Genomic DNA, 57,671 nt, shown 5'->3' on the forward strand with positions numbered 1-57,671 from the left:
CGTTAAGCTCTGTGGCAAAAGCGGGGTGCTCGGCCAGCCACACTTCTTTACCGTCATAATAAAGATTGCCCATGGCTTCCGGCCTTATCGGAAAAGCGGAAGAAACAAAAAACGGCCGGTTAAAGCGCGCTTTTATTGTCGCCACCATGGCAGCATTATCGTGAAACTGCTGCCCGCACAGCCACTCCAGCTCATTGCGATTCGGCTTGACCAGATCGGCCATTGGCACCAGTTTCTCCCCCACTGCCCGCATCACTGATTGCAGCACATAAGGGCCGTTTTCATTACCCATAATCGGATCACATAAAAACAGGCAATCAGGCCGCTTTTGCTTTAAGTTTTTAATTAAATCGGCAGCAATTTCCACTTGCTCAGGTGCAACAAAATAACCGCTTATAACAGCGTCAATTTCTGTTGCTTTGGGTGAAGCGGCAATATCCGCCGCAAAGGCGGCAAAATCTGCTGCCGTCACGGCCAATTTATGCGACACGCCCTGGCGCGGCTGCCACGGCATAATAATTGTCGGCATGGCCCAAACGCTAAAGCCCAACTGCTCCAACACATAAATATTGACGCGATTGCCCACTGCACCGCGAATCACCTGGCTGGAAATCACCAGCACGGTTTTTGCTGTTTTTTCGGTTTTATTACGCATAATCCTCTCTTCCTTCCCCAAATCTGTTACGATTATGACCGCCGGCAGACACCGCACCCGCCAAATGGCGGCAGATTTTGCCCGGGCGCATTTTCATAATTTTGCCCCCGCCGGCGGCCGCGTGCCAAACAAAGCCGAACCCAGCCGCACTTGCGTTGCGCCAAAGGCGATTGCCGTTTCATAATCCTGCGACATGCCCTGCGAGAGCTTTTTCACCCCGGCCTGCTGCGCCAGCCGCTCCAGCAGGGCAAAATACGGGCCGGCATTTTCCCCCCTTGGCGGCACACACATCAGGCCGATAATATCAAGCCCATAGACGGCACGGCAATGGGTGACAAATTCCACTGTTTGCGGCGGCATTATTCCGGCTTTTTGCGGTTCACTGCCAATATTCACTTCCACATAAAATTGCAACCTGCGCCCCTGCCTGCGGCATTCTTCTGCCAATATGCGGGCAATTTTATCCCGATCTACCGATTCTATCACCTCAAACAGCGCCACTGCCTCGGCCGCTTTATTGGATTGCAGCGGGCCGATAAGATGCAGCTCAATATCGGGGAATTGTGCGCGCAAAGCCGGCCATTTGGCCTTGGCCTCCTGCACCCGATTTTCACCAAAAGCGCGCTGACCGGCGGCAAGTAAAGGCAGCATGGCCGCCGGCGGAAAAGTTTTGGCCACCGCCAACAGGGCAATATCCTCCGGCTCGCGGCCGGCAGCAAGAGCGGCTTTGGCTATTTTAGCCAGAATATATTGCCTGTTATCCGCTATTGCTGTCATTGTTCCTGTTCCCTCATTCCCGATTTTTGCTGCAAATCTATCTGCAAACGGCATTGCGGCTGCTGTTTCCCACTTCTGCCGGGCGCAGGCTGATAAAATACTTTACACTGCGGCAAAAAGTGTTTTAATTTGCTTTCACGGCAAGGGCAAGATGCCCAAATGCGCAAAATAAAGATGAAAACCGGCCCAATGACCGCAAAAGACCATACTCCGCCTGCTTATAACCCGCTTGTCCTTGAGCATAAATGGCAGGCGCGCTGGGATAAAGAACAAAGTTTTGCAGCAGAAAATGCCTCGCCCAGGCCGAAATATTATGTTTTGGAAATGTTCCCCTATCCTTCCGGGCGGATTCATATGGGGCATGTGCGCAATTATGCTATGGGCGATGTGCTGGCGCGCTATAAACGCGCGCGCGGCTATAATGTGCTGCACCCAATGGGCTGGGACGCTTTCGGCATGCCGGCCGAAAATGCCGCCATGCAAAACAATACTGAGCCGCGCGCCTGGACTTATGCCAATATTGCCGCCATGCGCCGGCAGTTAAAAGCGCTGGGGCTGTCGCTCGACTGGTCGCGGGAATTTGCCACTTGTGATGAGAGCTATTATCACCGCCAGCAAATGCTGTTTCTCGATATGTATGCCGCCGGCCTCATTTACCGCAAAAAATCCAAAGTGAACTGGGATCCGGTAGATTGCACTGTACTGGCCAATGAGCAAGTGGTGGAAGGGCGCGGCTGGCGCTCCGGCGCTGTGGTAGAAAGCCGTGAGCTGACGCAATGGTTTTTTAAAATTACCGACTATGCCGAAGAGCTGCTCACCGGGCTGGACGATTTGCAAAACTGGCCGGAAAAAGTGCGACTGATGCAGCGCAACTGGATTGGCAAAAGCCGGGGGCTGATAATTCGCTGGGCTTTGGCACCGCAGGCACCGGGCGGCAAAGCGACCGGCATAGAAGAAATTGCCATTTATACTACCCGGCCGGATACACTATTTGGTGCCGGCTTTATTGCCCTTGCCGCCGATCACCCCGTGGCCAAAAAACTGGCACAGCATGACAGCCGGGCAGCGGCTTTTACCGAGGAATGCCGCCGGCAGGGCACGGCGCTGGCAGCACTGGAAACGGCAGAGAAAAAAGGTTTCAATACCGGGCTTTTTGCTTTGCACCCTTTGGACAGCCGCCGAAAAATCCCCATTTATATTGCCAATTTTGTGCTGATGGATTATGGCACCGGCGCAGTTTTTGGCTGCCCGGCGCATGATAAGCGCGATTTTGACTTTGCCCAAAAATATAATCTGCCCATTATGCCGGTTGTCGCCCCGGTGGGAGAGACAGAAGCAACTTTCCGCTTAAACGGTCAGGCCTATACGGAGACGGAAGGCGGCAGGCTGATAAATTCTGCTTTTCTTGACGGGCTGACGCCGCAAGAAGCCTTTGATGAAGTGGCCCGGCGTTTGGCCGCGCAAATTTTGGACGGCAAGCCGCAGGCCAGGCGGCAAACACAATATCGCCTGCGCGATTGGGGCATTTCCCGCCAGCGTTATTGGGGCTGCCCAATTCCGATGATTTATTGCAAATCCTGCGGTATTATGCCGGTGCCGAAAAAAGATTTGCCGGTCAGGCTGCCGGAAGCGGTAAGCTTCGCCCGGCCGGGCAACCCGCTGGCGCGCGATGCGGCCTGGCAAAATGTTCCCTGCCCGCATTGCGGCAAGCCGGCGCGGCGTGAAACCGATACTATGGATACATTTGTGGATTCCTCCTGGTATTTTATTCGTTTTACTGCGCCTGAAGCTGAGCAGCCGACTGAGCCTGCCGCCGCAAATCATTGGCTGCCGGTTGATCAATATATTGGCGGAGTTGAGCATGCGATTTTGCACTTGCTTTATGCCCGCTTTTTTACCCGCGCTTTGCAAAAAACCGGCCATGTCGGGCTGGCAGAACCGTTTAACGGCTTGTTCACCCAAGGCATGGTGGTGCACGAAACCTACAAAAATGCGCAAGGCGACTGGCTCTCCCCGGCAGAAATTACCGTAGAAGAACAAGACGGCGAGCGCCGTGCTTATGCGCTGGCCGATAAGGCTCCCGTGCAGATTGGCGCGGTGGAAAAAATGTCCAAATCAAAAAAGAATACGGTCGACCCGGACACTATTCTGGCGCAATATGGTGCCGATACGGCGCGTTTATTTGTGCTTTCCGATTCCCCGCCTGAGCGTGATGTTATTTGGTCTGCTGCGGGGATTGAGGGCGCCAATCGCTTTATCCGCCGCATTTTCCGCCTGACAGCCGAGGCAGCACCGCATTTGCGCAGCATAGCGGCAAAAACAGCGGCTGAGCAAGACGGCGCAGAAGCGCGGGATATTGCCAAAACGGCACATAGAATATTGAAACAGGTGGGGGAAGATATTGAAAAACTGGCTTTTAACCGCGCCATTGCCCGCCTTTATGATTATGTCAATCGGCTGGCGCCGGCAGTGCAGGCTATAGACAGTAAAAGCGAGGCCGTAAAAGCAGCTTTGCGGCAGGCGCTGGAATTTCTGGCTTTTATAGTAGCGCCCTTTGCCCCGCATTTGGCGGAAGAATGTTTTGCCCTGTTGCAGCAAGGCGGCAGGCATGAAAAAATAGTGGCTAATTCCCCCTGGCCGCAATTTGACCCTGCGCTTATCAGTGATAATAATGTTATACTGCCGGTGCAGATTAACGGTAAAAAACGCGGTGACATCAGCCTGCCGCGTCTGGCCGACAAAGAGACTATCGAGCAGGCCGTGCTGGCGCTGGATTTTGTGCAGGCGCAATTACAGGGGCAAAAACCGAAAAAGCTGATTATTGTGCCGCAAAGGATTATCAATGTCGTTTTTTAAAAACGGAAAAATTCGGGGAATGACTGCTCTCAGTCTGAGTCTTGGCCTGACGCTGGCAGCGGGCTGCACGGTAAAACCGCTTTACGGCGATAATGCCATGAGCAGCAGTAATTTTGCCGGGGCTGAAAATAATGCCGGCCTGCGCGCGCAACTGGCTTCTATTGCTATTGATGAGCCGCGGGATCGCTTTAGCCAGATTGTCCGCAACCGGCTGATTTATCTGCTGGCGGGCGGGGCCGGTGAGCCTGCTTCACCGCGCTATAAATTAAGCCTGAATGCCGGCTATATTGTGCAGCAGGCGGTGCGGGTGAATATTGGTGACAATACTGAGCGAGAGGGGCGCGCTTCTTCCGGCACGGTGATTGCCTCGGCCGATTATGTTTTAAGAGAGCCGGGTGATAAAGGCAAAGAGGTGATTGTGCAGCGGCGCAAACGCTCGGTTACCTCATCTTTTGACCGGCCGCGGCAGGAATATGCCAATTTGCAGGCGGAAGAAGACGCTAAAAAACGCGCCGCGCAGGAGCTGGCGGAAAGCATTTACCTCTCCCTCGCCCAGACCATGGCGAGTAAACAATAAATACCCTCTTCCCGGCTTCTAACGGGGACTTATGCGTTTTTCTGAACAGGGCAATCCCCCTGCCCGTCAGGGCTGTTGCCCGGGCAGACGCTGGGCGCGCTAAATCAAAGCGTGTGCCACCTCTCTGTTTTCAGCTAATCTCCCGGTAAAAAATGACGGCAGGACGACCGCCGTTTTTTCAGGTATCTTTCTTCAGTTTAGTGAAAGATTCAAAAATAGGTCTGAAGGTGGAAGGAATGCCGCTATCCTTGCTCATTTCATCATAGGTTCGGAAAGCGCCGGAAAGACATTTCCCCAATAATAAGACGCTCGAAGAAACCGTCACCACAATAAAACTCACAAGGCCATAAGAGCCGAATTTTTGCGCCAGCGTATTGCTAAACCATAAGCAAAGCAGCAGCGAATTGACAAATACACCATAGCCTATGGCGGCATAAAGTAACCTTATTCTCCATTTTCTGAAAGAACTTAAATGCGCTAATACTTCACTATTAAAGTTTTTTCTAAAATCGTCCCTTTCTTTCAGTAATTCCTGCTGCTCTGCTTCCAGTTTATCTATCCTGGCTAGCAAATCCCTGTTCCGGTCACCACTCACTGGCTCCCTTAAGGAATTATCATTGCTGTCCGTCAAAGTTTCATACCCCCTATTTATCGGCAAGACCTCTTTCCTGCGCTAAATTCTGATAATAGGTTTTCATGATTTCAGCCGGAATGACACCATAGACACCTGCACTATCTATAGCCCTGCTCCATGGGCTATTCGGCTGGTGGGTAATATTGGAAAGTTCAAAGGCCGCCCTTTTTCCATAAGTTCTGAGCACTTTATCTACGACATCTTTTTGGCCGGCAGAAAGATCGGCTTCATAGGGCAACCCTGTTTCCTTATTTTCAATACGCCCTGTTACTATAGCGCTGCCATATTTGCGTATTGCATCATAAATCTCGGGATAAACCGGGCCATATTGCCAGGCTTGCGGCTGTTGCCGCACAAGCGGCACAGTGGCAAAAGCATAAGACCAGCCATGCGCCAGAAAAACCAGCTTCAGCAGCTTCATCGGCGTTATATCGGTAATATTGCGCTTAAGCGCTTCATCAAGCAAATAATTGGCGATAGCGCGCGCATCTTGCGCCTTTTCTTCCGTCATAAACCTGCTCCTCCAATGACCAAAATTGCCATAATGTAGCAAAAAGAATCACTTCTAGAAGTTGCTATTCTTAAAATAAAAATTGTCAAGTCTTTTAAGCAAAAATATAAGGCAAAAAAATGCGGCAGGAAGGCTGCCGCATTGTTATTTTTATGAGAATCGGCGATAATAATTATCGGAATAAAGCAGAGCCAAGAGACAAATCTCTACATATGAATGGGATTGGCGAAAGTGGCGAGAGCCGCTTCGCGCACCGCTTCCGACATAGTCGGGTGAGCAAAACAGGTGCGCGCCAGATCTTCTGACGCGCCGCCAAATTCCATCAGCACGGCGATTTCATGAATCATTTCGCCGGCGCCAAAACCAAGAATATGGCCGCCCAGCACTTTATCTGTCCTGGCGCAAGCCAGAATTTTGACAAAGCCTTCACTTTTCAGCATAGCGCGGGCGCGGCCATTGGCGCTAAACGGGAATTTGCCGGTTTTATAGGCAATACTGGCGGCTTTCAGCTCTTCTTCCGTTTGGCCGACTGAGGCTGCTTCCGGCTCAGCATAAACCACAGCGGGAATGACATTATAATTAACATGGCCTTTTTGCCCGGCCAGAATTTCCGCCACAGCTATGCCTTCATCTTCCGCTTTATGCGCCAGCATCGGCCCGGCTATTACATCGCCAATCGCATAAATGCCCGGCACAGTGCTCTGCCAGCCGGCATCAACCTCTACCCGGCCGCGCGCATCTTGCTTTACCCCGGCGGCCTCCAACCCCAAACCGGCCGTATAAGGCACGCGCCCGGTAGCTACCAGCACCACATCGGCGGCCAAAGTTTCGCCCGCGCCGCCTTTGGCCGGTTCAAAACTTACTGCCACGCCTTTATCCTGCCTGACAATTTTAGTGACCTTTGCCCCTAATTTATAAATAACACCCTGCTTTTCCTGCGCTTTCTGAAATTGTCTGGAAATTTCTCCGTCCATATTGCCCAGCACTTTGTCCAAATATTCAATAATAGTCACTTGCGCGCCCAGGCGGCTCCACACTGCTCCCAGCTCACTGCCAATAACGCCGGCACCGACCACCAGCATTTTGGCCGGCACTTTTTTCAAGCTCAGTGCGCCGGTAGAAGAGAGAATTTTCTCTTCATCAAAGCTAAATTCCACCCCGGGAACGGCAGCCACTTCCGACCCGGTGGCGATAATAATATTACGCCCCTCTACTATCTGCGCGCTGCCGTCTGCTTTTGTAACTTCTACTTTATGCGCAGCAGCGGCCGCGGCCGCCGGCAAAATTTTGCCGGTGCCGATAAAACTGTCAATTTTGTTTTTCTTGAGCAAAAAGGCCACGCCATTCGTATTGGCGTCAATCACATTTTGCTTATGCTGCATCATTGCCGGTAAATCGAGCTGCGGTTTGCCCGCAAGCTTAACCCCCAAAGCATCAAAACCATGACTGGCCTCGGCATAAATTTGTGAACTGTGCAGCAAGGCTTTGGAAGGAATGCAGCCAATATTCAGGCAAGTGCCGCCAAATGTGTTGCGTTTTTCAATAAGTGCCGTTTTCAAACCCAGTTGCGCCGCCTTAATGGCGCAAACATAACCGCCCGGCCCCGAACCGATAATAATTACATCATACATCATCATATTTTCCTTTTTCTATCCGTTTCGCTTTACTCAGGCCGGCGCTTTCTGCAATATCAGGCTCATGCCGATCGCCACAAAAACCACCCCACTTGTTTTATCAATCCACCGCCCCAAACGCCGATATATAAATGTAATTTTCGGCATTGTGAGGAAAAAGGCCACACAGGCAAACCACAGGCCGCAGCACAAAACCATAGCCGGAGCAATCAGCGCTTTTATGCCCATCGGCGTAGCCGAGGCGATCAGGGCTGAAAAAATGGACAGAAAAAATAAAATACATTTCGGGTTAAGTAAATTGCAGATAAAACCGGCCTTGAAAGCCTGCCGCTTTGCCCGCGCCGGCCGGCATTTGGCCTCGGCCTGCGCCATAATAGCGCTGCTGCCGCTTTTGCCTCTTAAAGCCTTCAGGCCGATATAGAGCAAATAAACAATACCTGCCCATTTTATCAGTTGAAACAGCAGTAAAGACTGGGCAATAATCAGCCCCAGGCCTAAAATTGTATAAGTGCAATGCACGGCCACGGCGCTCATCACCCCGCACGCCGCCATTAAACCGTGACCGCGGCCGTAAAGCAGTGATTCCCGCAGCACTACTGCAAAATCCAGGCCCGGCGCAATAAGAACCAGCATATAGATCGCAATAAGGTGATAAAAATCAGCGCTAAAGGACATAAAGCCGTTTTCTCTGCCTTTTCTTCGGCGCGACTGCGCCCCAGAGCAAAGCTGTTTTAGCCAATTTGCCGGCCGCCGCCAAAGCGCAGCCGGCAAGGCGAGGCAAAATTTACAAATCCAGCACCAGACGCTCAGGATTTTCCAGGCTTTCTTTAATGCGAACAAGGAAAGTCACCGCCTCTTGCCCGTCGACAATACGGTGATCATAAGAAACCGCCAAATACATCATTGGGCGAATGGCCACCTGCCCCTCAACAGCTATTGGGCGCTCTTTAATAGCGTGCATGCCCAAAATACCCGATTGCGGCGCATTTAAAATCGGCGTGGACATGAGCGAGCCATAAATGCCGCCATTGGTAATGGTGAAAGTGCCGCCCTGCATATCGGCCATAGTCAGCCTGCCCTGACGCGCCAGCAGGCCAAGGCGGCCGATTTCTTTTTCAATTTCGGCAATAGACATTTGGTCGGCATTGCGCACCACCGGCACGACCAGCCCTTTATCTGTGCCGACAGCAATGCCGATATGAGCAAAATTCTTGTAAATAATATCCGTGCCGTCAATTTCAGCATTCACAGCGGGGATTTCACGCAGCGCATGGCAGACAGCTTTGGTAAAAAAGCCCATAAAACCCAGTTTTACCCCGTGCTTTTTTTCAAAAATATCGCGATAGCGTTTGCGCAGCTCCATCACCGCGCTCATATCTACCTCGTTAAAAGTGGTCAACATAGCGGCGGTATTCTGCGCATCTTTCAGACGGCGGGCTATAGTCTGGCGCAATTTGGTCATACGCACGCGCTCTTCCCCCGCGCTATCATCGGCCGAAGCGGCAGCGCGCGGCGCGGCGGCAGCTTGCGGTGCTGCGCTCACACCGGCAAGGGCGCCCAGAACATCACCCTTCAAAATCTGGCCGCGCCTGCCCGAGCCGGCAACAGAATCTGCCTCTATACCCTTCTCTGCCATCAATTTGGCGGCAGAAGGTGCCGGCGGCATAGCAGCGGCGCTGTCAGATACAGGCGCCGCCGCCTGGGCGGCAGCACTCACTTGCGGTGCGGGGGCAGAATCCGCAGCCGCCGCTTTGCCTGCCGGTGCAGCGCCTGCCGTCATTGAGCCGAGCACAGCGCCTACTTCTACTGTTTCGCCTTCTTTCACCAGAATTTCCGTCAAAGTGCCGGCAGAGGGCGCCGGCACATCAATGGTCACTTTATCCGTTTCCAGCTCTACCAGCGGCTCATCAGCGGCAACAGCCTCACCCGGCTGCTTATGCCATTTGCCGATAGTGGCCTCGGCAACGGATTCTCCTAAAGTAGGAACGCGAATTTCAATAGTCATGATTCTCTTCCATTTCTCTCTTGCACCTATAATTGCATAATTCCCCAACGGCACTTTCAGACCCGGCACAGGCAGCGGCAAATACCGCAATAGCAGCGAAGGCCTCAATCCTCAAAATTCTGCTCGCCAAAAGCTTCTGCCAAAAAGGCGGCAAGCTGCTTCTGATGATCTCTCAACAGCCCGGCAGCGGGAGAGGCAGCAGCAGGCCGCCCGACATAACAGGGCCGCACGGCCTGCGCCTCAATATGCTGCAACACCCATTCCACATAAGGCACAATAAAACTCCAGGCGCCCATATTTTTCGGCTCTTCCTGACACCAGACAATTTCCGCCTGTTTGAAACGCCGCAATAAACCGGCCAAAGCCTGAGCGGGGAAAGGATAAAGCTGCTCCAGCCGTATAATATAAATATCGTCAATCGCCCGCCTTTCCCGCTCTTCATATAAATCATAATAAACCTTGCCGGAACAGAGAATAATGCGGCGGATTTTTTCGTCCTTTTGCAGTTTTACCGGCTGATTGGCCGGAATTTCCGCATCATCGGCCAGCACAGGGCGGAAATATGTGCCCTCATCTATATCGGCCAGGCTTGAGACGGCCCGTTTATGCCGCAGCAAGGATTTTGGTGTCATTATTATCAGAGGTTTACGGAAATTGCGCTCTATCTGGCGGCGCAAAATATGAAAATAATTAGCCGGCGTGGTGCAATTTGCTACTTGCATATTATCTTCGGCGCAAAGCTGCAAAAAACGCTCCAGCCGGGCAGAAGAATGCTCCGGCCCCTGGCCCTCAAAACCATGCGGCAACAGGCATATGAGCCCGGACATACGCAGCCATTTTTGCTCACTTGCCGCAATAAACTGGTCAAACACTGTTTGCGCGCCATTGGCAAAATCGCCAAATTGCGCTTCCCACAAGGTTAAACCCTGCGGATTAACCAGCGAATAGCCATATTCATAGGCCAGCACCGCCTCTTCCGACAAAAGAGAGTTAACCGGCTCATAGAGAGCCTGATTATCGGCAAGGTGATTGAGCGGAATATAGGGCGCCCCGGTCTCCTGATCATAAAACACGCTGTGGCGCTGCGAAAATGTGCCGCGCTCAACATCTTCCCCCGAAAGGCGAATGGGGTTGCCCGCCAGCACCAGTGAGCCAAAAGCCAAAGCCTCAGCCATGGCCCAATCCAATCCTGCGCCTGTTGCCAGCATTTTTTTGCGATTATCAATAAAACGCTGCACGGTGCGATGCAGATGAAAACCGGCCGGAATTTCGGTCAGTTTCGTGCCGATTGCGCGCAATTTGGCCGCTGCCACACCGGTCTCAACATGGCTCTGCTCCTCGCTATTATCAGAGACACGCATATTAGCCCACAAACCTTCCAGCCATTCGGCCTTATTGGGCAGATAATCCGTAGCAAATTCTGTTTCCATTTTATCATGAAAGGCTTTTTGCGCCGCCGCTGTTTCTTCAGGTTTCACCACGCCCTCAGTCGCCAGTCTGGCGCCGTAAAGCTCCAAAACCCCCTTATGCGAACGGATATTCTGATACATTAGCGGCTGGGTGAAAGCCGGCTCATCGCCCTCATTATGGCCGAAGCGGCGATAACAGACCATATCAATGATTATCGGCTGGTGGAATTTATGCCGATATTCGGCCGCCAGCGCTGCAATATAAAGCATAGCCTCCGTATCATCACCATTAACATGAAAAACCGGCGCTTCAATCATTTTGGCCAGATCAGAGCAATACGTGCTGGAGCGGGCGCAGGACGGGTCAGTAGTAAAACCAATCTGATTATTGATAATAAAATGCACCGAACCGCCAACTGTATAGCCTTTCAGGCGAGACAGGCTGAAAGTTTCTGCCACCACGCCCTGGCCGGCAAAAGCGGCATCGCCGTGAATAAGGACAGACATAATTTTATCCCGCTCGGCAAGCGGCACATTATCATCACGCCCCGGCCCGGCCATAATATCCTGCTGCGCCCGCGCTTTGCCCAAAACAATCGGGTCAACAATTTCCAGATGAGAGGGGTTGGGCAGCAGGGACAAATGAACCGGCCGGCCGCCGGCCTCACCATCATGCGCGGCACCCAGATGATATTTGACATCGCCTGAGCCGGCAATATCCTCCGGTTTATAGGAGCCGCCCTTGAATTCATGAAAAACAGCGCGATGCGCCTTGGCCAAAATCTGTGTCAGCACATTCAGGCGGCCGCGATGTGCCATGCCGAAAACAAAACCGCTCACGCCCAGATCAGCGCCGCGACAAATCAATTTATCCAAAGCAGGAATCAACGCTTCACCACCGTCCAGGCCGAAACGTTTGGTACCTTTATATTTGGTGTCGAGAAATTTCTCAAAACCTTCCGCCTCTACCAGTTTTTGCAAAGCGCGCTTTTTATCCTCAGTCGAGACAGCCTGCTGCCGGGCGGCAAGGCTGAATTTTTGCTCAATCCAGGCGCGGCGCTCCGGATCGGTAATATGCATAAATTCTGCCCCGATAGTCGAGCAATAAAGGCGCGGCAAAATTTCCAGTAATTGCCGGATAGTAGCAGTTTGCAGCCCCAAAGCACCGTCAACGAAAATCGGCCGGTCATAATCGGCGGCGGTAAAACCATAATGCTCCGGCGACAGCAAATGATAATCTTCCGGCCTCTTTGCAAATTGCAGCGGGTCAAGCTGCGCCCGCAAATGGCCGTAAGCCTGATAAGCGTGGATAAGCGCCAAAACGCGGGCAGAATCCTGCGCTGCCTGTTGCAGTTGCCCCATTGTGGGCACACTGGCGGCAGCATTTGCCGGTGCCGCCGCAATTTTACCGGCGTTTTTATCTTTGCCTTTTGCCGGCAGTTCCGGCGTTGTAGCGGCCCAGTTCCCGTCCAGAGCGGCAATCAATTCGCCATTGGCCTTGAGCGGCCAGGCCGGGCGCTGCCATGAAGCGCCTTCGGCATTTTTTAACACATCATTTTTATCATCATGCAAACCGGCAAAAAATTCGCGCCATTCAGGGGCAACGGCCTCAGGATTCTGCTCATAGGCAGCATAAAGCGCTTCAATATAATCAGCATTGCCGCCATAAAGAAAAGAAGTAAGAGCGAAAAGATTATTTTCTTCCTGTTTAGCCATTTTTCTCAACGAATTTTTAAATCCGTCTCCTTGAATACAGATTGCCCGGTTTACGCCGACAGGCTGCCTTTTGTAAACGGCCTGCCGTTTTATCTCCCCCGCTTTGCCCCGCAAATTCACCCGCTCAGCCCCGGCCGCAAGCAGCCGGCCGGCGGCCATTGTTAAAAAGCCGCCCTGTATTCAGGGCGGCTTGCCGATTATCAACCCTGCAAAACTTCTGCCAAAGTTCTGCCGATTTTTGCCGGTGACGGCGAAACGCGGATACCCGCGGCTTCCAAAGCGGCAATTTTGTCCTCTGCTCCGCCGCGGCCGCCGGAAATAACAGCGCCGGCATGCCCCATTGTCCGCCCGGGAGGGGCGGTGCGCCCGGCAATAAAGCCGACAACCGGCTTTTTGCGGCCGCGTTTGGCTTCGTCAACCAGGAACTGCGCCGCCTCTTCTTCTGCCGAGCCGCCGATTTCACCAATCATTACAATAGATTTGGTGTCATTATCAGCCAAAAACATTTCCAGCACATCGATAAATTCTGTGCCCTTGACCGGATCACCGCCAATACCGACAGCCGTTGTCTGCCCCAGACCTTCATTACTGGTTTGGAACACGGCTTCATAAGTCAAAGTGCCGGAACGCGAAACAATGCCAACCGATCCTTTTTTAAAGATGGAGCCTGGCATAATGCCGATTTTGCATTCTTCCGGCGTTAAAATACCCGGACAATTAGGGCCGATAAGGCGCGATTTGGATTGCGCCAGCCGCGCCTTCACCTTCACCATATCCAGCACCGGAATCCCCTCGGTAATACAGATAATAAGGCCGATTTCCGCCTCAATCGCCTCAATAATAGCGGCAGCAGCGCCGGCAGGCGGCACATAAATAACGCTGGCATCAGCACCGGTTTTTTCCCGACCTTCGGCCACAGTCGCAAAAATCGGCAAATGATCGCCGTCAACGGAACCCCAGGTCTCACCGCCTTTTTGCGGGTGAACCCCGCCAACCATTTGCGTGCCGAAATAAGCAAGCGCCTGCTCAGTATGGAAGGTGCCGGTTTTGCCGGTAAGCCCCTGCACGAGAATTTTCGTATTTTTATCAACAAGAACGGCCATAAATTCAGGCTCCCTTCACTGCGGCGGCAATTTTTTGCGCCGCCATATCCAAATCATCGGCGGGAATAATATTCAAACCGCTTTTTTCAAGAATTTCTTTCCCTTTATCGACATTTGTGCCTTCAAGACGGACGACCAGCGGCACTTGCAACCCCACTTCCTTCACCGCATTGACAACACCGGCCGCAATCACATCGCAGCGCATAATGCCGCCGAAAATATTGACCAGAATACCCTCAACATGCGGATCCGCCATAATAATTTTGAAAGCGGCTGTTACTTTCTCTTCCGTGGCACCGCCGCCAACATCAAGAAAATTGGCCGGCCTGCCGCCATAAAGCTTGATAATATCCATAGTCGCCATGGCCAGCCCGGCACCATTAACCATACAGCCTATATTGCCTTCCAGCGCAATATAGGACAGGCCGTATTTGGAAGCCTCAATTTCCTTGGGATCTTCTTCCGTTAAATCGCGCAGCTCCAATATATCCGGGTGGCGGAACAGCGCATTATTATCAAAAGAAGCTTTGCAATCCAGCACCCGCAAGCGGCCGTTTTTCATCACAATTAACGGGTTGATTTCCAACAGGCTCATATCTTTATCGGTAAAAGCTTTATATAAAAGCGGAAACAGTTTCCTGCCGTCTTCGCGCGCTTTATCTTCCAGCTCGAGCGCATTATTCAATTTTTCAATATCTGCTGCCGCAACGCCTTTATCATAAGCAATCGGCAGAGTAAAAATTTTTTCCGGCGTCTCGGCTGCTACTGTTTCAATATCCATGCCGCCTTCGGTTGAGACAACAAAAGCAATTTCGCTTTTGCTGCGATCCACCAGCAAAGAGAGATAAAGCTCCCGCTCAATATCGGCGCCCTCTTCAATATAAAGGCGGTTCACTTTTTTGCCGCTCTCGCCCGTCTGTTTGGTTACCAGTGTCTTGCCCAGCATTTCGCCGACATTGGCGACAACTTCCTCTACTGAATGCGCCAGCCGCACCCCGCCTTTAGCCTCTGCCCCCAGCTCCTTGAATTTGCCCTTGCCGCGGCCGCCGGCATGAATCTGGCTTTTCACCACATAAAGCGGGCCGGACAATTTTTTTGCCCATTCCTCTGCCTGCTCAACAGAATAAACGGCAACACCATTGGCAATGGGGGCGCCATATTCATGCAAAAGCCGCTTGGCCTGATATTCATGGATATTCATAATTTTATCCTTTACCGTTTACGCTATCACCGGCCGAAACCGCCGCGACATATATACCACCCCGCTGCGGGAAGAAAGAGCCGTTTAACAAAGCCCCCCGCTTATTTGCCGGCACTGCCTGTTTATTTTGGGCAAAATGCGCCGGAATTGGGGCGCAAAAACCATCACCGCCCCAATTCCGGCATAATGGCAATACAGGCCTCACACAGCGTTTTAACAGCCGCAACGGATTTGTCAAACGCCTCCTGCTCTGCTTTATTCAGCTCAATTTCAACAATCCGCTCCACCCCCCTGGCACCCAGTACAACCGGCACACCGACATAGGTATTTTTAACACCAAACTGACCGCTTAAATGGGCGGCCATCGGCAAAACACGCTTTTTATCGTGCAAATAGGATTCCGCCATAGCAATAGCAGCCGTAGCCGGCGCATAAAAAGCCGAACCGGTTTTTAACAGGCCGACAATCTCCGCCCCGCCGTCCCGCGTGCGCTGGATAATATCGGCCAATCTGGCTTTGCTTGTCCAGCCCATAGCCACCAAATCAGGCAAAGGCACCCCCGCCACGGTGGAATAGCGCACCAGCGGCACCATGGAATCGCCATGGCCGCCCAACACAAAAGCGGTCACATCTTCTACCGAAACTTTAAATTCTTCAGCCAGAAAATAGCGGAAACGCGCCGAATCCAGCACCCCGGCCATGCCGACAATTTTTTCCGGCGGCAGGCCGGAAAATTTCTGCAAGGCCCAAACCATGGCATCAAGCGGATTAGTGATACAAATCACCAAAGCTTTGGGGGCATATTTGCCAATACCGGCCCCCACCTGCTTCATAACGCGCAAATTGATTTCCAGCAAATCATCGCGGCTCATGCCCGGTTTGCGCGGCACACCCGCAGTTACAATGACAATATCCGCCCCTTCAATAGCGGCATAATCATTGCTCCCCCTAAAAGCAATATCCGCGCCGCTCACCGGGGTAGATTCGGCAATATCCAGCGCCTTGCCCTGCGGCACACCTTCAGCAATATCAAACAGCACGACATCACCCAATCCCTTCAGGCCAATTAAATGGGCAAGTGTGCCGCCAATCATACCCGAACCGATAAGAGCTATTTTTTTGCGCATCATTCTTCCTCTTGCTTTATGGCTACCGGCCGCAGCCGCAACTGCTCCGGCGCCAATAGCCGCACCATTTATGCCCGCCCGGGTGAGGCAGAAAATTTTATGACGATATGTCCCAAGCCGCCAGATTTGACCCAAGTTAGGGCAAAATTATGGCACGGGCGCCAATCAGGCCGGTTTTTGCCGCGCCACAGGCCAGCCTATGCCTGACCCCGGCCATAGGCCTCGCTTTGCATTTCAACCAGACGGGAAGCTGTGCGCTCAAATTCAAATTTTTCCGTTATCATTGCCGTGCCGGTATAAAGCCGGTCGGCCGGCGCCGCCGCCGAAAGATAAAGCGGCAAATGCCGGTCATAAATTATATCAATAAACAAAATAAACCGCTTTGCCTCATTACGGTTTTCTTCGCTAAAAAGCGGCACATTTTCTACACAAAACACGGCATAATGCTCGGCTAAAGCGGCATAATCAGCCGCGGCAAGATCGCGGCGGCAAATATCGGCAAAGTCGAAACGCGCCGCCATGCGGCTTGCCCCATTCTTTTCCGGCGCAGTATTTTGTATGGCCGCAGCGCAAGGGATAATAATTTTATGCCCGCTGACCGTAATTTCCTGCTGCTCGCCGCTGTTGCGGCCGGTCAGGCCGCGCCAGAATCTGTCCATCTGTGCTTTGGCTTTAGCGTCACACGGCGTAATAAAGGCAGGAACAGCCGCGGCAGCGCCTTTTTCCCGCCGATAATCTGTCGGCGTTTCAAGACTGCAAATTTCCGCCTGCTGCTGTAGAACATTGATAAAAGGCAAAAACAAAGCGCGATTAAGGCCGTCTTGATAAAGATTTTGCGGCGCAACATTAGAGGTTGCCACCAAAACTACGCCTTGCGCAAATAAAGCGGTAAACAGGCGCGACAAAATCATGGCATCGGCAATATTGGTCACTGAAAATTCGTCACAACATAAAATATGCGCTTCCCGCGCCAAATCCTCAGCAACCCGGATAAGTGCGCCCGCCGGCGGCAATTTTATTTTGCCGGCCTGTTCGGCAGCGCGACAGGCCGCCAGGCGGTTTTGCACATTATTCATAAAATCATTAAAATGCAGGCGCTTTTTGTCGCCCGGCGGCAAGGCGGCAAAAAACAAATCCATTATCATAGTTTTGCCGCGCCCCACCGGGCCGTAAAGATAAAAGCTCTTTACGCCGCTATAATCAGGCGCCGTGCCGCGCCAGAGCCGGCGCAACAAACCGCCTTTTGCCGCTTGTTGCTGCCTTTCCTGCACAATAGCGGCAAGTCTGTCGAGCTTTGCTATGACGGCCGCCTGCGCCGTATCTGCGGCTAAACTGCCTTTTGCCACCAGCGCATTATAAGCCAGACGCATATTTACTGTCACCCCTGCACTCCCTGATAGATAATGGCTGTCTGAGCCGGCGCCATTAGCGGCTCAGGGAAACAGGCAAGCCCGCACTGGTGCGGCCGGAAAAACTGTTGACACCGGTAGAATAGAGCACAGCCAGATCCCTGCCGCTTTTATCATAAAAGACTAACTGCTTGCCGCTAATATTCCATGAGCCGATTTGGGCAAAGGCCGCCGGGCAATGCAGCGATCCGGCGCGATACCCTTTGCCCGCTTTGGTTTGCGGCGTGGCTAGCTGACAGGTCATGCCACCCAAATCGGCCTTCCACACACCGGCAATACTGGCAGGGGTCAAGTCTATCGCTTCCGCCGGCGCGGCTTGCAAGGCGGGGGCTGCCGTAGCGGCCGACATGCCGTCAGGCGGCGGCAGATCGCTCTGCGAGACCTGCGCATAAGGCGCAGAAACAGCCGGCGGCGCTGCGGCCGGCTGCGGCCTGTCATGAAAACGGGCAGAAGCACAGCCGGATAAAATAGCGGCTGCCGCCAGGCCGAAGGCGAGCACGGCCGGCAGATTGAAGGATTTTATGGTAAGCGACATTATTTTCTTAATCCCACGAGGCAGAAATTCTTTAAAGCAAAACAGCCGCAAATACGCTTTTTACAAGTTACAGCGCGCAGGCCTGTTCTGTTTCGTATATGCCTGACTTTTCCGCAAAAATCCAGCCTTCTTGCATGAAACTGCGCGAATTTCGCTTATATAAAACTGTTTTTTACTGATTTTATTGCTATTTTACCTGAAATTACGCTAAAAGCACTTTGCTCAAAATTGTGCTAAAAGCACAAGTGCGGCAAAAATTGAAGTGAGCACAGATTATGCAAAATTTTGTCCCGGCAGCAAAAATGAACGGCTCAGGCAATGCTATCCTGATTATGGATATGCGCGGGGAAGACAATAAATCAGGGCAGAAGAACAAAATTACCCCTGGGCTTGTCCGTTTGCTGGCGCAGCAGCAATCAACCGCCTTTGACCAGCTTATGGTGCTTTATGACCGGGAAAGCGCGGCACAAAATGCCGCTTATCAAGTGGAAATATGGAATTGTGACGGCACAAAAGCCAAAGCCTGCGGCAATGGCACACGCTGCCTGGCCGAATATTTATGGCGCCGGCAGCGCCAGCATGACAAAAACGGCGCAGCAGTATTTTCTTTTGCCACGGCGGGCGGGCCGGTCACAGCAATGCGGCGCAGCAATGGAGCGATCACAGTCACTATGGGCAGACCGCGTTTTGACCCGCCGGCAATACCGATAAATTTCACCCCGGAAGATATGAATTATGTGCCGCTGGCGGCCTTATTGCCGCCGGGCAAAGCAGCGCCCGGCTTTACCGCTTTGTTCCCGACAGATGCGGCTGTTTTATCCATCGGCAATCCCCATGCCGTGTTTTTTCTGCCGGCAGAGGCGCCGCAGCCTTTGGCGGCCTGGCCTCTGGCCGAATTCGGCGCCATGCTGGAGAAAAGCCCGGTATTTCCTGAAGGAGTTAATGTGTCACTGGCGCAAATAACCGCGCCGGATTGTATCAGCCTGCGTGTCTGGGAAAGAGGCGCCGGCCTGACGCAAGCCTGCGGCACGGCCGCCTGTGCTGCTGCCATTGCCGCGCTGAGACGCGGCCTGATAAATAAAGGCGCGCCGAGACGCGACATCATTAAACAAGACACGCTGATAAATAAAACCGCCCAAAGGCGCGGCCTGGCGGGGCAAAAGACAGCCGGCCACAGCCGGAATGAGGCAGAGATTAAAGTCACTCTGCCGGGTGGCCCGCTTATTATCGGCCTGGCTGACGGCCTGTGCCGCCTGACCGGGCCGACAGAATATGAATATGCGGGCTTTATCACCCTGGCGGACGGCGTCTTTCACCGTCACAGCGAGGGCGCCGGCTCTGATCAGGACACAACAGGGTAAAGCGTGATGGCGACTATAATCACCAGTTTCGGCTGCCGTCTCAATGCGCATGAGGCGGAAATTATCCGCCGCAAAAGTGATGAAGCGGGTCTTGCGGCGCAGGCCGGCGACACTATTATTTTTAATACTTGCGCTGTGACGGCTGAGGCCGTGCGTCAGGCCGGACAGGCTATCCGCAAAGCGCGGCGTGACAGGCCCGGGGCGCGCATTATTGTAACCGGCTGCGCTGCCCAGACCACGCCGGAAATGTTTGCCGCTATGGCGGAAGTTGATCTGGTTTTAGGCAATGAGGATAAACTGCACCGCCAGTCTTACCGGCAATTTGCCGATTTCGGCGTTAACCGGCAGGAAAAATTGCGTGTCGGCAATATTATGGACGTGCGGGAAAATGCTCCCCATATGATTGCCCTGCTTGAGGGCAAGACACGCGCTTTTGTTCAAGTGCAAAACGGCTGCGATCATCGCTGCACTTTTTGCATTATCCCTTACGGCCGCGGGCCTTCCCGCTCGGTTCCGCCGGGGGCGGTGGTGGAGCAAATCAAGCAATTATGCGCCGGCGGTCATCGGGAAGTTGTATTGACCGGGGTAGATTTAACCAGTTACGGCCCTGATCTGCCGGGCGGCATTCGCCTGGGGCGGCTTGTCGGCGCTATTTTGCGCAATGTGCCTGAACTGGCGCGGCTGCGCCTGTCTTCAATAGATTCCATTGAAATTGATGAAGAATTGCAGGAATTGCTGATACATGAAAAGCGCCTTATGCCGCATTTGCATTTATCCCTGCAATCCGGCGATAATATAATTTTAAAACGCATGAAAAGGCGGCATTTGCGTGAACAGGCGCTGCAATTCTGCCATGAGCTGCAAGCAAGACGGCCGGAAATGATCTTTGGCGCCGATTTAATTGCCGGCTTTCCCACAGAAACGGAAGAAATGTTTGAAAATACCCGCCGGCTGATTGCTGATTGCCGACTGACTTATTTGCATATTTTCCCGTTTAGCCCGCGCGCGGGCACACCGGCGGCGCGCATGCCGCAATTAGCGCGGACGCTTGTCAAAAACCGGGCGGCCGCCTTGCGCCGTGAAGCGGCAAAAGCCTATCAAAACCATTTGCAATCCCTGCTTGGCAGTGAACAAATTTTGCTGATGGAACAAAATGGTCAGGGCCGCTGTGAAAATTATGCTCCGGCAGCCTTGCAGGAACCGGCTCCTGCCGCGCCAAAAAAAGAAAAGACGCCGCAAAACCAAAATAATAGCGCCGGCGAACTTGTCCGCTGCCGCATTATCGCCCATAATGGCGACAGGCTGATTGCCGAAAGGCTGGCCGGCGCGGCCTGAGTGACATAAGCACAGCCGGGGCAGAACTTGCGGGCAGAGACAAGAGGCATAATGGCGGACGGTTTAATAAAAAAAATATTTTCCTTCGCCCGCAAAAGCAGCGCCGGGCAGCCGGCCGGCGGGCAAGATGAGCCGGCTCTGGCAGAGCCTGCTATGGCCGAAAAAACGGTCATTGCCGCGACAGAACAAACACCGTTTGAAGCCTGGCAGGCAGAGCAGCAGGCTATTGCCGCCCAAAAAGAACAGGCGGCGAAAGCGCGTCTTGCCCCGCGCCGACCTGCTGCCCCGCGTCTTATTGATGAAGCCGGGCTGACTATCCGCCCACAGGCAGGCGATGCGAGCAAAGCGGCGGCAAGCGCAGATGAAAAAGATGAAGCAAAGGCAGCGCCGCAATCATGGCTGGCCCGCCTGAAACACGGCATGGCGCAATCTTCCCGCCGGCTCAACAGCTCGCTTGGTGCTGTCTTTACCGGCCGCAAGCTTGATGAAACGGCGCTGGAAGAGCTGGAAAATGTGCTGCTGCAAGCTGATCTGGGGCTGGAAACCGCAGCAAAAATCACCGATAAATTGCGCGCCGGCCGGTTTGGTAAAGATATTTCACCGGCTGAAATCCGCGCAATTATGGCCGATGAAATTGCCCAAATCCTGCAGCCTTGCGCCCGGGCGCTGGAGCTGGATTTAAACCATAAGCCGCATATTATTCTGGTTGTCGGGGTCAATGGCACCGGCAAAACCACCACTATCGGCAAATTGGCGGCCAAATTGCGCGCCGGCGGTCTTTCTGTTATGCTGGCGGCTGGTGACACTTTTCGTGCCGCGGCAATAGAACAGTTGCATATTTGGGGTCAACGCACAGGGGCGCCGGTCATTTCTTCCCGATTAGGGGCTGATGCCGCCTCGCTGGTTTTTGACGCTTATCAACAGGCGGTTGCGACCGGCACTGATGTGCTGCTGATCGACACAGCCGGGCGGTTGCAAAATAAAACAGAATTGATGGAAGAACTGGCAAAGCTGGTGCGCGTATTGCAAAAACGCGACCCTTCTGCCCCGCACACTGTTTTGCAGAATCTTGACGCAACAACCGGGCAGAATGCCCTGTCTCAGGTGGAAATATTCAAAAAAACCGCTAAAGTTAACGGGCTGGTAATGACCAAGCTGGACGGCACGGCCCGCGGCGGCATTTTGGCCGCCATTGCCGCCAAATATAAATTGCCGATATATTTTATCGGCGTGGGGGAAGATATTGCCGATTTGGAGCCGTTTTCTGCCCGTGATTTTGCCGCCGCCATTGTCGGAGAAGCATAATTATATGGCAGCGGGCAAAACCCGGTATTAGAGAGCATTATTTGCCGGCCCAGGCCGCATGCGGGCCAGATTGTGAGGAAGTTTATGAGCAAATCCCTGTTTGAGCCGGAACCGCAAAATATCCGCCAGATCAAGCAGATGCACATGGCGCCGTGGCTGAAAATTGCGCTGGAAATGGGGCCTTTGCTGGTTTTCTTTTTTGCCAATTATCGCGGCCGCTGGCTGATTGATCATGTGCCGCTTTTTGCCAGGTTTGATCAACCTATTTATCCCGCTACTGCTTTGTTTATGCTGGCAATTTTGCTGTCTCTGGCACTTTCATGGCTGATTGCGCGCAAATTGCCGGTAATCCCGCTGGCCTCCGGTCTTTTTGTGCTGGTTTTCGGTTTTTTGACCTTATGGCTGCATGATGAAATCTTCATTAAAATGAAGCCGACCATTATTAACGCACTTTTCGGCCTGATATTGTTTGGCGGCTTGCTTTTCCGCAAGCCGCTCCTCGGCTATATATTTGATTCTGCTTTGCAATTAGACGCTGAAGGGTGGCAGATACTCACCTGGCGCTGGGCATGGTTTTTTTTGTTTCTGGCGGCATTAAATGAAATTGTCTGGCGCAATTTCAATACGGATATTTGGACAAATTTTAAAGTTTTCGGCACTATGCCGCTGACAATTTTGTTCATTTTATTTCAGACTCCCCTGCTTATGCGTCATAGTCTTGACGAAAAACCTGCCGATAAAAAGAGGAAGAAATAAAAATGCCGGCCTAATATGCGCCTGATTTTCGGCATGCGCAGGAGCTAAGCATGATAGTAGAACAATTTTTATGCCGCAGCGATAATATCGCCCTGCTGCTGCACGATAAAGCAAGCAAAGACAGTATAGCTGTTGATGCGCCAGACGGCCCGGCTCTGTTGACGGCACTGCAAAAAGCCGGGCGGCGGCTGGCGGCGGTGCTGGTGACCCATCATCACCATGATCATACAGAGGGGCTGGCATTGTTAAAGCGCGCAACCGGGGCAAAAATTTTTGGCCCGGCGCTTGAGGCCGCGCAAATCAGCCCTCTGGATACCGGCCTGCAAAATGAGCAAAAATTTACCTGCGGCGCTTTCAGCTTTGAAGTTATAGCAACACCCGGCCATACTCTGGGAGAAATCTGCTATTATCTGCCGCAGCAAAAGCTGGTTTTTACTGGCGATTGTTTGTTTTCTCTCGGTTGCGGGCGGATTTTTGAGGGTGATGCTGCTATGATGTATCATTCTCTGCAGAAACTGGCGGCCTTACCGCCGCAAACGCAAATTTATTGCGGCCATGAATATAGCGCCGCTAATGCGCGTTTTGCCCTGACTATTGAGCCGCATAATCCCGCTTTGCAGCAGCGCGCGGCAGAAATTCGTGCCTTACGGGCAGCGGGTAAAATAACTCTGCCCGCCACTCTCAGCCGGGAATTGGCGGCTAATCCGTTTTTGCGCTGTGATTCTGCTGAAATTCGCACTAATCTTGCTTGCGCTGCCGATGAAACTGACGTCCAGCTCTTTGCCAGATTACGACAATTAAAAGACAGGTTCCGATAATGGCGGCTTTTTTGCTGAATAAAAGCCGGAAGTGGAAAAAGGCCTATTTTTTTAAGCGGCTTATTTTAGCGGCAGGAGTATTGTGGCTGCTCTTGCCGGCTATTCCGCCAATAAAGGCGCAGCCTGTGCGGCCAGACAGGCTGTATAATCTGCCGGCAAGACCGCAATATAACAGGGTTTCAATCAATCAGACAGCGATAAATTTGGAACAAGGGCGGCATTTGGGTGAAATAAAAGAACAATCTCCTTTATTATCGCCGCCGCAGCGGCAGAATTTTGCCCCAATTACACCGATGATACCGCCACTGCAAATTGTGCCGGCAAAGCCGCAGCCTGCCCCTGCTCCGGCGGTAATAATCGGCACATATCCGCTCACTGAAACTTTATTAAGCCGGCTGGAAAAAATCCATGCCGAGATTTTAAAACTGCCGGAGCTGGACGAAAATAATACGGACGATGATATTAGCGGCGGGGTTGATATTTTGGTAACCGCCATGGAAAGGCGACCGGATATTATGGGAATATTAGGGCGGAATCTCATCAGCGCCCGCGATTATATATTTGCCATGCAGGCTGTTTCAGCCGCGCTTAATGCCGCCTCCGGTGCTGAGGAAGCGCAAATTTTTGGTGAAAATAATAAAGTTTCAGCCGAAAATCTGGCTTTTGGCAAAAAATATGCCGATCGTATCCGCCGCCTGCTGGAAGAATAGCGCGGCGGGCAGGCAACAGAACAAAGTTTAGACAGAACCCGGCAAGCGCAGCGTAAATTAGTTGCTGCGCGTTATTTTTCTGCTTCCGCTTTATCCAGCGTAATTTCTATTGTATCGGGAATGGCATTTTGCCACGCAAGCAGCCGCGCATTAGCCGCTTTTGTCGCCTCACTGAATTGCGGCTTATAGCCTTGTCTTTCGGCCGCAGCAATAATGCTCTCTGTCGGGTTATTATCATCGGGCTTTGCTGTTCGCTGTGCTTCAGCAATAATCGCATCTATGTTAGCGATAAAATCTCCTGCCGATTTACCTTGATTGCGCTGCCAAAGATAATCATAAGCACTGAAAAACTCCTTATTATTCGGGTGGTTCTCTATAAGGCCGCCAAGCCTTGCCACTAATTCTCTTTTATGCAGCCGCAATTCCAAATCTGTTATTCTTTTCTGTGTTTTATCGTAAAGCTCTTTACCCTGCCGATAAAAGAAAGCACAAACGGCTGCTGTCACTATAACGCAAATCGGTAAAATAAAAGCATTGATCAAATCCATTTCCGTCCTCCGGCCGTTTTAATGTAAACAGTTTATGCTGCCTTTCTCAAGCATATTTTACCGCAGCCTTTGCTTCATAAGCAGGTTTGCCAAGCTGCAAAAAAGCCGTTTTATCGGCCATGGCCTGCTGCAAACAGTTATTTTCAACAAGAGAGACATAAAGCGCGGCCGAAAAGGCCTGGCAGGCCGCACGCTTTTTTATATTGATTTCTAAATCCGTAAAACCGCTAAAGTGCAGCAATTCCCGGCTGGGTGCAGAATTTTGCGCCGCCGCGCGGATATAGAGCCAGTCATAAAAAGCGCCGGGCGGGTTTAGCGGGAAGTCCTCTCCGCCCCAGCGATAACCCAGCAAAGCGCCGGAATTTTGTAAACGCGCATCACGCTTGGCGGCCACCGGATCGGCATGATAAATATCGGTATAAGAGCCGCCCTGAGCAAAAATTTTACTGCCTTGAAAAGCGCATTCAACCGGCACAGCACCCCCTTCCTGCGGCAGAGAGAGGCTAAAACCGCTATAGGCCACCCCCAGCGGCTGCGGTGATTTGGTTGAAACTTCCAGCAGCTTAGGCAAACCCTGCTCCGCCGCTGCTTTGTGCAAGGCAGCAATGCTTTTTTGCTTTTGCGCCAGAGACAGGCCGGCAAACCATGGGAAGCTTACCGCCTTGATTTCAACTCCAACCCGGTCGCGCCAGGGCAGATAAACCGGCCGCCACGCCATGGCCGCACCTCACATTTTTATTACTCTGCCTTATTGCCCTGTATTACACTGCCTCCAATGCTCGAATCAATCCGCAAGCCGCGCCGGCAATAATAGCAGCCGGCGCAAAGCCCAAATAAAGTTCAAGCAAAGCCAGGGCAAAGCTGAGAGGGGGCAAGCGCCAAGGGTGACCCTGGCAGCAAGCCGGCCGGCGGCAAGCCCTCTACCTGTTATTCTAGCAGCAAATCAGGCAGATTTGTGATAATCTTCTGTGTGGCCAGGCTTAGATAGATTACATTCAGCAATAATTTGAGCGGATAGGCCGGGTCGCCAAGCTCTTTGGCGTAAGCATTGGGGTCATGGACAATGCCGCTCAGCTTATCCTGTTTTATTTGCTGCCGATCGACCACCCAGCCAATGCCGGAGCGGCCGTTTATTGCATAAGCATAGGCAGCGAGCGGGATATTTTTGATAGTAATATGCTGGTTATAGCGGATTTCTGTTTTATCTTTTGCCCCCGGCCGGCCGCCAAAGCGCATTTTTTCTACCCGGTAATCGGCAGAATGCAGGGTGCGATGCGGCAGCTCCATCTCTACCCCGGCCTGTGCCGCCAGTTCCTTTATGCTTTTGCCGCCGAAATCATCAAAATTGAGGTGCAATTCGGCCAGCGCCCGCCCCGCCGCATTGAAAGCCTGGAAATTGGCAAAGCTCTTCACCCGCGGGATACGCGGCAGCTCTTTCATCAGATTATTTTTATATTTTTCTCTATATTGTGGGGAATGCAGCAGACCGTAAATATAATAAAATATATCTTCCCGGGTAATTTCTGCCGCTGCATCAGGGTAAGCCGCGCAAAAATAGGCAAGAGCGGCGTCACTTATCGCCCCCTGCCGCTTATAGCTGCCATCTCCCTGCTGCTCATAGCGATAAAGCGGGAAACACTCTGTATCACCATCACAATGCCAATCGGGGACAGCATTAACTATCAGAGCAATATTACCATTATTTTTCCAATTCTTATTAACACAGATAACGATATTTTCTGCCGTTTTATCGCCTAGATTCGGGAATATTTGCAGCATTTGGTAGACAGAATTATTAAATTGCCGCGAATAATAAAGATAAGATCGCGTAAAGGGGCGATAAAGGCTGGGAACAATATGGCTCTCGGCAAATTTTGCTGCTTTTCCTTTTAAACAATCTGCCTCGAGGGTTGAATCCCAACTGATTTGCTTATCATCTTTAATTACACGCCTCTCTGCCGCGCATTGCTGATAAAATACAATCATAGACTGCATATTAGATCTTAATGTTTCATGTGAAACATTATAAGCCCAGGCGTCCCGATTGGTCTTTACGCCATTAGAGGAATTAACAAATAAAGATTGCTCTGTTTTTGCCATTAACGGCATAAATTGGCTAAAACTGTCATCGCGTTTATTGAGCCAATCACCATATTTATCGGCTGTGAGCGGCGTGAAAGGTAATGTCGTGATAGAATTATGCTGTAGAATACCCAATTTTTTATCACGATTGCAATAATCGCCAATATCGTGATAGAAAATCCTGCCTTTTTCAGCGACAGCAGGATTTTTGACAAGGATAGAGATTGCCGCCGGCGTTCGGGAACCTTCAGCAAACACCCCTCCACCTTCTTTTTTGCGCAATTCACCTTGCGTATTAGCATTGCCGCGTAGATTAAAAATATACAGGCTGGAGAAATCTTTGGCCAGATGTTTGCGTAAACCTGTCGCAGTAGAAGAGGTTAAAAATCCGCCGCCGGTAATAAAGGCCACAATACCTTTATCTTTAATGCGATCCGTTGCCCAGCGAAAAGCCCGTATATATTGTTCACCATTACCTTTGCCGTAAGTGTTTCTCACGCGCTCATTAAGCAAATTATCAGAATTGCCATCTGTTTCACCATAAGGCGGGTTGCCAATGATGACATTGATTTTCGCCTGTTCCTGGCGCTGTAAATTTTCGCGGTTTTTTGCCAGAGGCGCCATGCAATCATGAAAATCCGGCGCAGTGCGGTTGAGGATAAAAGTATCGGTCAGACAGGCATGGGCAAAATTCTGCCAGTTTCCGGTTTCTTTATGATAGGTGGTTTCTACATTGGCGACTGCGGCATAATAGGCCAGCAGATTTATCTCATTCAGCCACAGGCGATTTTGGTAAAAACCTGGCAAAGCGGCGGGGCTGACAAAACGCTTTCCTTCCTTTTCTCCCGCCGGCGGCAGGCGGCGGCCGCCAAGCAGGCGAGCGACAAAGCTGCCAGTGCCGGCAAAAGGCTCTAAAACGCAAATATTGTCATCATCAAAGCTGCTGTCAAATTCACTTTTCAAGACATTATCCACGGAACGCAAGATAAAATCCACCGCTTTTATTGGCGTATAGACCACGGTTTTGGCGGCCGCCTCACCATAGACGGCTTTAATAGTATTTTGATAAATATCCTTTATCAGGCTCTGGCGGAAAGCATCGTCCTGACTTTCACCTAATTGAGCGCGAATATCACTGTAAAGCGTCTCCAGTCGCTCACGTTCTTCTTTTATGAAGCGCAAAATGGCGTCCAGCGCTGTTTGCAGGCTTCTGGCGACAGCATTATTGACGGCAAAATCATACTCTGCCACACCAAAAAGCGCCGCAAATACCGGCATGGCAATAGCCTGCGCTGCCAGGATATTCAGCACTCCCTGCCGGTTGATTGCGGTGGATACATTATCCTTTAAGGCTTGTTCCAGCTCAGCAAAGGCCTTTTGCCCGCCGGCATAGGCAGAATCTTCACTATCCAAAATATCGTCAATGCGCTGTTTCAGCGCCTCAGCCGTTTTACCCAGGCGCGCCGCCCATTGCGGCCAATAAAGGCGGGTGCCGCATTTTTCTGCCAGTTTGGCGTAAATGCCACGCATCAGCTCATCAACATGAAATGGTAATGTCTCCTGCCCGGCAGGGGCATCTTTACCGCCTATGGTCGCCCTTCCTCGCGGATTATTTTTTGTGCCGGTATTTTCTAGCTGTGTTTGTGTTTGCAGATTACGCATATCGACAATTTCTATTTTGCCGCTGAAATCCCCCCTTTCCGCCCGGGCAATGGAATTATCTATGCCGGCATCATGGCTGCGCAGCGCCTGCACGACCTGCCATGTCGTTTGCCATGTTTTGGAATCCGCTAAAAATTCGGCTTCTGTCTGCCCGGCGGGGATAATTACCGGCAAAATCACATAGCCCAGTTTTTTACCCGGTGCGGTGCGCATAACCCGGCCAACCGCCTACGTAATCTCTATCTGACTGTTTTTACCGGATAAAAACAAAACAGCGTCTAAAGCGGGGACGTCAACACCCTCTGACAGGCAGCGCACATTGGAAAGCACCCGGCAAACACTTCGTGTTTCTTCCTTCTGAGGATAATCATGGGTAGTGACTGGATTTGCACAAGCAGTTTCTGTCTCTATAGCGCGCGTGGAAGCAAAAGAAGAGAAGCCTTTGAGGAAATTGAGCTTATCTTCCCGCTCATTGCTGGACATAGAGCCATCAACATGCTCGGCCAAAATGGCGAAAGGCGGCGCATCAGCGCCGGCTTCATGCTCGGCCTGCTGGAAAGCCTGAGTAATTACGGGGAAATCTTTGGCAAAATCTTTAGAACTGACTTTATCCGCGCTGTGGTCGATCACCTGAGCAAAAGCGATAGCGCTTTGCATCGGCGCGCCTTCTTCCTTCAGGCCGATTTTGGCCAAAGCGCGATAACAGCCAACCATTTTGGTGGCATCGTCCAGCTTCACACCGCTATCATCTTTATTCAGATAATTTTGCAGTGTTTTTGAAACATCTGCCGCTGAGACGGCCAAAAGCAGCAGCTTATAATCACATAGACAGCCATATTTTATCGCCTGACTGAAAGAAATAGAGTGTAATAATGGGCCATAAAGAGCCTCATTATCCATACTGTAAAGGGTAATATCGCGCGTCTTAGCCGCTTTTTTTGAGGCGGGGGTATAAACAATCGGCGTAGCCGTCATGAACAGCCGCTTTTCCGCGCGGATAAAATCTGCGGCCAGAATGCGGGCAAAACTTTTATCTTCCCCGCTTTTGCTCTGGCCGGCGGTGCGATGCGCTTCATCGCAGATCACCAGATCAATAGCCGGCAGGCCATGTTTTGCCTGTGCTTCTGCCACCACTTCCATACTGTGATAGGTGCAAAATATCACCTGCATGGCTTGCGGATTTTGTGTGCGCGCTTTGGTAACAGCCTGCGCCAGCGCGCCGGCCTCGGTAGTCGGGGGGAAATCCAGCTCATTAGCAATATATTCTATTTCGTCTGCCTCTTTTGCCTTACGGGTAACATGACCGGCAGAGGCATCAGAGCAGACAGCAAAAGGCGTTATTGGTCGCTGTGATTGCGCTGCCCATTCCCGCAATGTTTGTGACAGCAAAGCCAGGCCTGGCACAAGAAACAGCACAATATTAGCGGAGCAGGCAACCTTCTCGGCTGCTTTGGCCGCGGCCAGGCTTGCCGCCTGCTCCAATTCGGTTTTGCCTTGATGTTTCTGCTGATTAGTCGCTGCTTTAGCGGCAGCAGCATTGGGGTAAAGCCGCAGTCTTTCAGCAATTTTCAAGCTGGTAAAGGTCTTTCCGGTGCCGCAGGCCATAATCAGGCGGCCGCGATCGGCGCTTTTAAAGCCGTCTATAACCCGGCTAATAGCGGTTTCCTGATAGTCACGCGGTGTTTTTAGCGAAATACATGTAAGAGAATTACTTTCCGGCGTATATTTTGCCCAATCAATGGCAGAATTTTCAAAACTTGCCTTGTTCAGGCAAATAATCGGCGGTTCCTGCGTACGCAGCGCATTTTTCAGATTATCAGAGAGGCCGCCGGTAGCAACAAACATGCGCTCAGAAAATACAGACGCACCGGAAGCGGCAATAAAACTGTCCAGCATTTCTTTGCTAATGCGACTTGTCAGGAAAAATTTGCACTGAATGGCGCACAGGCCGCCATCATGGCGCTGGGCAACCAGATCTATGCCAATATCGCGGCTATTTGCCCAGTTCGCTTTGCCGGTTTGCAGATTTTTGCTCTGCGCCCAGTGTGCCCACAGCTCTATTGTGCGGTAATGCGCTTTATAACGCGGCTCGGTAAGTAAAAATTGCCTGGTTAGAATTTCAAAATTATGGCCGGATTCGCGCGTATTTTTGGCGATATGGCGCAAATCGGCCAGAAGATCTTCAAATGACTGCTGACTGCTGACTGCTGACTGCTGACTGCTGACTGCTGACTGCTGACTGCTGACTGCTGACTGCTGACTGCTGACTGCTGACTAATTAACTTTTTTGACCCAGAGTTACACATAATTATCTTTCTTTCCCCAGATTTTTTAGCAAAACACAAGCAGCGGCATGAAGCAGAAAAATCCTTGACGCTTCATTGTATTTTATAATTTATCTCCGCCATCGCTCCATTGCGGGACTGAATCACCGTCAGCCATACGTAAATTATCCTGGTTTACAATCTATCCCCGCCGAGTTACGAAAGATCTTCCACACAAGGCAAGCGACTCCATCCCCTCCCCAAAGTCAGATCAGTCCGGTGAAGGAAATCATAGATTCGGCACTGTTATAAACTATCTTTGTTCCAGGCGGCGGCAAATATCGTCCAACTGATCCAGATTTTTATAATGGATACGAATGTCACCACCCTTACTTTTAAAATTTATTGCCACCTGCATACCCAGTCTTTCTCCCAGATTGCGTTCCAAAGCTACAGTATTAGGATCTTTTTCCGGCTTTTCAGGCGCTGATTTTTCACTCTTATCACTATTATGAGCAGCCAGTTCTTCTGCCTGACGCACGGAAAGACCTTTTTCAATAATCTGTTGCGCCAGAACAGAGGCCTTTTCAATATTGATAAGGCAGCGCGCATGGCCGACAGATAACTGCCCCAAAGCCAATTTATCCAAAACATCTTCCGGTAATTTCAACAAGCGCATCATATTCGCCAAATGGCTGCGGCTTTTGCCGATAATTACGGCCAGATCAGCCTGCAAATAACCATGTTCTTCTATGAGCTGTTTATAACCCAAAGCTTCTTCTACCGGATTTAAATCGGCGCGCTGCACATTTTCAATAATTGCCAGTTCCAGCGCTGTGCGATCATCTACATCACGCAATAAAACCGGAATTTCTACCAAACCGGCCTGCTGGGCGGCGCGCCAGCGGCGTTCGCCGGCTATGAGCTCAAAATAGCCGTCACGTATGGGAGAAGGGCGAACAATAACAGGTTGAACAAGGCCGTGCTCACGAATAGATTGCGCCAGATCGGTAATATTTTCTTCAGCAAAAGAACGGCGCGGATTATGCGTATTACGCATAATTTTTTCAATCGGCAGATATTTCTCTGCCCCCCCGGCAGAACCTTTATCTGTTTGGCTTTGCGCTTGCCTATGGGCCTCAGCCTCTATTAAAACCGTTGAATCCGGTATATCTATATCACCTATAAGGGCAGCCAGACCTCTGCCCAATCTTTTGCGTGACGGATTTTCGCTCATTGTTCTTCCCTGATTTTGCTTAAAACAAACCCAAACGCCTTAATTGACATAAAGCTTTTGCAAATCGCCTTGCACCATTATTATTCAGGCAAATATTTGCCTTTCTCTTTGAATTACCTCTGAAGCCAATTGCAAATAAGCCTGGCTGCCGGGGCATTTCAAATCATAAAGCAAAGCCGGTTTACCAAAAGACGGCGCTTCTGAAACACGCACATTGCGCGGGATAATAGTGTGATAAACTTTTTCTCCCATAAAAGACCGCACATCTTGCACAACCTGATTGGCCAGATTATTGCGACCGTCAAACATGGTCAACACAATGCCCTGAATAATCAAATGCGGGTTAAGATTCGCCCGCACTTGACGAATAGTTTCCAATAATTGGCTAAGCCCTTCCAGAGCCAGAAATTCACATTGCAACGGCACTAAAACTGAATCGGCTGCTCCCATGGCATTCAAGGTCAATAAATTAAAGGAAGGCGGACAATCTATTAAAATATAACTGAATTCCCCCTCAACTGCCGTATTATCTTCAGTGTTTTTATTGCCTCGCAGCGCCTTGCGCAGGCGGAAACTCCGATCAGATTGCGCGGCTATTTCCATTTCCACCCCCAGAAGATCGAGCGTTGAGGGCACAATAAACAAATTCGGCACGGAAGTCGGCACAGCAGCCTGATTAACAGCAATAGCATCAACCAAAACATCATAAGAAGATAATGGCCTGTTATGGCGATCAATCCCTAAACCGGTGCTGGCATTACCTTGCGGATCAATATCCACCAGCAATACTTTTTCACCTATGGCAGCCAGAGCCGTAGCCAGGTTAATAGCCGTAGTTGTTTTCCCCACACCGCCTTTTTGATTGGCAATGGCAATAATTTTTTCCCGCTTATGCATTGTTTTATCCTTTAATCTGCCGGTCTGGAACAAAACAGCTTATATAAAAACCATTTGCAGGCCCGGTTCACCAAAACAATGAATTTGTAATATCGGCAACCAGACGGCGTCATTTCCTTGCTTATTATAAAAGCAGCCTGGCCCCGAATAATATTCTTTTAAACCTGCCATCAGCATAAATTAACAATAAAATAATTTTAAGCGGGTTTTTCAACAATAAAGAGGATTGACAAAAGAAATTTCCAGGCCTTTGCGGTAAGGGCAATAAAAAATAAGGGCTTGATTTATATTTTCGAGTCGCTTTTTCCTATTTATCGGGCGGAAAAATTGCGAATCAATAAACAGCTCAATTCCAAGTCATCAAAAATGGAAAATCATTACCAGAACCAATATCCAGCCGTAAATTCTCCCTTTTCTGCAAGGAGTGAATTTATTACTATCTGGAATATGTCTTTGTCACAAATTATATAAAATAAAAGCAGCCATAAAGGCTATTATTACCGACATAATAAAGCCTTTCCGGCACATAAATCGATAAATGTTTCACATGAAACATTGACGATATTTATATTTAAAACGTCTATATAGCCCGTTTTTCCAGACGATGCGTGCGTTGTATCTCGGCCATAAGCAATAATATAGCAGAAGGAGTCATACCTTCAATTTTTTGCGCTTCAGCAATAGTGCGCGGTTGTCGCCTATGTAATTTTGACCGCAATTCATTAGAAAGACCGGCTAAATTAGCAAAATTCAGATTTTGCGGGATAGTGAGTTTTTCATCTCGCTCTAATTGTGCCATATCCTGCTTTTGTCTTTTCATGTAAACAGCATATTGCGCTTCAATCGTTAAAGCTTCTTGCGTTTTTAGCGAAAATTGTTGAATTTCCGGCCAAATTGCCATTAAGCGCTGTAATGAAATATCAGGATAAGAAAGTAAATTATAGGCTGTGCGGCGCACACCGTCATTATTTATTTTTAAACTATAATCATCTGCCTCACCCGGAGTAAGAGAAACAGATTGCGCCCAGTTACGCGCTTTGGCCAAATCTTCCTGTTGTTTTATAAAGATTTTTTGCCGAGATTCGCCAATAATGCCTAATTGCATGCCAGTTGGCGTTAATCTTTCATCAGCATTATCTGTCCGTAAAGATAAACGAAATTCAGAGCGGGAGGTAAACATGCGATAAGGTTCACTGACACCGCGAGAAATTAAATCATCAAGCATAACACCAATATAGGCTTGAGTTCTTTGCACAATAAACGGCGCTTGACCGGCGGCTTTACATGCCGCATTGAGGCCGGCAATCAGCCCTTGCGCCGCTGCTTCTTCATAGCCGGTTGTGCCGTTTATCTGCCCGGCTAAAAATAAACCGGAAAGAGCGCGCAATTCCAGATTGCGATTTAATTGACGCGGATCAACAAAATCATATTCAATAGCATAACCGGGCTGTAAAATTTCGGCCTGCTGCAACCCGTCAATGCTCTTGATAAAATCACGCTGGATAGCTTCCGGCAAAGAAGTGGAAATGCCGTTAGGATAAATACTGTTACTATCCAATCCTTCCGGTTCCAGAAAAATCTGATGCCCGTCACGATCACCAAAACGAATAATTTTATCTTCAATAGAAGGACAATAACGCGGCCCCACACCTTCAATCTTACCCGAATACATAGCAGAAAATTGTATATTATCGCGAATAATTTTATGCGTCTGCTCATTAGTGCGGGTAATAGCGCAAGTAATTTGCGGCTGTTCTATATTTTCTGTCATCAGCGAAAAAGGCACTGGCTGTTTATCAGCCTGTTGCTTTTCCAGATTTTGCCAATTTATTGTTGCAGCATTAAGCCTTGGCGGGGTTCCAGTCTTCAGGCGCCCCAGGCGAATATTGTAAGATTTAAGTTTTTCAGCCAGTTTTTCAGACGGCTTTTCTCCCATACGCCCGGCAGACCATGATTTTTGACCAATATGAATAAGACCATGCAAAAATGTACCGGTTGTTAATACAACAGAACCGGCAGCCAAAAAGCCTCCATTGGCGGTAATAACACCCGTTACCCGGTCAGATTTAATCTCTATATCAATAACTTCATCTTCAATGAGAGTAAGATTATTTTGTTTTCGCATAAAATTTTGCATTATCTGTCGATAGAGACGGCGATCAATTTGAGTGCGCGGGCCACGGACAGCCGGGCCTTTACAACGATTTAGCAAACGAAACTGAATACCGGCTTTATCGGCAGCGCGCCCCATCAGCCCGTCTAATGCGTCAATTTCACGCACTAAATGGCCTTTGCCCAAACCGCCAATGGCAGGGTTGCAAGACATTGTGCCAATATTAAAAAAATCATAAGTAATAAGAGCAGTTTCAGCACCATAACGGGCCGCAGCGGCAGCAGCCTCACAACCGGCATGGCCGCCGCCGACTATGATGACATCAAAATTTTTATCTGCTGAGATCACAATCAAAACCCTGATTTACGCGTCAATGCAAAATCCTGTTTGATGCCTTTTAGCAATAAGTTACGATCAAAGCAATCTTCTGCCTTTAATGAGGGCTATTTTTAAATTATAGGCTGTTTTTTTTGAGAAAATGACAATGTTTCATGTGAAACATTGCTCAAAATTTTACTATAAATCACGGTGAGAAAATTATTTGCTGCGGGCAGCTTCTATAGTTAAAGCTAATAAATTTTGACGAATAATAACCAAACTCAATTCATTATTTTTACGGCTATCCAATAAAGTTTTATGCAATTTTTCCATAGCGCGACTGATTTTTATACTTGTCCATAAAGTCAAAGCCTGTTCCAAAATCTTTTTACGCCTGAAAAACACCGGCGGGCGGGCGGCTGTAATAATCGCATTTATATTTTTCCCCTCCTCTTCCATAGCAAAACGAAAAATCTGTAATTGCTGAAATTGCCGTATTAAGGCCAATAAAATTAAAAAAGACGGTATACCGCCGGCAATTTGCCGATCAAAATTTTGATTAAAACCGGGTAAATCACCGCAAATCACCGCATCGGTAATTTCATTTTGAGAAAGAGCGCGTTCATCGCTGACAGAGTTTTTGACATCTTCCAGGGTAATATGTTTGTTTATTTGACTATAAAGACAAAGTTTTTCCAATTCCGCGCGAGAAATCAATCTGTCACTACCCAGATTGGCCTGTAAGACAGAGCGAGCTTCCTCTGTAATAGTGCAATGAAATTGCTGTAAAACATTATCAATCAATTTCTGAATTGCCTGTCCTTCATCGCCATAACAAGGCAATGCGACAGCACGCGGCGCTTCTTCTACAATTTTGCGCAAGGCAGCGCCTTTTTTCAAATCCCCTGCCTCAATTAAAATAAAACAATCAGCAAGCGGCTGTTGCAATAAAAATTTCAAAGCTTCACTAAAACCGCTTTTATTGCCTGAACCGGCATAAGAAATCCAAATCAATCTTTTACCGCCAAAAAACCCTATTGTTTGCGCTTCATCAATCAAGGCAGAAGGGTTTTTGTCGAGATTTTCTCCATCTATTTTTATTACGGCAAAAGGATCCCTGCTGTTTATGCCGCAATTTTTAGCAAAACCAGCCGCATATTCAGATATTAGACCTTTATCAGGGCCGTAAATCAATAAAATTTCATAAGATTGCGGCCCGTTTTTCAGAAAATTTTCTACTTCATGCGCTTTTTTCTGAGCCATAACCCTTTTGCCTATTGCCGGTGAGCCAAGCAGGCTCCCTGTTTAGTCCGAGCAAACAGCTCGACTCCGCTATCAATTTTATAAACTCATATGAGTCATAAAACAGTAATAAATAAAAGCAAAAAAATCCTCTATTCCCGCTTTTTATCTCTATATGTTAATAAATGGTGAAAAAATTGCCGCCAAAAATATAAGCAAAAAGAGCCTGTTAAAATCAACAGGGTTTATCCCGGTTTTAATAAAAGAGAACTATTTCCGATAAAATCCGATAAAAGCGGGAATAAATATTTATTCAGGCCTTTTCCCCAATAAATGACCGGCGAAGATAGAAGCTTACTTTTTGATTCTCATAAAAAATATAAAAATATTTCCCATTTGGCTAAAATATGTATAAATTTGTCCGGGATTTTTGCTCTATGCTGTTTTGTGGAAAACAGGGGGAGTGCAATATTTCACCATTATCCACAGAGTCATAGAATCAAAAACCGGAATCCTTTAAAAATTTATTTAAAGGAAAAGGGGAAAACTGCTATTTTACCAAATCTGTAAATCAAAAACTGGATTTATTATGAAAAAACTGCTCAATGTGCTCAATGGAGAGAAAGTTTTTCCGCCGCCTGTATGGCTAATGCGCCAGGCCGGCCGTTATTTGCCCGAATATAGAGAAATAAGAAAGCAGGCGGGCAGTTTTTTGCATTTATGCCAAAACCCTGCTTTAGCGGCTGAGGTGACCTTGCAGCCTATTCGCCGTTTTGGTTTTGATGCAGCTATTTTGTTTTCCGATATATTGGTAGTGCCGCATGCTCTTGGGCGCGATTTGCGCTTTGAGGAAGGCCGCGGGCCGATTATGACGCCGTTACAACAGTCCGATATTGCCAGATTAAACCGTGATAATGCTCTTTCTGTCTTATCGCCGGCTTTTGAGACGATAAAAAAGGTGAAAGCGCAGCTGAGTGATAATACGGCGATAATCGGCTTTTGCGGCGCTCCCTGGACAGTGGCTACTTATATGATTGCCGGCCAGGCTACGCCTGATCAAGCGCCGGCGCGGCTGTTTGCTTATCATTATAAGCAGGATTTTGCTGCTTTAATGCGCTGTCTGGCTGATGTTTCAGCGGAATATTTAATCGGGCAAATAAAGGCCGGTGCCGATTGTGTGCAGATTTTTGATTCCTGGGCCGGCGTGCTGGACGAACAAAGCTTTGCCGCTGCCTGTATTGCTCCTGTGCGTTATATGGTACAAAAAATCCGCGCTGCCTGTCCAAAAGTTCCGATTATTGCTTTTCCTCGCGGAGCAGGCTTGTTTTACCGGACTTATGCGGAAAAAACAGGGGTAACCGCTTTAGGGCTGGATTGGACTATGCCTTTGTCTTTTGCGGCAAAATTACAGGAAAAATTGCCGGTTCAGGGGAATCTTGATCCATTACGCCTAATGGCCGGCGGTGAGGTTTTATCACAAGGTGTGGAAGCCATATTATCCGCCTTGCAATATCGCCCTTTTATTTTTAATCTGGGGCACGGCATTATGCCGCAAACTCCGATAAGCCATGTAGACGCCATGCTTAACCAGCTGCGCGCGCTGCGGTAACAGCTAAAAATCCGCTGCCGGTTATAGAATATACAGGGTCTTGTGATAATAAACCGGTGGAAATTATCGAGGAAAATATGACAATAGATATTTTATATCCCTGGATAAAGGCTGCGCATGTTATTGCTGTTATATGCTGGATGGCGGCCATGCTCTATTTGCCGCGTTTATTTGTTTATCATTGCGGCGTAAAAAATAATTCAGGTGAAGCACAATTATTAACGCTGATGGAAAAGCGGTTAAACCGGTTTATCCTGCTGCCGGCCATGAGTTTTGCCTGGCTTACCGGCTTGTGGCTGGCTTATTTTATTTATCATTTTCACGGCGGCTGGCTGCATTTAAAATTGCTGGCTGTTATCATTCTTTCCGGTTTTCACGGTTTTTTATCGGCCTCGCTGCGCCGTTTCGCCAAAGGGGAAAATACTTATTCAGCCAAAACCTGGCGTATGCTCAATGAAGTGCCGACTATTTTGCTGATTATTGCCGTTATTGCCGTTATTGTGAAACCTTTTTAGAATTAAGGCCGATATTTTAAAAGCGGGGAGGAAGGGCCTTCTTATGGGTGTTTCTCCTGCTCCGAACTTTATTTTGATGGCAAAAAACAGGTAAAAATATGCTTTTTAAGAAAAAGCTTGCAAAATTTTCAGAAAAACCTTAACCTGCCTGGTAAACAAGCCCGCCTTATCGCAGTAATCCCGCTGTTTTTTAAATATTATCCGGCAGATTACGCTCCCGATCCGATTTTTCGCTTTATCCGGCTTTCTAAAAAACAGGATTATTGCAGCCTGGCGGCGAAATGCCTCATTTTCCGTAACGGCGGAACAAAAATGGACAAATTTCATGCAAGAAATGAAGCTTCAGGAACTTAAAAGCAAAACTCCGATGGAATTGGTAGCCTTTGCCGAGCAGCTTGATGTCGAAAATGCCAATGCCATGCGCAAACAAGAGCTGATGTTTGCCATATTGAAAAATCTGGCGCTACAGGAAGTGGAAATTATCGGCGAAGGCGTAGTGGAAATTTTACAGGACGGTTTTGGCTTTTTGCGCTCAGCCGATGCCAATTATCTGCCCGGGCCTGATGATATTTACCTTTCTCCCTCGCAAATTCGCCGTTTTTCCTTAAAAACAGGGGATACGGTAGAAGGCCCGATTCGCAGCCCGAAAGAAGGCGAGCGCTATTTTGCCTTGCTCAAAGTGAATAAAATCAATTTTGAAGATCCGGAGACAATCCGCCACAAAATTCATTTTGACAATCTGACCCCGCTTTATCCTAATGAGCAATTACGTATGGAATTGGCTGACGCTACAGCCAAAGATATGTCGCCGCGGGTAATTGACCTGGTAGCGCCAATGGGAAAGGGGCAGCGCGGTTTGATTGTGGCGCCGCCGCGTACCGGTAAAACGGTTTTACTGCAAAATATTGCCCATTCCATTACCGCCAATCACCCGGAATGCTATTTAATTGTGCTGCTGATTGACGAACGCCCGGAAGAAGTAACAGATATGCAGCGTTCGGTCAAAGGTGAGGTGATTTCTTCCACTTTTGATGAGCCGGCCTCGCGCCATGTGCAAGTGGCGGAAATGGTGATAGAAAAAGCCAAACGTCTGGTAGAGCATGGCCGTGATGTGGTGATTTTGCTGGATTCCATTACCCGTTTGGGACGCGCTTATAATACAGTTATCCCTTCTTCCGGCAAAGTTTTGACCGGCGGTGTTGACGCTAATGCGCTGCAGCGGCCAAAGCGTTTTTTTGGGGCTGCCCGCAATATTGAAGAAGGCGGATCACTGACAATTATCGCCACAGCTCTGATTGATACAGGCAGCCGCATGGACGAGGTGATTTTTGAAGAATTTAAGGGCACCGGCAATTCGGAACTGGTGCTGGATCGCAAAATTGCCGATAAGCGCATTTTCCCCTCTATTGATATTTTGAAATCCGGCACGCGTAAAGAAGATTTGCTGATTGCGCGGCAGGATTTGCAGAAAGTCTTTGTTTTACGGCGTATTCTGGCACCGATGGGAACAACAGACGCTATTGAATTTTTGATTGATAAATTAAAACAAACCAAGACAAATGGTGAATTTTTTGACAAAATGAACAGTTAAGCAGCTTGAACAGATTTTTCCGGCAGCAGCTCCCGCTTTAACCACCGGGGGCTGTTTGCTTTTCACCCGGGTTTAATACAGGTGGCAAATTATCGCTGTAACCGGTGAAAGCCGAAACACATTAAAGAGAGAAATTATGGCAACAATTTTTGCGCTTTCAAGCGGCGCTTTACCCGCCGGTGTCGCGGTTATTCGCCTTTCAGGCAGGCAGGCGCGGGTGCTTGTGCAAAAATTTTGCGGCCAGGTGCCAAAACCGCGTAATATGACTTTATTGCCGATAAAAACTGCACAAGGGGAAATGCTGGATAAAGGGCTGGTCAGTTATTTTCCTGCACCGCATAGTTTTACCGGAGAAGATTGCGCCGAATTTCACCTGCATGGCAGCAAGGCTTTGATTAGCCGTTTTCTGGCAGAATTGGGCGAACAGGAGCAGTGTCGCCCGGCTGAAGCGGGGGAATTTGCCCGCCGCGCTTTTGCCAATGGTAAAATAGATTTGACGCAAGCCGAAGGGCTGGCTGATTTATTGACGGCGGAAACTGAAAGCCAAAGAAAATTGGCCATGCAGGGGGCAAGCGGAGCCTTGAAAAAGCTTTACCGTGATTGGCGGCAAAGGCTGATAAAAGCGCGTGCCATGATAGAAGCAGAGCTGGATTTTGCCGAGGAAGAAGAGGTAAAAGAAGCGGTTTTTACCCAAACGGAACAGGATTTGGCTGCTTTGCACCAGGATTTGCAGCAGCATATTGCTCAGGCCAAAACTGCTTATATTATGCGCGATGGCTTGAAAATTGTAATAGCGGGCGCCCCTAATGCGGGGAAATCAAGCTTTATCAACAGGTTAAGCGGCCGCTCAGCGGCGCTTGTCAGCAGCAAGGCCGGCACTACGCGCGATGCTTTGGAAATTCGCCTGATTATAGAAGGCATACCCGTTCTGGTAACAGATACGGCCGGTTTGCGGCAAACAACAGAGCAAATTGAGCAAATGGGGGTTGAAACTGCCTGTGCGCGGATTAAAGAGGCGGATTTGGTGCTGTATCTGGCTGATATGCACGCCGAAACAAGCGAGGACAATATGGCTGTTGCCTTGCCGGCAACAAAGGCGGAAATCTGGTCTATCGGCAATAAGCTGGATTTAGGCGTGGGAGCGAGAGAAAAATGGCCGTTTCAGCTCTCAGTCGAAACCGGGCTGGGCTGGGCAGAATTTATGCAAAAATTACAGCAATTCTGCCGTGAAAAAACACACCGGACGGCGGCAATTTTACCTGCCCGCAGCCGGCAGCTGCATTTATTGAAAACTGCCGCAGCGGAACTGGACAAGGCCCTGCATAGTAAAAATGCCGGGCTGGAGCTGCAGGCGGAATATTTGCGTTATGCTGCCAACGCTTTGGGGCGTATAACTGGCGATATTGATGTAGAAGATTTGCTTAATGTCATATTTTCTGAGTTTTGCATTGGCAAATAACCGATATTGGCAGGTTCGCCTGCCCAATAAGCGATTTTGCAGCTCTTTATTTTTTAAAGAGCGTTTTTTACCCAGTCCAGCAATCGGCTTTTAGGGGCGGCGCCAATCATATTGTCCACCACTTTGCCGTTTTTAAACATCAGCAAAGTGGGGATAGAGCGCACGCCATATTGCGCCGCCAGTTCAGGGCTTTCATCAATATTGACCTTGGCTATTTGCACCTTGTCGGCCAGCTCAACCGCGATTTCTGCCAGATAGGGCGCAATCATTTTACATGGGCCGCACCATTCTGCCCAGAAATCAATAAGAACCGGCCTGTCTGCCTGGGCAATTTTTTCTTCAAAATTTGCTGTTGTCAGTGTCACTATTGCCATATCACAACCCTTTCTGAAGCCCCATATAATATAGAATTTTTCTATAACATTTTTTACAGCAAAACAATACAGGAATAAAGCAGCGCTTTGCTGCCGGTTTTCGCCTTTATTGCCCGATTCAGCGCAATAAAGGCGAAAGCTCGGCTGCTGTAAATGGAAAAACCAGCCCTTCACGCGTGTAAATCAGCAGCGCCTTAATGGTTTTTCGCGGATAAAGGCAAGCGAGAAGAGCGGCATAAAGCGCCATTTGCATTTTATAAATATGAGGTATGTCCGGCGCTGTTGCCGGCGGGCGCCCGGTTTTATAATCGGCAAATAAAATATGGTCTGCAAACACAGCCAGCCTGTCTATCTGGCCGACAACAAGGCGCTGTTGCCCTTTGACCCGAATAAAGCCGGTCACGGCTGCTTCAGCCCGGCTTTTGGCGCCAAATAAAGGGGCAAAATGCGCATTTTCCAAAATATTAAAGACTTGCGTTAAAATCTCCTGCTGTAGCGCCTGATTATCAGCCTCTATTGCCGGCAGCCGTGCTTTTATATAGGCTTGTGCCAGTTGTCGGCGCAATTTCGGCTCACTATCCGGCAAATATTGCAATAAAGCATGGATAAAACTGCCCTTTTCCATAGCGCCGAATAAAGCGCCGGCGGCATTGTCTGCAAGACCGTAATTCACCGGCAGGATTGGTGAATTGCGCATAATATCGGGATCTGTCCCGGTTGCGGCATCGATGAGACAAACAGAGCCGGAAGCCGTCAGCGGCCGCGGCAGAGCCGGTTCAAAAGCTGTTTTTTGGGTTAAAAAAACCGGTAAAATAGTGTTATCAGATTTTTTATCGTCCTGATTGGCGTTGATTGCCGGCCGCCCTGCCGCAGCTTTTTTATGCCAGTGCCGCCGCACCTGCTCTATGCCTGCCGGATAGGCAACAAATTCGGTTTTATCGCCAAGAGCCTGGCCAACCAGCGGCAGCCAGCTATCAGTCGGCTGTTTGGCGCCATAATAGCCGCATAATATCAGCCTGTCTTCAGCCCGGGTCATGCCGACATAAAGCAGGCGGCGATATTCTTCCTCTGCCGCTGTTTTTAACTTATCAAGGATTTGCTCAGCCAGATTTGTTTTATAAGCTGTTTTCGGCAACCACAGACGAATAGTAACGGGCAGGGAGCTGCCGGCCGGGCGCAATTTTTCCGGTAATTGTAACGGCAGGAGACAAGGCGCATTGCTGCTGTGCCAAATAGCGCTGCCGCCATCGACCAGAAAAACAATCGGCGCTTCCAGCCCTTTGGCGGCATGAACCGTCATAATGCGGATTTCATCACGATTTTGATCCAGCTCGCGCTTGATTTCCGGGCTGTTGCGGCTTAAATCCTGCAAAAATATTTGCAGGCCGGGCAGGCCGGTTTTTTCTGCGCTCAGGCAATAATCAAGAAAAGCATCGAGAATATCACCGGCTTCAATCCCCAGACGCGCCAGAAAGCGGCGGCGCCCGCCATCTTCTGCCAGAATTTTATCGTAAAATTCATAAACGGGTTTAATATCGGCAAAAGCGCGGTAAAGGCGTAATTTTTCCGCTGCTTCTGTCAGAATTTTCTGCTCACAGGCCATGCTGCCCTGTTCTGCTGCCTGTTCCAGCGCGGCAAATAATGTGCCTTTGCGCTCGGCCGCCAGCGCCAGCAAGGTCTCCTCACTGACATTGAAGAGCGGGCTTTTCAGCGCGCAAGCCAGTGCCAGATCATCGCGCGGCTGTAATATAAACGCACCCAGCGCCATTAAATCCTGCACGGCAATATGATCCGCCAAATGCAGCCTGTCGGCGCCGGCCACCGGTATGGCGCTGTTTTTTAAGGCGCGCGCCAAAGCATGGACAAAACTGCCGCGCTTGCGCACTAAAATCATAATATCACCGGCTTTGACCGGGCGGTTTTTGCCGGCCAGAATATCTTTATTGCGCAGCCAATGGGCAATAATAGCGGTAATATTTCCGGCCAGAATTGTCGCGGGATTATCGCTGCTGTCGATAATTTCAGTCCATTCTTCCGGTTCCTGCTGTTTCTGCCCGGCAATAGCAGGCCAAATATCAACATAGCCCTGATCCTGCAGGCGAATAGCGCTGTGCAAAACCGGCTCATTGGCAGCGCTCAAGCCCTGGTAATTTTGCGGCAGGGCAAAAATATCATCTACAGCAGAAATTATATCTTCAGTAGAGCGGAAGGAGAAATCCAGCCGCTCGCGCCGAAACAGATAATGGACATTGCGCGCTTTATATTCAATAAAGGCACCGTTTCGGGCAAAATCCTGCGGGGCAGCACCCTGAAACGAATAAATAGACTGTTTTTCATCGCCGACAGCAAAAACCGTGCGTTGCAAATCTTCCCGCGCGCCAAGGCCGGAGAAGAAATCCTGCGATAAAAGGCGGATAATTTCCCATTGTTCCGGCCCGGTATCCTGCGCTTCATCGACCAGAATATGGTCTATCCCCTGATCCAGCTTATATTGCACCCATTGCCCGGCGCCGCGGCGTTTGAGCAGCGCCAGAGCGCGCTCAATCAAATCGCCGAAATCAAGCCGGCCTTGTGCCCGCTTGGCCGCATGATAGCGCGCAAGCAAGGCCTGAATCAGCCTGTAGGCAGCACTGTTTAAAACAATTAAATCGGCAGATTTTAATTTATCGGCAAAATCCAGCACAAAGCCGGCTTTGCGGGCAAATAATTCTTCCAGTTCCGGCCAGGCTTCAACCGCCTTTTTGCCGCAAATATAGGCGGCATTATGGGGCGTGCCGTCCATTTTGCAATAAGCGGAAATCAGCGTGTCCAGAAGCCGGGCGCTTTGCGTTTCAACCGCAGCAGCTTTTAATCTGGCAACAAAATCCTGCGCTCTTTGCCCACCCAAAACGGCAATTTTGCTTAAATCGGCACTGTCAAACAAAGCCTTGTGTTTAACCTCTTCCACCAGCACGGCTTTAAGGTGAACCTGCCTTGCCGCCGCCGTTTGCGCCTCATTTTGCAGGCCAAGAAGTTTTGTAAAAAAAGCTTCGCCCTCTTTGGCAAGATAAGCGCAATATCGGCCAAGATTCTGCTTATCTGCTATTGCTGCTGCCAATAATTTATGCAAAGCCTCTTCCCCGGCCTGCTGCAAAATCAGCGTGAAAGCCTGACCTGAAACGCTATCCGGCGCATGATAGATTTCAGCAAAAAGCTGTTTTTTTACTTCTTTCAGGCAATTTGCCTGCGCAGTATCGTCCATCAGCTCAAAATGGCCGGGAATATTGGCCTCCAGCGGAAACCGGTGCAAAAGGGATTCGCAAAAAGCATGAATGGTCTGGATTTTCAGGCCGCCCGGCGTTTCCAGGGCATAAGCAAACAGCCGGCGCGCCTGGCAAAGCTTGATATTATCAGGCGCTGTGCCTTCCAGTTTTTCCAGCGCCGCGGCAAGGGCGCTGTCGTCAAATTTTGTCCATTCTGCCAGCCGGTTGAAAATGCGGCTTTGCATATTGGCGGCGGCGGCTTTGGTATAAGTCAGGCATAAAATCTGCGCCGGTCTGGTGCCGCGCAGCAGCAGGCGGATAACCCGCTCAGTCAGCACATGCGTTTTGCCGGAGCCGGCATTAGCCGCCACCCAGACGCTGGCCTGCGGGTCGGAAGAACGCCTTTGCGCCGCCAGCGCCGAAGCGGGCACAGTAAATTGCGCTTTCATTCTTCCTCCCTTACCGGTGACGACCATTCAAACAGCCGCGCCAAATGATCGTAATCGCTTGCATTTTGTCCCAAAGGCGGCAAAGCGCGGGCAAGATAACCATTATCCGGGTTTTGAAAATGGCGAATCAGCCTATCCAGTTGCGCCCAGGCTTTTTCACATAAAGCAGGGGTAGAAATTGCCGGCAAGGCTTTGGATTTTTGTGCCGCAATATTTTCTGCCACAGTTTCGCCATCAGCCTTCAGGCGCAGATAAAACAAATTTTCTGCTCTCGCCGCGCCACATTCCTTAAAACCGCCGCGGCTTAATAAAGCACCTTCCAAAGCGAGCTGCGGTGCGGCCAGTATATGAGCTTGTTTCCTGCTTGGGGTTGAGCCGGTTTTAAAATCAATAATTTCGGCAATTTGCTCTCCGTCAGCGCCGCTTGCCGCCATAATATCAATTCTGTCTGCCCGCCCGCGCAAAAAACTGCCGCTATCATTGATAGCCGTATCGCCGGCGCGGATTTCGGCAAAACGCTGCCTGGGGCTTAACCCCGCTTCCCAGGCGATATAATTGGGCACAAGGCCAAAAAAACGCGGCCACCATAAAGCCGCAATATCCGGCGGTAATTGTAATTTGGCAAATTCTTCTCGCGCCAGCGCCAGCAATAGAGCCTCTGCCTGCGGTTTTATGGCGCCAATATCGGCTTTGGCATAATATTGGCTGAAAGCTGCCAGAATTGCGTGATAAAGCGTGCCGCGCTCCGCTGCGCTTTCATCGCGAATCAGCGGTTCAAGCGGTCGCAGCCGCAAAATACGGCGAGCATAAACAGCATAAGGGTCGCGCCGCAAAACCTCAATTTCAGTCACTGAAAAGCGGGTAGGGCGCAAGGCCGGCGGCGGTTTGGGGTTGGGGCGCGCGGCAAAAGCCTGCTCAGGCGCATAGTCCAGCTTTTGCGCCAGCTTGAGATAATAATGCCCGCGCGCCTTTATGGCGGCAAAATCTTCTTCCCCCGTGACGGCTTGCAGCCTTTGCAGCCAGCGCGAGGCAATAGCAGGCGCATTATCCACCCGCAAGGAGCGCGCCAGAACGACTTTTTTCATAGCGAGAATTTGCGCTATATCATGGGCAGTAAAGCCGATTTTCTGCTCAGGCGGCGGCAGGCTGAGCGCCGCTTTCATCAAACGCGATAAAAAGGGAGAATCAGGCGGGCCGGCGGGCAGGGTGCCTTCATTCAGGCCGCCAATCAGCACGGTATCAAAATTTTGCAGCCTGGCTTCAAACAGGCCGAGAATAAACAGGCGAGGGTGGCCGTTTTGCCGCATTTCCACAGTTGTATCGGCGATTAAGGCGGCAAAAATTTCCGGCCACTCGAGCGGCATAAAGCTCAGGCCGGAACGGCTGGCCAGAACAGAGCGGCAAAAGGCAATAAGCTTTTGCCCGGCGGCTTCGGCATAAAGGCGTTTAAGTGAGCTTTGCTCATCGCGGCCAAAATTTTCAAATGTTTCTATGGTGGCAATTACCGCTTCTTCCAGCGTTACTTCTTGCTTTTTTTGGGCAAAATTTTGCAGCGGTGCCGCCGCCGCCGTGAGCTGGCCGGCCAGCCTTAAAGCTTCGTCCATACGCTCAGCGGTAAAAGCACCGGCAATTTTTTCCGTATTGGCCAGTTTTTGCAGCCGCTCATTCATAAATTTATCGGCTTTGGCCAGATTTATCCGCCCAGTGCCGCCGCGCAAGGCAAAATATTCAAATTCTTCCACTTTACGGCGCAAATCGGCGCGGGCAAAACCCAGCCGGGTTAAGGGGTGTTTTAACAAAGCCAATATTGCGGCGGCATCACCGGGGGTAAAAATACAGGCCAGCAACAGCCTTATCAAAGCCGCAGGCTCGCTCGCCGCCAGTGGCGTGCCGCCGGAATCACTGGCCTGAATGCCGAAGCGCGCCAATTCGCCGCAAACGCGGCGCGCCAGGACACGATCGCTGGTAATAAGGGCGGCGCGGCTGTTTTTTTCTTCCAGCGCGGTGCGCAGGCAGACCGCCAGCGCCAGTGCCTCTTCACGCATTGTCGGCGCTTCAATCAGGCTGACAGTGCTGAGAAAAGCGCTGTTATTGCCCGGCCCGCCCCGCCGTTTTTGCCATTTTTCCGTGCTGTCTGCCGGGCGAAAAATTTCACTTATCCATATTTCCCGCTGTTTTTGTGCCTGTGTCGGCCGGCCGAGAAAAGTGACATTATTACGCGTGACATTAAGCCGTCTTAACAGTTTTTTCAGGGCAAATTGCGGGTGCGCAAAGGCAGCGGGATTATGCTCATCTTTATCCAGCCCGGCCCAGGCTGTTTCGTCCAAATGGCGGTCAAGCCCCGGCAGCACCACCGCCCCTTGCGGCAAAAAGGCGACAGTTTTAATAAAATCAGCCACTGCCGGGATAGAGCCGGTGGAACCCAGCACCAGAACCGGCCTGTTTGTAACCGCAATATTTTGAAACAGCGCGCCGGCATTGCGGTGTGTTTGTTCCAGCCTGTTGGCGGCGGCGCGTAACATATAATTGCGCCGGGCAGCAGCGGTAGAGCAATGACGCTCCGCCAGAATATCCGGCCAGGCGGTAAATACACAATGCAGGAATTCTACCGTTACCTGCCACCATTCGGCCAGATCGGCCGGCGCAACAGCCTGCAATTTGCCCGGATCGGCGCCTTCTGTTGCCATTTCGTCCATCAGCTCGGCCAGATTGCGGGCCAGCCACAGCGCATCAGCCGTATTGGCCGGCACTTCCACTGTTTCACGGCCAAAAAGCGCGCGAATATGCCCGGGCAGATTTTCACGCCACGGGCGAATAAGGCGCGCCAGCAAAGCCTGCCTTTCCACTGTGCCGATAAGAGCCGGCCGGCTTAATTTATCTTGTGCCTCGGCGGCTGTCGTACTGTTCTGGTCAAAATTTTCGGCAAAAAGGCTGAAATCATCTTCCGGCATTTCTCCCAGCGGGCGAATATCCGGCAGAAAAGCAGCTTTATTGACCGCCGCTTCAACAAAAGCGAAGCGCAAGGCGCGCGCCACCCAACGGGACGGCACATAAATCACAGTTTTGGCAAGTTGAGCCGGATCCCGCATATCGGCGCTGTCTATCAGGCGGTTATCCAGTAAAGCGCGCACAGATTCCGCCAGAAAATCAAGCCCGGGGGGGACAGAAAAAATATGAGGAAGGCGGCGCATAATTATGCCTGTCTTTGGGCGCGTGACTAATCGCATTTTTGCAAAGCAGCTTCTGTTTGATATAATTCGGCCATTGAGCCGACACTATGCCATTCTGCCTGCAATTTCAGGCCGTAAAGTCGTTTTTGCGCAACAGCCCGGTCGAAATACCTATTCAGTGATTGCGGCATATTGGCGGCAGCATTGGCAAAAATTGCCGGCCGGGTAATAAGCCCGCCGGCATAAAGCACGGCTTGCGGGGAGAGGGGTGCTTTGCCGGCGCGGCTGAGATTGCCGGCGGCATTTTGTAAAAAATCCGCTTTCGCAATGCCCGGTGCCTGGCCGCAGGGTAAAGTCAATAGCAGCATATCCTGTTTGACCGGATTAAAAGCATGCGCCAGCCGGTGCAGATTGGGTGCGCTGCCCGGCTCTTCCAGCCAGAATGTATCGGCATTGAGGACAAAAAACGGCTCTTGTCCCAAAAGCGGCAAAGCTTTGATAATGCCGCCGGCAGAATCCAGCAGGTAATCAGTTTCATCTGATAAAACCAGCTCCATAGCATAATGCGGAGCAATTTTTTTAACAAAAGCAGCCAATATATCTGCCTTGTAATGTATATTGATAATGGTTTTTGCTACGCCGGCAGCAGCAAGCAGCTCCAGCCCGCGCTGCAGCAATGTTTTGCCTGCTACCGGCACGAGCGGTTTGGGCAAATTATCCGTCAGCGGCCGCAGCCGCGTGCCCAGCCCTGCTGCCAGCAGCATGGCCGTTTTTGGCCCGGCCGAATTTTTGTCAAAGGAGGTTTGTTCTGCCATTAGATAAGGCCGCTTTCAGCAAAAAAATCTTTTAGCGGCTTTAATAGCGGCGCTTGCAGATTACGCTGTAAATAATCTGCTATACGCGGCAAATGGCGCATATAAAAATCCTTGCCGTCCTGCCGGTCAAGCCGCACAAAAGCTCCCAATATTTTGGCAGCGCGCTGTGCCCCCAAAATGGCATAGGCCTCTTTGCTCTTTTCGACATTAAAAGGGGCGGCAAAAGCGGCGCGCGCGGTTTGATAGGCCTCAATAATCAGTTTTTCCAGCTCCGGCGCAATAGTCAGGCGCGCATCTTGCGCCAGTGAGACAAGATCATAGGCTTCAGGCCCCCAAATCGCGTCCTGAAAATCAATCAGGCCGATACGCCGGATTCCTTCTTCGCCGTTTTGCCACAAAATATTGGGGGAGTGGAAATCACGCAGCACCAGATTTTGGTCATTTTGCTGCAATCCGGCAAAAAGCGGTTGCCATAGACGGTGATATTCAGCGCGCCAGGCGCTTGAAGCCTGGCTGCCGGTTTTATAGGGCAGATACCAATCGGGTAGTAAATCCGCTTCTACCTGCAGGGCAGTTTCATCATAAACGGGCAAAAGGCAGTTTTGCTGTCTGGCCGCTTTTACCCAATCTGTCTGGTGAAATCTGGCCAGAAATTCGCTACAGGCAAGATAGCGCCTGGCGTTGGGCCGGGCTGAAGCGCTACTCAAACTGTCTCTCCCCAAATCTTCCAGAATCAGCAGAGTTTGCTGCTCATTTTCAGCATAAATTTGCGGCGCTTTAAAACCGTTTCGGCATAATAATCTGTCTATGGCAACAAATTGGCGGTTATGTGCGGTCAAATGTGCCTGTTTAATATAGATAGCGCGGCTGCTGTCAGCAATTTCGCGCAGTGGCGCGTCCATTAAAATTTCTGTTTTATGTTGATTATCCGATTCATTATAGAATAATTTTTCATAAAAACGCGGGGAAGCATCACCCTGCAAATACCGCCTTTCTGCCGCTCCCCGGCCGTTTTGCTGCAAAAAAGCGCGAATAGCAAGCGAGTGGCGCAGCCTTTGCTCTGCTTCAGGCGCGGCGGTAATAGTCAGCAGGCGGCTTGTTGCGCCCGTTTCCTGCAAATGCAGGCGAAACTGTGCCCTCTCCAATAAAACGGGGGCTTTTTCCGGCCATTCGATCAGCACAATGCCTGCTGCCAGCAAATCGGCAAACCCCAATTCCTCTATCTCTGCCGCTGCTTCTATCCGGTAAATATCGGCATGAGCCAGCGGCAATCGCGTTTCTTCATAAATTTGCAGCAGGGCAAAGCTGGGGCTTGGCACTTCCAGCCTGTCATTATCGGCCAAAGCGCGGATAAGGGCGCGCGCCAAAGTAGATTTGCCGGCACCTAAATCACCGGAGAGGGTCAGCATATCGCCTTTTTGCAGGCATAGCGCCAGATCTTGCGCAAAAATCCGGGTTGCGCTTTCCTCTTGCAGTTCTATTTTCATTTGCCCGCCTGTGCTCTGCAAACTGTTTTTTACCCCTGTTTTAGCGTATTATCATGAAAAGGAAAACGGCAAATCAGCCTTGTGCCTTTATCTTTACCGTTTTCAGCCAGAACATGCCCCTGATGCAGCTCGACAAAACTTTTGACAATGGACAGCCCCAAACCTATGCCGGTTTTACGCCCTTCATAAGCATAAGAAGTGAAGCGTTTAAAAATTGTCTCAAGACGCTCAGGCGGGATACCCGGGCCTTCATCGGTTACACTAAAGGCAATATAATTTTTATATTTTTCAGCGGTAAAGCAAATATGCGAATTTTCCGGCGCAGCCTGAACAGCATTGTCTAGCAGATTAACAAAAATCTGCCGCAAGCGCGCTTCATCGGCTTCAAACTGCGTCAGGCCGGCAGCAATATATTTATCCAGTATAATATTTTTTGCTTCCAGCCCGGCTTTCACCCGCTCTGCGGCATAATCCATCACTTTGGCGACAGAGACAGCACCAATATTCAGCTCCATAATGCCGGCATCTACAGTAGCAAGGTCAAGAATATCATTGACAAGGTTGAAAAGCAGCACAGATTGCCCGGCAATATGCTGCAAATAATCGCTTTGCTGCCTGGTCAGGCCGCCAAAAGCCGATGACAGCAGCAAATCGGTAAAGCCCATTATATTGGTAAGCGGCGTGCGCAATTCATAAGAAACATGCTGGACAAAATCATTGCGCAATTTATCGGCCGATTCCAGCGCATTATTGCGCTCATGCAAGGCGCGGGCAATATTGACACTATCGGTCACATCAACAAAAGTCAGCATTGTTTGCCCTTGCGGCAGCGGCACAGACATATAATCAAAAATCCGCCGCCCGGCTGTGCCGGCATAATGCACTTCTGTCCGGCCCTGGACAAAATCGCGCTTATCGGCAAAACCGGTAACATAAAGGGCAAGCTTTTGCCAAACCGCATTGCTGGTATTATCCTCGCCGCTATTTGTTGTTGCCTGCTCCTGCTCCGGCATTTTTGCCGCATTTATCGCGCTTTTTGCCGTATTCCCCTGTTCGCCTTCTGCGCTCCCCGCCTTTTCTCTTTCTGCCCCTGTCGGGGCTGCGCCCCTCCCCGCCTCTTGACCCCTTGTCCCTGTCGCGCGTTCCGCGCTCCTCGCCTCTTGATCCCTTGTCCCTGTCGCGCGTTCCGCGCTCCTCGCCTCTTGTTGTTGCCGGCAAAAGCTTTTTATTTTTTCAATATGTGTACCTTCTATCGCCAGATTGGCAGGCAAATGCCATAATCCGGCAAAGGCCGGATTGGCAAGGCGCAGCCGCCCGTCAGAGCCAAAGACAGCCACGCCTTCAGATAAATTATCCAAAACTTCGCCCTGCATGCGGATAAGCGTATTATAACGCGCCTGCAGCGCCAGTTTTTCGGTTAAATCATCAAACAGCCAGGTAACACCGCCTTGGGGGTGCGGATTGGCAACAACGCGCAAAGTGCGGCCGTCAGGCAAATTCCAGATATAATGTTGCGGGTTGAGTGAGCGATAGGCTTCAAACAGGTCTTCTTTCCATTGTCGCCAATCGGGCCGTTCATTTAAAATGCCTTTTTCACGCAGGCGATCCAGCAGCAAAGTATGGCTTGGCCGGCTTTCCAGAAAGCGGTTTTCCAGCGGCCAGAGAGCGGCAAAGGCTGAGTTGAAAAATTCCAGTTTTTGCGCCGGATCAAAAATAGCGACAGAAGTAGAGAGCCGATCAAATGTTTCGGCATAGCCTTGTTTTATCCGTTTGGCCTCATCTCGCAGATGCAGTTTTTCGGTTATATCTTCCGCTATGCCCAAAAAGCTTTGGCTCTGCGCTTCATAAAGGCTGTGACAGGCAAAAATATGCCGGTTACCTTGCAGGATAATATTGGTTTTGCCGCTATAATCGCGCTTTTGCTGCCGCGCTTCGGCTAAAGCCTGGCGCAAAGCGGGCGAAAACAGTGTTTCTATATCCGGCAAAGCGTGCTGCTCTGTTTTTGTCATTGTTGCGCCTGGCTGTTCTGCCGCGATTTGCCCTTGGCTGATAGCCTGACAGGCCTGATTGGCAAAGCGGATTACCCCCTCTTTATCACGCAGCCACAGGGGAAATATTATTTTATCCAGAGCGGCGGGCAGGCCGTAATCTGCCTGGCCGGCTGTTGCCGCGGCATTATCTGCCCGGTTTTTTTGTGCCGAAGCTACTATATAATCTTGATAATGCTCGCTTCTCTGACGCAATATTTTTACCTTGCCGGCCAGAATTTTATTGCGCCGCAGCAGGATAGTTGCCGCCGCGGCCAGGGCAGCCGTCAGCCCGGCAAAACAGGCAAAAGCAGGAAAATTATTATCTGCCAAAACAACGGATACCATGCCGGCAGAGCCTGCTGCCGGCAGCAGCGTTTTTGCCGCCAGCCCCAGCCCGGTAAAGGCAGCAAAAGCGCAAAAAAGCCGCACGAGCCGGCTGCAAATGCCGGCTTTATCGGGAAAGAGCATGGAGCTGCCTGGGGGAGAACCGGTTGCTTGCAAAGGGGAAGCCATAGATTATATCAGTCTTGTTAATAACGGATTTGGGAGCAGGCGGCAAAGGTGCGAGAGAATTTTGCCATTAAGAGGACAGGCATAAAGCTTGCCGGCGGGGAAGGCAAGGCGGAACGCACCTGAATTCCGCCATTGTTACTGTTGCAAGGTTACATTTAGGTTAAAGCAGCCAGGAGGCAAACAGCAGCATGAACAGGGGAATTTTGCCATATTTCCACTTTTAGCCCATGTTGTGAACAGCTTGGGCACGCTTGCTTGCTTTTCGCTGCTTTTATTGCCCGGGGGCAAGCAAAATTTTTATTGACCAAAAATGCTTTTATGTCCTAAATACAGGACATGATTTGCTGTTTATCTATTTGGGAGCCGGTTAAATGTCTGCAAAAGCTTTTGAAAAAGGTTTTTTTTGACGGTTTCTTTTCTTCCTGTTATCTCATTATAAATAATGAGAAAAAAGAGCGTAAAACAGTAAAATCCGAAGCCTGGCGGGTGCCTGATTTGCCCGATGTCGGCCTGACCGCTGCCTGGGCGGAGGCGGGTGTCTTGTTTGCAGAAAATATGACAAAAGCGGGGGAGGAATATGCTGCAACAGAGCGAGGCAAAAGACAGCGAGAAATCACCGGAACCAAAGAGACAGGCTGAAGAAACGCAGCCTGTCTCTTTGGCATATAAATTGCCGGAAGAATTTGAAAAAGCACTGCTTAACCTGCCGGAAGCAGAGAAAGAGCAGCTTATTGTTGCAACGATGCGGGCAGAGCAATTTCAAGGCCCTTTTCCGCACCCGCAACGTGCGGCGGAATATGAAAAAATCTGCCCGGGATTTTTTGCGCGCTTTTGGCAATGGCAGAAAGGCGCGGGCGGCTAATATTGAAATTGTCGGGCAAAAGCTTGAAAATGAGCGGCTTGCTATTGTGCATAAAATCTTGAGATTGAAGCGCAAATGCAGCACGATAAGCAAGATAGCGAAGACACAAAACGCGGGCAGTATTCAGGTTTTTCCGTTCTTGCTGCCTTGATTGCGGCTGCGGTTTTTTTAGCCTTGGCAAAGCATGAGACTACAGCCTGTGTCCTTTTTGGCGTTGCTGTTTTTGCCGTTATTGGCAAAGTTTTTGCCACAAAATTCTCCCACGCCGGCACAAACCGCTAATCTTATTGAAAAGCCGGAGAAAATAAGAAAAAAGCGGCAAAACCGCGCGCTTGGCTATGCTGCTATTTAATAAAACGCGCCCGAAAACCTGATTTTCAGGTGTGTTGCGGGGAGGGGTGAAATTTTACAGGCGCCTGCACACCACCCTTATGCCCCGGCTCAGGCGGTTGTGATTTAACGCATGAGCCGAAGCGGGTATCAACACAAATTGCCTTATGCCCCGGCCATATCCATGACAAAGCGATATTTGACATCGCTTTTCAGCATGCGCTCATAGGCTTCGTCAATTCCGTCCGGTTTTATCATCTCAATATTGGCGGTAATATTGTGCCGACCGCAGAAATCCAGCATTTCCTGGGTTTCGGCAATGCCGCCAATAACCGAGCCGGCCACGGAACGGCGCCGCATAATCAGGGTGAAGACATGGAAAGCCAGCGGGTCGGAAGGCGCGCCCACTTGCACTAATGTGCCGTCCAGTCTCAATAATTGCAGGTAGGAATCCAGATCATGTTTGGCCGCTACCGTGTCAATAATCAAATCCAGTGTGCCGGCGGCTTTTTGCATTTCCGCCGCATCTTTGGAAATAATCACATGTTTGGCGCCCAGTTTTTGCGCGTCCGGCTTTTTGTTGAGCGAGGTAGTGATCATACTGACATCGGCGCCCATGGCCGCTGCCAGTTTTACCGCCATATGACCCAGACCGCCCAGGCCGACAACCCCCACTTTTTTGCCCGGCCCGGCCCCCCAATGGCGCAAAGGCGAATAAGTGGTAATGCCGGCGCAGAGCAGCGGCGCAGCGGCGGCCATATCCAGATTTTCAGGAATATGCAGGACAAAATCCTCATTAACGACAATGCGTTTGGAATAACCGCCGAAAGTATAGCGCTTCGGCCCGGTTTCCGGATCGGGATCATTATATGTTCCGGTCATGCCTTTGAGGCAATAATTTTCCAGCCCGCGGCGGCAATTTTCACATTCGCGGCAGGAATTGACCATGCAGCCGACACCAACCCGGTCGCCAACCCGGAATTTGCTCACTTTGGCACCGGTGCGCACCACTTTACCGACAATTTCATGCCCGGGAATACAGGGGTAAAGCGTGCCGCCGACCCATTCATTGCGCGCCGTATGCAGATCGGAATGGCAAATGCCGCAATATAAAATTTCAATATCAACATCATGCGGCAGCGGATCACGCCGCTCAAAACTGTAAGGCTTGAATTTATCTGTAGCTGAATCAACAGCAAAACCCTGACATGTAAACATGCGAAAACCCTTTATCTTTATAAAACACGCTCCTTGTATCCGGCAAAAACAGAAACACTACCGGCGAAAGCTGTTTTGCCCCCAGGCGCGGGTGCTATACTATCAAAAACATTATGGCTTTATCGTGACCGGGTACAGGCCGTATTATATTAAAAACGACAAAAAGGCGGGAAAATCGGGCTGGCAATCAGACTGTAACCAACCCCCAAACAGCCGGACGCAAAACCTTGTGAGCCGTTTGAGGGGTATGGGGGGTGAGAAGCGCAGCTTAAAGGCCGGTCAGGCTTTTGACCTGGTTTCGGCGCTGAGAATAGCTGCTGCTTCTGCTTTGCCGGCCTTGCCGGTGAGACTGTTTATCTCTGCCGGCCGGCTTAACGGCATTAACAAAAACACATTCATGGCGCCGGCACCCTGATTATAGCTTTTATCCACGGTCACGCGGTTCCCGGCTTTGGCGCCCAGACGCAGGCAATAACGCAAAAGCGGCGGCATAAAATGGCGGTTTTTCCCCGGCGGCACAGCTTCGGCCGGCATAATATCCATAGAGACGCTTTTAGCGCTGTCACAGGCAGGCGCAAAACTCTTTTTCACCTGATAATGGTGGTAGAGATAAGAAAACTCACGTGCATAAGCGGCGGGATATTTGCCCGCAAATGAAAATTGCCCAAAAATATAATCAATCTGCTTTTGCTGGCAATAATCGGCCACGGCGCGCAGCAATAAGGTTTTGGCGCGCGGCGTTTTGCGTTTATCGGCTATATGGAACAGGGCAATTTCCAGAAAATTTTTACCCTGATGAGTTTTGACAATATTGTCTGCCGCAAAACGCAGCACCGGCACAGGTCTGGCCGCTGTTTTGTCGCCGGTGCGGGTAATAATGGCTGCCGCCGCCCCGCTGTTTATGGCCGGTTTTTGCCCCCCTTTATTATGGACAATGCAAAAGCCGAAAACCGCAATATTGCTTGCCTGCTGCTCGCGGCAAAGAAAAAAGACCAGGCTGTCCGGGCGCAAATAAAGGCGCTGCGTTTCATTTAACAGCGGGCCTGCCTCAGCCGCGCCGATAATATGAACCGTAAAATCCGTATCACACCCGCTTGCTGTTGCCGCTGTTTTTGCTTTTGATACGCAGCGTAAGGCGGCTGCCTGTTGCCCGGCAATATGAGGCTGCTGTGCCTTGTCAGAGCCTTGCTGCCGTATTTGAGCCTGAGCG

General features: G+C 50.3%; 42 protein-coding genes and 2 pseudogenes (2 of these 44 cut by a window edge). 14 read left to right on the forward strand and 30 right to left on the reverse strand.

Annotation, left to right across the window (positions count from 1 at the left end; all coding sequences use genetic code 11):
• Together pdxY and DPQ22_RS00940 are read right to left on the reverse strand one after the other, a co-directional pair.
• On the reverse strand, positions 1–655 hold the 5' portion of the coding sequence (pdxY, locus tag DPQ22_RS00935; RefSeq protein ID WP_150212708.1) for a pyridoxal kinase. 206 nt of this gene lie to the left of the window's left edge; only the first 655 of its 861 coding nucleotides appear in the window; it begins with the start codon at positions 653–655; its stop codon lies beyond the left edge, outside the window.
• Between the two features lie 93 nt (positions 656–748).
• A complete protein-coding gene (locus DPQ22_RS00940; protein ID WP_150212709.1) occupies positions 749–1,432 on the reverse strand; it encodes a YggS family pyridoxal phosphate-dependent enzyme in 684 nt (227 codons plus the stop codon).
• Positions 1,433–1,621: 189 nt separating this feature from the next.
• Between DPQ22_RS00940 and leuS the strand changes: the two genes are divergently transcribed.
• Positions 1,622–4,288: a leucine--tRNA ligase gene (gene leuS / locus DPQ22_RS00945; RefSeq protein ID WP_150212804.1), complete on the forward strand. Its 2,667-nt coding sequence runs from the start codon at positions 1,622–1,624 to the stop codon at positions 4,286–4,288.
• Positions 4,275–4,865, forward strand: coding sequence for an LPS assembly lipoprotein LptE (lptE, locus tag DPQ22_RS00950; RefSeq protein WP_150212710.1), 591 nt, complete (start codon positions 4,275–4,277; stop codon positions 4,863–4,865). The genes leuS and lptE overlap by 14 nt, the downstream gene beginning before the upstream one ends.
• A gap of 178 nt (positions 4,866–5,043) precedes the next feature.
• Here the strand turns inward: lptE and DPQ22_RS00955 are convergent, their stop codons facing one another.
• The 11 genes from DPQ22_RS00955 to DPQ22_RS01005 all read right to left on the reverse strand — a co-directional run bounded on the left by DPQ22_RS00955 (position 5,044) and on the right by DPQ22_RS01005 (position 18,149).
• Positions 5,044–5,460, reverse strand: coding sequence for a hypothetical protein (locus DPQ22_RS00955; protein ID WP_150212711.1), 417 nt, complete (start codon positions 5,458–5,460; stop codon positions 5,044–5,046).
• 49 nt (positions 5,461–5,509) lie between these two features.
• A complete protein-coding gene (locus tag DPQ22_RS00960; protein WP_150212712.1) occupies positions 5,510–6,010 on the reverse strand; it encodes a Panacea domain-containing protein in 501 nt (166 codons plus the stop codon).
• A 206-nt stretch (positions 6,011–6,216) separates the two neighbouring features.
• On the reverse strand, positions 6,217–7,644 hold the full coding sequence (gene lpdA / locus DPQ22_RS00965) for a dihydrolipoyl dehydrogenase (protein ID WP_150212805.1): 1,428 nt from the start codon (positions 7,642–7,644) through the stop codon (positions 6,217–6,219).
• 33 nt (positions 7,645–7,677) lie between these two features.
• Positions 7,678–8,319, reverse strand: coding sequence for a LysE family translocator (locus DPQ22_RS00970; protein WP_150212713.1), 642 nt, complete (start codon positions 8,317–8,319; stop codon positions 7,678–7,680).
• 109 nt (positions 8,320–8,428) lie between these two features.
• The gene (odhB, locus tag DPQ22_RS00975; RefSeq protein WP_150212714.1) at positions 8,429–9,649 is read right to left on the reverse strand and encodes a 2-oxoglutarate dehydrogenase complex dihydrolipoyllysine-residue succinyltransferase; all 1,221 of its coding nucleotides are present in this window, start codon (positions 9,647–9,649) and stop codon (positions 8,429–8,431) included.
• A gap of 104 nt (positions 9,650–9,753) precedes the next feature.
• Entirely contained in the window at positions 9,754–12,774 is a 3,021-nt protein-coding gene (locus tag DPQ22_RS00980; protein WP_150212715.1) for a 2-oxoglutarate dehydrogenase E1 component, read from the reverse strand.
• Between the two features lie 200 nt (positions 12,775–12,974).
• Positions 12,975–13,877: a succinate--CoA ligase subunit alpha gene (sucD, locus tag DPQ22_RS00985; protein WP_150212716.1), complete on the reverse strand. Its 903-nt coding sequence runs from the start codon at positions 13,875–13,877 to the stop codon at positions 12,975–12,977.
• A gap of 4 nt (positions 13,878–13,881) precedes the next feature.
• The gene (gene sucC / locus DPQ22_RS00990) at positions 13,882–15,078 is read right to left on the reverse strand and encodes an ADP-forming succinate--CoA ligase subunit beta (RefSeq protein ID WP_150212717.1); all 1,197 of its coding nucleotides are present in this window, start codon (positions 15,076–15,078) and stop codon (positions 13,882–13,884) included.
• A gap of 164 nt (positions 15,079–15,242) precedes the next feature.
• Positions 15,243–16,208 carry a malate dehydrogenase gene (gene mdh / locus DPQ22_RS00995; RefSeq protein ID WP_150212718.1) on the reverse strand — a complete coding sequence of 322 codons (966 nt, stop codon included), beginning with the start codon at positions 16,206–16,208 and terminating at the stop codon, positions 15,243–15,245.
• A 194-nt stretch (positions 16,209–16,402) separates the two neighbouring features.
• Positions 16,403–17,587 carry a cell division protein ZapE gene (gene zapE / locus DPQ22_RS01000; RefSeq protein WP_246681418.1) on the reverse strand — a complete coding sequence of 395 codons (1,185 nt, stop codon included), beginning with the start codon at positions 17,585–17,587 and terminating at the stop codon, positions 16,403–16,405.
• 43 nt (positions 17,588–17,630) lie between these two features.
• Positions 17,631–18,149: an AprI/Inh family metalloprotease inhibitor gene (locus tag DPQ22_RS01005; RefSeq protein ID WP_150212719.1), complete on the reverse strand. Its 519-nt coding sequence runs from the start codon at positions 18,147–18,149 to the stop codon at positions 17,631–17,633.
• Between the two features lie 275 nt (positions 18,150–18,424).
• On the opposite strand from DPQ22_RS01005, the gene dapF reads away from it, so the two are divergent.
• The 6 genes from dapF to DPQ22_RS01035 all read left to right on the forward strand — a co-directional run bounded on the left by dapF (position 18,425) and on the right by DPQ22_RS01035 (position 24,434).
• The gene (gene dapF / locus DPQ22_RS01010; protein ID WP_150212720.1) at positions 18,425–19,510 is read left to right on the forward strand and encodes a diaminopimelate epimerase; all 1,086 of its coding nucleotides are present in this window, start codon (positions 18,425–18,427) and stop codon (positions 19,508–19,510) included.
• Positions 19,511–19,516: 6 nt separating this feature from the next.
• On the forward strand, positions 19,517–20,845 hold the full coding sequence (gene mtaB, locus DPQ22_RS01015) for a tRNA (N(6)-L-threonylcarbamoyladenosine(37)-C(2))-methylthiotransferase MtaB (RefSeq protein WP_150212721.1): 1,329 nt from the start codon (positions 19,517–19,519) through the stop codon (positions 20,843–20,845).
• 51 nt (positions 20,846–20,896) lie between these two features.
• The gene (gene ftsY, locus DPQ22_RS01020; RefSeq protein WP_150212722.1) at positions 20,897–22,150 is read left to right on the forward strand and encodes a signal recognition particle-docking protein FtsY; all 1,254 of its coding nucleotides are present in this window, start codon (positions 20,897–20,899) and stop codon (positions 22,148–22,150) included.
• Positions 22,151–22,234: 84 nt separating this feature from the next.
• Positions 22,235–22,906 carry a septation protein A gene (locus DPQ22_RS01025; RefSeq protein WP_150212723.1) on the forward strand — a complete coding sequence of 224 codons (672 nt, stop codon included), beginning with the start codon at positions 22,235–22,237 and terminating at the stop codon, positions 22,904–22,906.
• 50 nt (positions 22,907–22,956) lie between these two features.
• Positions 22,957–23,724 (forward strand): hydroxyacylglutathione hydrolase, encoded by a 768-nt coding sequence (gloB, locus tag DPQ22_RS01030; protein WP_150212724.1) that lies wholly within the window; start codon positions 22,957–22,959, stop codon positions 23,722–23,724.
• Entirely contained in the window at positions 23,724–24,434 is a 711-nt protein-coding gene (locus DPQ22_RS01035) for a hypothetical protein (protein ID WP_150212725.1), read from the forward strand. Before gloB ends, DPQ22_RS01035 begins: the two co-directional genes overlap by 1 nt.
• A 71-nt stretch (positions 24,435–24,505) precedes the next feature.
• On the opposite strand, the gene DPQ22_RS01040 is transcribed toward DPQ22_RS01035, so the two are convergent.
• From DPQ22_RS01040 to holA, 9 genes and pseudogenes are all read right to left on the reverse strand, one after another.
• Entirely contained in the window at positions 24,506–24,982 is a 477-nt protein-coding gene (locus DPQ22_RS01040) for a hypothetical protein (RefSeq protein ID WP_150212726.1), read from the reverse strand.
• A gap of 46 nt (positions 24,983–25,028) precedes the next feature.
• Positions 25,029–25,700 (reverse strand): DarT1-associated NADAR antitoxin family protein, encoded by a 672-nt coding sequence (locus DPQ22_RS01045; protein WP_150212727.1) that lies wholly within the window; start codon positions 25,698–25,700, stop codon positions 25,029–25,031.
• Positions 25,701–25,909: 209 nt separating this feature from the next.
• Positions 25,910–28,939 (reverse strand): type ISP restriction/modification enzyme, encoded by a 3,030-nt coding sequence (locus tag DPQ22_RS01050; protein WP_150212728.1) that lies wholly within the window; start codon positions 28,937–28,939, stop codon positions 25,910–25,912.
• Between the two features lie 15 nt (positions 28,940–28,954).
• On the reverse strand, positions 28,955–30,466 hold the full coding sequence (locus DPQ22_RS01055) for a DEAD/DEAH box helicase family protein (RefSeq protein ID WP_425305133.1): 1,512 nt from the start codon (positions 30,464–30,466) through the stop codon (positions 28,955–28,957).
• Positions 30,446–30,892 (reverse strand): annotated as a pseudogene (locus tag DPQ22_RS09385) (restriction endonuclease); the annotation flags it as partial. The gene DPQ22_RS01055 and the pseudogene DPQ22_RS09385, both read right to left, overlap by 21 nt.
• A 411-nt stretch (positions 30,893–31,303) precedes the next feature.
• On the reverse strand, positions 31,304–32,227 hold the full coding sequence (locus DPQ22_RS01060) for a ParB/RepB/Spo0J family partition protein (RefSeq protein ID WP_150212730.1): 924 nt from the start codon (positions 32,225–32,227) through the stop codon (positions 31,304–31,306).
• 84 nt (positions 32,228–32,311) lie between these two features.
• Positions 32,312–33,124 (reverse strand): ParA family protein, encoded by an 813-nt coding sequence (locus DPQ22_RS01065; RefSeq protein ID WP_150212731.1) that lies wholly within the window; start codon positions 33,122–33,124, stop codon positions 32,312–32,314.
• 580 nt (positions 33,125–33,704) lie between these two features.
• On the reverse strand, positions 33,705–35,585 hold the full coding sequence (gene mnmG, locus DPQ22_RS01070; RefSeq protein ID WP_150212732.1) for a tRNA uridine-5-carboxymethylaminomethyl(34) synthesis enzyme MnmG: 1,881 nt from the start codon (positions 35,583–35,585) through the stop codon (positions 33,705–33,707).
• Between the two features lie 189 nt (positions 35,586–35,774).
• Entirely contained in the window at positions 35,775–36,818 is a 1,044-nt protein-coding gene (gene holA / locus DPQ22_RS01075) for a DNA polymerase III subunit delta (protein ID WP_150212733.1), read from the reverse strand.
• A gap of 565 nt (positions 36,819–37,383) precedes the next feature.
• On the opposite strand from holA, the gene hemE reads away from it, so the two are divergent.
• The 4 genes and pseudogenes from hemE to mnmE all read left to right on the forward strand — a co-directional run bounded on the left by hemE (position 37,384) and on the right by mnmE (position 41,971).
• Positions 37,384–38,406, forward strand: coding sequence for a uroporphyrinogen decarboxylase (gene hemE, locus DPQ22_RS01080; protein ID WP_150212734.1), 1,023 nt, complete (start codon positions 37,384–37,386; stop codon positions 38,404–38,406).
• Positions 38,407–38,501: 95 nt separating this feature from the next.
• Positions 38,502–38,921 (forward strand): annotated as a pseudogene (hemJ, locus tag DPQ22_RS01085) (protoporphyrinogen oxidase HemJ); the annotation flags it as partial.
• A 325-nt stretch (positions 38,922–39,246) separates the two neighbouring features.
• Entirely contained in the window at positions 39,247–40,512 is a 1,266-nt protein-coding gene (rho, locus tag DPQ22_RS01090; RefSeq protein ID WP_150212736.1) for a transcription termination factor Rho, read from the forward strand.
• Between the two features lie 136 nt (positions 40,513–40,648).
• Positions 40,649–41,971 (forward strand): tRNA uridine-5-carboxymethylaminomethyl(34) synthesis GTPase MnmE, encoded by a 1,323-nt coding sequence (gene mnmE / locus DPQ22_RS01095; protein WP_150212737.1) that lies wholly within the window; start codon positions 40,649–40,651, stop codon positions 41,969–41,971.
• A 53-nt stretch (positions 41,972–42,024) separates the two neighbouring features.
• Here mnmE and trxA read toward each other — a convergent pair whose 3' ends face one another.
• The 6 genes from trxA to DPQ22_RS01125 form a co-directional block, all read right to left on the reverse strand.
• Positions 42,025–42,345: a thioredoxin gene (gene trxA / locus DPQ22_RS01100; RefSeq protein WP_150212738.1), complete on the reverse strand. Its 321-nt coding sequence runs from the start codon at positions 42,343–42,345 to the stop codon at positions 42,025–42,027.
• Between the two features lie 118 nt (positions 42,346–42,463).
• Positions 42,464–46,036, reverse strand: a complete 3,573-nt coding sequence (gene addA, locus DPQ22_RS01105; protein ID WP_190323079.1) for a double-strand break repair helicase AddA — start codon at positions 46,034–46,036, stop codon at positions 42,464–42,466.
• Entirely contained in the window at positions 46,033–49,227 is a 3,195-nt protein-coding gene (gene addB / locus DPQ22_RS01110) for a double-strand break repair protein AddB (RefSeq protein ID WP_150212740.1), read from the reverse strand. The genes addA and addB overlap by 4 nt, the downstream gene beginning before the upstream one ends.
• A 26-nt stretch (positions 49,228–49,253) precedes the next feature.
• Positions 49,254–50,021 carry a nucleotidyltransferase family protein gene (locus tag DPQ22_RS01115; RefSeq protein WP_150212741.1) on the reverse strand — a complete coding sequence of 256 codons (768 nt, stop codon included), beginning with the start codon at positions 50,019–50,021 and terminating at the stop codon, positions 49,254–49,256.
• On the reverse strand, positions 50,021–51,508 hold the full coding sequence (gene tsaE, locus DPQ22_RS01120) for a tRNA (adenosine(37)-N6)-threonylcarbamoyltransferase complex ATPase subunit type 1 TsaE (RefSeq protein ID WP_150212742.1): 1,488 nt from the start codon (positions 51,506–51,508) through the stop codon (positions 50,021–50,023). Before tsaE ends, DPQ22_RS01115 begins: the two co-directional genes overlap by 1 nt.
• A 29-nt stretch (positions 51,509–51,537) precedes the next feature.
• Positions 51,538–54,051: a PAS domain-containing sensor histidine kinase gene (locus tag DPQ22_RS01125; protein ID WP_150212743.1), complete on the reverse strand. Its 2,514-nt coding sequence runs from the start codon at positions 54,049–54,051 to the stop codon at positions 51,538–51,540.
• A gap of 387 nt (positions 54,052–54,438) precedes the next feature.
• Here DPQ22_RS01125 and DPQ22_RS01130 point away from each other — a divergent pair, with 387 nt between their 5' ends.
• Complete coding sequence (locus tag DPQ22_RS01130; RefSeq protein WP_150212744.1) at positions 54,439–54,690, forward strand: hypothetical protein; 252 nt, start codon at positions 54,439–54,441, stop codon at positions 54,688–54,690.
• Between the two features lie 158 nt (positions 54,691–54,848).
• A complete protein-coding gene (locus DPQ22_RS01135) occupies positions 54,849–55,064 on the forward strand; it encodes a hypothetical protein (RefSeq protein WP_150212745.1) in 216 nt (71 codons plus the stop codon).
• 344 nt (positions 55,065–55,408) lie between these two features.
• Here DPQ22_RS01135 and DPQ22_RS01140 read toward each other — a convergent pair whose 3' ends face one another.
• Positions 55,409–56,461, reverse strand: coding sequence for an NAD(P)-dependent alcohol dehydrogenase (locus tag DPQ22_RS01140; protein ID WP_150212746.1), 1,053 nt, complete (start codon positions 56,459–56,461; stop codon positions 55,409–55,411).
• 279 nt (positions 56,462–56,740) lie between these two features.
• Positions 56,741–57,671, reverse strand: partial view of a hypothetical protein gene (locus DPQ22_RS01145; RefSeq protein ID WP_150212747.1) — the 3' portion only. The gene runs 38 nt beyond the window's last position; 931 of the gene's 969 nt are visible here — the last part of the coding sequence; its start codon lies off the right edge, out of view — the gene reads right to left on this strand; it ends in the stop codon at positions 56,741–56,743.

This window comes from Candidatus Tokpelaia sp., from assembly GCF_008636115.1.
Lineage (GTDB): Bacteria > Pseudomonadota > Alphaproteobacteria > Rhizobiales > Rhizobiaceae > QLZD01.

Excerpts from the sequence above, each read along its gene's own strand:
- mdh (WP_150212718.1), bottom strand. The coding sequence starts at position 16,208 with ATGATGCGCAAAAAAATAGCTCTTATCGGTTCGGGTATGATTGGCGGC.
- mnmE (WP_150212737.1), top strand. The coding sequence starts at position 40,649 with ATGGCAACAATTTTTGCGCTTTCAAGCGGCGCTTTACCCGCCGGTGTC.
- ftsY (WP_150212722.1), top strand. The coding sequence starts at position 20,897 with ATGGCGGACGGTTTAATAAAAAAAATATTTTCCTTCGCCCGCAAAAGC.
- gloB (WP_150212724.1), top strand. The coding sequence starts at position 22,957 with ATGATAGTAGAACAATTTTTATGCCGCAGCGATAATATCGCCCTGCTG.
- DPQ22_RS01025 (WP_150212723.1), top strand. The coding sequence starts at position 22,235 with ATGAGCAAATCCCTGTTTGAGCCGGAACCGCAAAATATCCGCCAGATC.
- addB (WP_150212740.1), bottom strand. The coding sequence starts at position 49,227 with ATGCGCCGCCTTCCTCATATTTTTTCTGTCCCCCCCGGGCTTGATTTT.
- addA (WP_190323079.1), bottom strand. The coding sequence starts at position 46,036 with ATGAAAGCGCAATTTACTGTGCCCGCTTCGGCGCTGGCGGCGCAAAGG.
- DPQ22_RS01050 (WP_150212728.1), bottom strand. The coding sequence starts at position 28,939 with ATGCGCACCGCACCGGGTAAAAAACTGGGCTATGTGATTTTGCCGGTA.
- sucD (WP_150212716.1), bottom strand. The coding sequence starts at position 13,877 with ATGGCCGTTCTTGTTGATAAAAATACGAAAATTCTCGTGCAGGGGCTT.
- DPQ22_RS01005 (WP_150212719.1), bottom strand. The coding sequence starts at position 18,149 with ATGTCGCTTACCATAAAATCCTTCAATCTGCCGGCCGTGCTCGCCTTC.
- odhB (WP_150212714.1), bottom strand. The coding sequence starts at position 9,649 with ATGACTATTGAAATTCGCGTTCCTACTTTAGGAGAATCCGTTGCCGAG.
- DPQ22_RS00940 (WP_150212709.1), bottom strand. The coding sequence starts at position 1,432 with ATGACAGCAATAGCGGATAACAGGCAATATATTCTGGCTAAAATAGCC.
- DPQ22_RS00970 (WP_150212713.1), bottom strand. The coding sequence starts at position 8,319 with ATGTCCTTTAGCGCTGATTTTTATCACCTTATTGCGATCTATATGCTG.
- DPQ22_RS01060 (WP_150212730.1), bottom strand. The coding sequence starts at position 32,227 with ATGAGCGAAAATCCGTCACGCAAAAGATTGGGCAGAGGTCTGGCTGCC.
- DPQ22_RS01135 (WP_150212745.1), top strand. The coding sequence starts at position 54,849 with ATGAAAAAATCTGCCCGGGATTTTTTGCGCGCTTTTGGCAATGGCAGA.
- trxA (WP_150212738.1), bottom strand. The coding sequence starts at position 42,345 with ATGGCAATAGTGACACTGACAACAGCAAATTTTGAAGAAAAAATTGCC.
- dapF (WP_150212720.1), top strand. The coding sequence starts at position 18,425 with ATGCAAAATTTTGTCCCGGCAGCAAAAATGAACGGCTCAGGCAATGCT.
- lptE (WP_150212710.1), top strand. The coding sequence starts at position 4,275 with ATGTCGTTTTTTAAAAACGGAAAAATTCGGGGAATGACTGCTCTCAGT.
- DPQ22_RS00960 (WP_150212712.1), bottom strand. The coding sequence starts at position 6,010 with ATGACGGAAGAAAAGGCGCAAGATGCGCGCGCTATCGCCAATTATTTG.
- lpdA (WP_150212805.1), bottom strand. The coding sequence starts at position 7,644 with ATGATGTATGATGTAATTATTATCGGTTCGGGGCCGGGCGGTTATGTT.
- rho (WP_150212736.1), top strand. The coding sequence starts at position 39,247 with ATGCAAGAAATGAAGCTTCAGGAACTTAAAAGCAAAACTCCGATGGAA.
- holA (WP_150212733.1), bottom strand. The coding sequence starts at position 36,818 with ATGGCTCAGAAAAAAGCGCATGAAGTAGAAAATTTTCTGAAAAACGGG.
- DPQ22_RS01035 (WP_150212725.1), top strand. The coding sequence starts at position 23,724 with ATGGCGGCTTTTTTGCTGAATAAAAGCCGGAAGTGGAAAAAGGCCTAT.
- DPQ22_RS01045 (WP_150212727.1), bottom strand. The coding sequence starts at position 25,700 with ATGGCGTGGCGGCCGGTTTATCTGCCCTGGCGCGACCGGGTTGGAGTT.
- mtaB (WP_150212721.1), top strand. The coding sequence starts at position 19,517 with ATGGCGACTATAATCACCAGTTTCGGCTGCCGTCTCAATGCGCATGAG.
- tsaE (WP_150212742.1), bottom strand. The coding sequence starts at position 51,508 with ATGAAAATAGAACTGCAAGAGGAAAGCGCAACCCGGATTTTTGCGCAA.
- DPQ22_RS01125 (WP_150212743.1), bottom strand. The coding sequence starts at position 54,051 with ATGGCTTCCCCTTTGCAAGCAACCGGTTCTCCCCCAGGCAGCTCCATG.
- DPQ22_RS00980 (WP_150212715.1), bottom strand. The coding sequence starts at position 12,774 with ATGGCTAAACAGGAAGAAAATAATCTTTTCGCTCTTACTTCTTTTCTT.
- DPQ22_RS01040 (WP_150212726.1), bottom strand. The coding sequence starts at position 24,982 with ATGGATTTGATCAATGCTTTTATTTTACCGATTTGCGTTATAGTGACA.
- leuS (WP_150212804.1), top strand. The coding sequence starts at position 1,622 with ATGACCGCAAAAGACCATACTCCGCCTGCTTATAACCCGCTTGTCCTT.
- DPQ22_RS01140 (WP_150212746.1), bottom strand. The coding sequence starts at position 56,461 with ATGTTTACATGTCAGGGTTTTGCTGTTGATTCAGCTACAGATAAATTC.
- DPQ22_RS01115 (WP_150212741.1), bottom strand. The coding sequence starts at position 50,021 with ATGGCAGAACAAACCTCCTTTGACAAAAATTCGGCCGGGCCAAAAACG.
- DPQ22_RS01065 (WP_150212731.1), bottom strand. The coding sequence starts at position 33,124 with ATGCATAAGCGGGAAAAAATTATTGCCATTGCCAATCAAAAAGGCGGT.
- sucC (WP_150212717.1), bottom strand. The coding sequence starts at position 15,078 with ATGAATATCCATGAATATCAGGCCAAGCGGCTTTTGCATGAATATGGC.